Annotated in this window: 48 protein-coding genes and 1 tRNA gene (1 of these 49 running past the window's edge); 32 read left to right on the top strand and 17 right to left on the bottom strand. The window is 72.1% G+C overall.

Annotation, left to right across the window (positions count from 1 at the left end; genetic code table 11):
* Positions 1-590, top strand: partial view of a pyruvate formate-lyase-activating protein gene (gene pflA, locus ACZ6CV_RS17505; RefSeq protein WP_469251651.1) — the 3' portion only. Its footprint begins 232 nt before the window's first position; 590 of the gene's 822 nt are visible here — the last part of the coding sequence; its start codon lies off the left edge, out of view; the stop codon is at positions 588-590.
* Between the two features lie 49 nt (positions 591-639).
* The gene (locus tag ACZ6CV_RS17500) at positions 640-861 is read left to right on the top strand and encodes a hypothetical protein (protein WP_469251650.1); all 222 of its coding nucleotides are present in this window, start codon (positions 640-642) and stop codon (positions 859-861) included.
* Between the two features lie 67 nt (positions 862-928).
* Here ACZ6CV_RS17500 and mscL read toward each other — a convergent pair whose 3' ends face one another.
* The 6 genes from mscL to ACZ6CV_RS17470 all read right to left on the bottom strand — a co-directional run bounded on the left by mscL (position 929) and on the right by ACZ6CV_RS17470 (position 6723).
* On the bottom strand, positions 929-1402 hold the full coding sequence (gene mscL / locus ACZ6CV_RS17495; protein ID WP_469251649.1) for a large conductance mechanosensitive channel protein MscL: 474 nt from the start codon (positions 1400-1402) through the stop codon (positions 929-931).
* A 168-nt stretch (positions 1403-1570) separates the two neighbouring features.
* A complete protein-coding gene (locus ACZ6CV_RS17490; protein ID WP_469251648.1) occupies positions 1571-2059 on the bottom strand; it encodes a hypothetical protein in 489 nt (162 codons plus the stop codon).
* Between the two features lie 293 nt (positions 2060-2352).
* Positions 2353-3207 (bottom strand): S-methyl-5'-thioadenosine phosphorylase, encoded by an 855-nt coding sequence (locus ACZ6CV_RS17485; RefSeq protein WP_469251647.1) that lies wholly within the window; start codon positions 3205-3207, stop codon positions 2353-2355.
* A 100-nt stretch (positions 3208-3307) separates the two neighbouring features.
* A complete protein-coding gene (locus ACZ6CV_RS17480) occupies positions 3308-3640 on the bottom strand; it encodes an FmdB family zinc ribbon protein (RefSeq protein WP_469251646.1) in 333 nt (110 codons plus the stop codon).
* A 67-nt stretch (positions 3641-3707) separates the two neighbouring features.
* Entirely contained in the window at positions 3708-4979 is a 1272-nt protein-coding gene (locus ACZ6CV_RS17475; protein ID WP_469251645.1) for an MFS transporter, read from the bottom strand.
* Positions 4980-5217: 238 nt separating this feature from the next.
* Entirely contained in the window at positions 5218-6723 is a 1506-nt protein-coding gene (locus tag ACZ6CV_RS17470) for a potassium/proton antiporter (protein WP_469252010.1), read from the bottom strand.
* A 234-nt stretch (positions 6724-6957) separates the two neighbouring features.
* Between ACZ6CV_RS17470 and ACZ6CV_RS17465 the strand changes: the two genes are divergently transcribed.
* Positions 6958-9828: a penicillin acylase family protein gene (locus ACZ6CV_RS17465; protein WP_469251644.1), complete on the top strand. Its 2871-nt coding sequence runs from the start codon at positions 6958-6960 to the stop codon at positions 9826-9828.
* 93 nt (positions 9829-9921) lie between these two features.
* On the opposite strand, the gene ACZ6CV_RS17460 is transcribed toward ACZ6CV_RS17465, so the two are convergent.
* The gene (locus tag ACZ6CV_RS17460) at positions 9922-10545 is read right to left on the bottom strand and encodes a 5-formyltetrahydrofolate cyclo-ligase (protein WP_469251643.1); all 624 of its coding nucleotides are present in this window, start codon (positions 10543-10545) and stop codon (positions 9922-9924) included.
* Positions 10546-10638: 93 nt separating this feature from the next.
* On the opposite strand from ACZ6CV_RS17460, the gene galU reads away from it, so the two are divergent.
* From galU to ACZ6CV_RS17415, 9 genes are all read left to right on the top strand, one after another.
* Positions 10639-11550 carry a UTP--glucose-1-phosphate uridylyltransferase GalU gene (gene galU, locus ACZ6CV_RS17455; RefSeq protein ID WP_469251642.1) on the top strand — a complete coding sequence of 304 codons (912 nt, stop codon included), beginning with the start codon at positions 10639-10641 and terminating at the stop codon, positions 11548-11550.
* A 4-nt stretch (positions 11551-11554) separates the two neighbouring features.
* Positions 11555-12901, top strand: a complete 1347-nt coding sequence (gene glp / locus ACZ6CV_RS17450) for a molybdotransferase-like divisome protein Glp (protein WP_469251641.1) — start codon at positions 11555-11557, stop codon at positions 12899-12901.
* An 84-nt stretch (positions 12902-12985) separates the two neighbouring features.
* Entirely contained in the window at positions 12986-13510 is a 525-nt protein-coding gene (gene moaC / locus ACZ6CV_RS17445) for a cyclic pyranopterin monophosphate synthase MoaC (protein ID WP_355807502.1), read from the top strand.
* Positions 13507-14049 (top strand): MogA/MoaB family molybdenum cofactor biosynthesis protein, encoded by a 543-nt coding sequence (locus ACZ6CV_RS17440; protein WP_469251640.1) that lies wholly within the window; start codon positions 13507-13509, stop codon positions 14047-14049. Before moaC ends, ACZ6CV_RS17440 begins: the two co-directional genes overlap by 4 nt.
* Positions 14050-14108: 59 nt before the next feature.
* Positions 14109-14669, top strand: coding sequence for a GNAT family N-acetyltransferase (locus ACZ6CV_RS17435; protein WP_469252009.1), 561 nt, complete (start codon positions 14109-14111; stop codon positions 14667-14669).
* 218 nt (positions 14670-14887) lie between these two features.
* Positions 14888-16159 carry a hypothetical protein gene (locus ACZ6CV_RS17430; RefSeq protein WP_469251639.1) on the top strand — a complete coding sequence of 424 codons (1272 nt, stop codon included), beginning with the start codon at positions 14888-14890 and terminating at the stop codon, positions 16157-16159.
* Between the two features lie 99 nt (positions 16160-16258).
* A tRNA-Ala gene (locus ACZ6CV_RS17425) sits at positions 16259-16332 on the top strand.
* A gap of 156 nt (positions 16333-16488) precedes the next feature.
* Complete coding sequence (locus tag ACZ6CV_RS17420) at positions 16489-16920, top strand: hypothetical protein (RefSeq protein WP_469251638.1); 432 nt, start codon at positions 16489-16491, stop codon at positions 16918-16920.
* 14 nt (positions 16921-16934) lie between these two features.
* Entirely contained in the window at positions 16935-18167 is a 1233-nt protein-coding gene (locus tag ACZ6CV_RS17415) for an ATP-binding protein (protein ID WP_469251637.1), read from the top strand.
* Between the two features lie 47 nt (positions 18168-18214).
* On the opposite strand, the gene ACZ6CV_RS17410 is transcribed toward ACZ6CV_RS17415, so the two are convergent.
* Complete coding sequence (locus ACZ6CV_RS17410; RefSeq protein ID WP_469251636.1) at positions 18215-18727, bottom strand: GNAT family N-acetyltransferase; 513 nt, start codon at positions 18725-18727, stop codon at positions 18215-18217.
* 69 nt (positions 18728-18796) lie between these two features.
* Between ACZ6CV_RS17410 and ACZ6CV_RS17405 the strand changes: the two genes are divergently transcribed.
* Both ACZ6CV_RS17405 and ACZ6CV_RS17400 read left to right on the top strand, forming a co-directional pair.
* Positions 18797-19588, top strand: coding sequence for an exodeoxyribonuclease III (locus ACZ6CV_RS17405; protein ID WP_469251635.1), 792 nt, complete (start codon positions 18797-18799; stop codon positions 19586-19588).
* A 146-nt stretch (positions 19589-19734) separates the two neighbouring features.
* Positions 19735-20823 (top strand): DUF6528 family protein, encoded by a 1089-nt coding sequence (locus ACZ6CV_RS17400; protein ID WP_469251634.1) that lies wholly within the window; start codon positions 19735-19737, stop codon positions 20821-20823.
* 36 nt (positions 20824-20859) lie between these two features.
* On the opposite strand, the gene ACZ6CV_RS17395 is transcribed toward ACZ6CV_RS17400, so the two are convergent.
* On the bottom strand, positions 20860-21486 hold the full coding sequence (locus ACZ6CV_RS17395) for a MerR family transcriptional regulator (RefSeq protein WP_362372931.1): 627 nt from the start codon (positions 21484-21486) through the stop codon (positions 20860-20862).
* 174 nt (positions 21487-21660) lie between these two features.
* Between ACZ6CV_RS17395 and ACZ6CV_RS17390 the strand changes: the two genes are divergently transcribed.
* Genes ACZ6CV_RS17390 through ACZ6CV_RS17380 form a run of 3 tightly spaced genes read left to right on the top strand, consistent with a single transcriptional unit; the run spans position 21661 to position 25054 of the window.
* Positions 21661-23235 carry a flavin-containing monooxygenase gene (locus ACZ6CV_RS17390; protein WP_469251633.1) on the top strand — a complete coding sequence of 525 codons (1575 nt, stop codon included), beginning with the start codon at positions 21661-21663 and terminating at the stop codon, positions 23233-23235.
* Positions 23232-24161: an alpha/beta fold hydrolase gene (locus tag ACZ6CV_RS17385; protein WP_469251632.1), complete on the top strand. Its 930-nt coding sequence runs from the start codon at positions 23232-23234 to the stop codon at positions 24159-24161. The genes ACZ6CV_RS17390 and ACZ6CV_RS17385 overlap by 4 nt, the downstream gene beginning before the upstream one ends.
* The gene (locus tag ACZ6CV_RS17380; RefSeq protein WP_469251631.1) at positions 24158-25054 is read left to right on the top strand and encodes an SDR family oxidoreductase; all 897 of its coding nucleotides are present in this window, start codon (positions 24158-24160) and stop codon (positions 25052-25054) included. Before ACZ6CV_RS17385 ends, ACZ6CV_RS17380 begins: the two co-directional genes overlap by 4 nt.
* Before the next feature lie 294 nt (positions 25055-25348).
* On the opposite strand, the gene ACZ6CV_RS17375 is transcribed toward ACZ6CV_RS17380, so the two are convergent.
* Complete coding sequence (locus ACZ6CV_RS17375) at positions 25349-28792, bottom strand: S41 family peptidase (protein ID WP_469251630.1); 3444 nt, start codon at positions 28790-28792, stop codon at positions 25349-25351.
* Positions 28793-28933: 141 nt separating this feature from the next.
* Between ACZ6CV_RS17375 and ACZ6CV_RS17370 the strand changes: the two genes are divergently transcribed.
* Positions 28934-29524, top strand: coding sequence for a TetR/AcrR family transcriptional regulator (locus ACZ6CV_RS17370; protein WP_469251629.1), 591 nt, complete (start codon positions 28934-28936; stop codon positions 29522-29524).
* A 113-nt stretch (positions 29525-29637) separates the two neighbouring features.
* Positions 29638-31878, top strand: coding sequence for an MMPL family transporter (locus ACZ6CV_RS17365; RefSeq protein ID WP_469251628.1), 2241 nt, complete (start codon positions 29638-29640; stop codon positions 31876-31878).
* 39 nt (positions 31879-31917) lie between these two features.
* On the opposite strand, the gene ACZ6CV_RS17360 is transcribed toward ACZ6CV_RS17365, so the two are convergent.
* On the bottom strand, positions 31918-32262 hold the full coding sequence (locus ACZ6CV_RS17360) for an SsgA family sporulation/cell division regulator (protein WP_355807476.1): 345 nt from the start codon (positions 32260-32262) through the stop codon (positions 31918-31920).
* A 218-nt stretch (positions 32263-32480) separates the two neighbouring features.
* Between ACZ6CV_RS17360 and ACZ6CV_RS17355 the strand changes: the two genes are divergently transcribed.
* The 4 genes from ACZ6CV_RS17355 to ACZ6CV_RS17340 are packed head-to-tail and all read left to right on the top strand — an operon-like array spanning position 32481 to position 36286.
* Positions 32481-33557, top strand: a complete 1077-nt coding sequence (locus ACZ6CV_RS17355) for an energy-coupling factor ABC transporter permease (protein WP_469251627.1) — start codon at positions 32481-32483, stop codon at positions 33555-33557.
* A 1-nt stretch (position 33558) separates the two neighbouring features.
* Positions 33559-34320, top strand: a complete 762-nt coding sequence (cbiQ, locus tag ACZ6CV_RS17350; RefSeq protein ID WP_469251626.1) for a cobalt ECF transporter T component CbiQ — start codon at positions 33559-33561, stop codon at positions 34318-34320.
* Positions 34308-35072 carry an energy-coupling factor ABC transporter ATP-binding protein gene (locus ACZ6CV_RS17345; protein ID WP_469251625.1) on the top strand — a complete coding sequence of 255 codons (765 nt, stop codon included), beginning with the start codon at positions 34308-34310 and terminating at the stop codon, positions 35070-35072. The genes cbiQ and ACZ6CV_RS17345 overlap by 13 nt, the downstream gene beginning before the upstream one ends.
* A 35-nt stretch (positions 35073-35107) precedes the next feature.
* The gene (locus ACZ6CV_RS17340; RefSeq protein ID WP_469251624.1) at positions 35108-36286 is read left to right on the top strand and encodes a serine hydrolase domain-containing protein; all 1179 of its coding nucleotides are present in this window, start codon (positions 35108-35110) and stop codon (positions 36284-36286) included.
* A 37-nt stretch (positions 36287-36323) separates the two neighbouring features.
* Here ACZ6CV_RS17340 and ACZ6CV_RS17335 read toward each other — a convergent pair whose 3' ends face one another.
* From ACZ6CV_RS17335 to ACZ6CV_RS17315, 5 genes are all read right to left on the bottom strand, one after another.
* Positions 36324-37175, bottom strand: coding sequence for a DMT family transporter (locus ACZ6CV_RS17335; RefSeq protein ID WP_469251623.1), 852 nt, complete (start codon positions 37173-37175; stop codon positions 36324-36326).
* Complete coding sequence (locus ACZ6CV_RS17330; protein WP_469251622.1) at positions 37172-37684, bottom strand: YbaK/EbsC family protein; 513 nt, start codon at positions 37682-37684, stop codon at positions 37172-37174. Before ACZ6CV_RS17330 ends, ACZ6CV_RS17335 begins: the two co-directional genes overlap by 4 nt.
* A 1659-nt stretch (positions 37685-39343) precedes the next feature.
* Positions 39344-41065, bottom strand: coding sequence for a penicillin-binding transpeptidase domain-containing protein (locus ACZ6CV_RS17325; RefSeq protein ID WP_469251621.1), 1722 nt, complete (start codon positions 41063-41065; stop codon positions 39344-39346).
* Positions 41066-41181: 116 nt separating this feature from the next.
* Complete coding sequence (locus ACZ6CV_RS17320; protein WP_469251620.1) at positions 41182-42813, bottom strand: penicillin-binding transpeptidase domain-containing protein; 1632 nt, start codon at positions 42811-42813, stop codon at positions 41182-41184.
* 138 nt (positions 42814-42951) lie between these two features.
* Positions 42952-44691 carry a dolichyl-phosphate-mannose--protein mannosyltransferase gene (locus tag ACZ6CV_RS17315; protein WP_469251619.1) on the bottom strand — a complete coding sequence of 580 codons (1740 nt, stop codon included), beginning with the start codon at positions 44689-44691 and terminating at the stop codon, positions 42952-42954.
* A 63-nt stretch (positions 44692-44754) separates the two neighbouring features.
* On the opposite strand from ACZ6CV_RS17315, the gene rsmI reads away from it, so the two are divergent.
* From rsmI to ACZ6CV_RS17285, 6 genes are all read left to right on the top strand, one after another.
* Positions 44755-45651 (top strand): 16S rRNA (cytidine(1402)-2'-O)-methyltransferase, encoded by an 897-nt coding sequence (gene rsmI, locus ACZ6CV_RS17310; RefSeq protein ID WP_469251618.1) that lies wholly within the window; start codon positions 44755-44757, stop codon positions 45649-45651.
* Between the two features lie 196 nt (positions 45652-45847).
* On the top strand, positions 45848-46294 hold the full coding sequence (locus tag ACZ6CV_RS17305; protein ID WP_469251617.1) for a hypothetical protein: 447 nt from the start codon (positions 45848-45850) through the stop codon (positions 46292-46294).
* Between the two features lie 78 nt (positions 46295-46372).
* Entirely contained in the window at positions 46373-47248 is an 876-nt protein-coding gene (locus ACZ6CV_RS17300) for a TatD family hydrolase (protein WP_469251615.1), read from the top strand.
* A gap of 339 nt (positions 47249-47587) precedes the next feature.
* Positions 47588-49006 (top strand): ubiquitin-like domain-containing protein, encoded by a 1419-nt coding sequence (locus ACZ6CV_RS17295; RefSeq protein ID WP_469252008.1) that lies wholly within the window; start codon positions 47588-47590, stop codon positions 49004-49006.
* Positions 49007-49389: 383 nt separating this feature from the next.
* A complete protein-coding gene (rsmA, locus tag ACZ6CV_RS17290) occupies positions 49390-50256 on the top strand; it encodes a 16S rRNA (adenine(1518)-N(6)/adenine(1519)-N(6))-dimethyltransferase RsmA (RefSeq protein WP_469251614.1) in 867 nt (288 codons plus the stop codon).
* Positions 50253-51140: a 4-(cytidine 5'-diphospho)-2-C-methyl-D-erythritol kinase gene (locus ACZ6CV_RS17285; RefSeq protein WP_469251613.1), complete on the top strand. Its 888-nt coding sequence runs from the start codon at positions 50253-50255 to the stop codon at positions 51138-51140. Before rsmA ends, ACZ6CV_RS17285 begins: the two co-directional genes overlap by 4 nt.
* Positions 51141-51149: 9 nt before the next feature.
* Here the strand turns inward: ACZ6CV_RS17285 and ACZ6CV_RS17280 are convergent, their stop codons facing one another.
* Positions 51150-51743 carry a Uma2 family endonuclease gene (locus tag ACZ6CV_RS17280; RefSeq protein WP_469251612.1) on the bottom strand — a complete coding sequence of 198 codons (594 nt, stop codon included), beginning with the start codon at positions 51741-51743 and terminating at the stop codon, positions 51150-51152.
* Positions 51744-51910: 167 nt separating this feature from the next.
* Between ACZ6CV_RS17280 and ACZ6CV_RS17275 the strand changes: the two genes are divergently transcribed.
* The 3 genes from ACZ6CV_RS17275 (at position 51911) to ACZ6CV_RS17265 (ending at position 57518) form a co-directional block, all read left to right on the top strand.
* Positions 51911-53725, top strand: coding sequence for an ABC-F family ATP-binding cassette domain-containing protein (locus ACZ6CV_RS17275; protein WP_469251611.1), 1815 nt, complete (start codon positions 51911-51913; stop codon positions 53723-53725).
* Between the two features lie 156 nt (positions 53726-53881).
* Positions 53882-55576 carry an outer membrane protein assembly factor BamB family protein gene (locus ACZ6CV_RS17270; protein WP_469251610.1) on the top strand — a complete coding sequence of 565 codons (1695 nt, stop codon included), beginning with the start codon at positions 53882-53884 and terminating at the stop codon, positions 55574-55576.
* 67 nt (positions 55577-55643) lie between these two features.
* On the top strand, positions 55644-57518 hold the full coding sequence (locus ACZ6CV_RS17265) for an outer membrane protein assembly factor BamB family protein (RefSeq protein ID WP_469251609.1): 1875 nt from the start codon (positions 55644-55646) through the stop codon (positions 57516-57518).
* Positions 57519-57671: the final 153 nt, after the last annotated feature.

Below are 57671 nucleotides of genomic sequence, written 5' to 3'. Positions count from 1 at the left end.
AGCGGACCACGGCCGACGACGTGATCGCCGAGGCCGCCAAGTACACCCGGTTCATCGCCGCCGCCGGGGGAGGAGCCACCGTCAGCGGCGGCGAACCCCTCCTGCAGCCCGTGTTCACCGGCGAACTCCTGCACCGCCTCAAGCACGAACTGGGCCTGCACACCGCGCTCGACACGTCCGGCTTCCTCGGCGCACGCGCCACCGACGCGCTGCTCCGCGACGTCGACCTGGTCCTGCTCGACATCAAGTCCTGGGACCCCGTCACGTACCAGCACGTCACCGGGCGCCCTCTGCGGCCCACCCTCGACTTCGCCCACCGGCTGGCCGGCCTCGGCAAGGAGGCCTGGGTGCGCTTCGTCCTCGTCCCCGGACTGACCGACGACCCGGCGAACATCGAGGGCGTCGCCCGCTTCGCCGCCTCGCTCGGCAACGTCTCGCGCGTCGACGTGCTGCCCTTCCACAAGCTGGGCGAGGCGAAGTGGGACGCGCTCGGCAAGGACTTCACGCTCCGCGACACCCCCTCGCCCACCCCGGCGCAGGTGACCGAGGCCAAGGAGATCTTCGCAGCTCAGGGCCTCAAGGCCGTCTGACGGCGGCAGCTCGCGGAAGCCGTCCCCGCTCCCGGCGTACCCTGGACGCATGAGCCCCGCCCCCGCCCCCGAACCGCGAGATCCGGAAACGCCGAAGACCCCCAAGGACCCGAAGAAGCAGCCGGGGAACGCGCTGATCTTCGACGACCCGCTGTCGCAGCAGTCTTCGGACGACACGGACCGAGGGTGGGGCGAGCGGGCCGAGACCGGCCGTGACAGCGCCGCCGACCTCGCGCGCTTCCTCGACGAGAAGCCGCCCCACCACCTCTGAGCCCGCGCCCGGCGCCGAGCCGCCTCCAGAGCCCCTCGCCGCGCCGCCCCCCGGTCGGCTCGCCGCGCTACTCCTCGCGGTGACCCGTGTCGCGCTGCGCCACGAGGGCGTCGCGGATCTCCTTGAGCACCTCCAGCTCGGTGATCTCCATGACCTCCTTGGTGCCCTCCTTCTCGGCACGCCTGGCCGCCACCCGCGCCAGATACTTGGCCATGGGCAGCACCATCAGGAAGTACACGACGGCCGCGGTGATCAGGAAGCTCAGGACCGCGCTGAGCACGGAACCCCACATGATCGGGATGCCGGTGGCCTCGCCCGCGGCGTTCATCCCACAGGGCGACTTCAGGCACGAGTGGTAGTGATCGAGGTCTTTTGTCCCGAAGGCGCCGACGAGCGGGTTGATGACACCCTTGACCACCGAGTTCACGATGTTCGTGAACGCGGCGCCGATGACCACCGCCACCGCCAGGTCGACGACGTTGCCACGCATCAGGAAGGCCTTGAAGCCGTCCCAGACGCCCGGTTCCTTCTTCTCGCTCACCACGAGGCCTTTCGTTGCATGTGCGGGTTGCGGAACAAACAACTTCGCAACCTACGTCAGACCCGGGCCGACCTGTCCAATTGGACTTCCCCAACGGATTACTTGACAGGTGGTCAGTGCGATCGTGAACGTTCGAGTTCATCGCGGGGGCGTTCATCGCCAGGTCATTCATCGCAGGGTCACCGCCAGCCGGGTCGTGGCCGCGGTTCCGGCGAGCCGTGCCGCGGTCGGGCCCGGCACGGAGAGGACCACCAGCGCGCCGCTCTCGGCGGGGCCCTCGGCAGGCTCGGGCACCGCGGCCACCCGCGCGTCCGCCGCCACCACGCGCGGCTCCGCACCACCGCCGGGCGAACCGTCGGCCGCGATCACGTCGACCCGGTCGCCGGGGCGCAACAGGCGCACGGCGTCCGCGTCAGCGATCCGTACCGGAGCGGTCACCGTCGCCCGCCCCGCGAGACCCCCGGAGGCGACCCCGGCCGCCCCTCGCTCCCGCACCGGTTCCGCCGCGGCCGCCGCCTGCTGTGCGGGGTCCGGCGCCGACGACCGAGGCGTGCCGACCGCGAGGGCCGCGGCGGTCATCGCCAGCCCCACCGCCAGGGCCTGCCGTCTGTGCCGCAGCAGCCGGCGCAGCCGCGGCTGCCCGCCGCGCACTCGCACGGGAGGGAAAGGAGGGACCGGGCAGCCGTCTGCCGGCCGGGTCTGAGGAGGAACGAGCGTCACGACGACCACCGCCTGCGGTGCGAGGAACTGGGCTTGCGCTCCCACGATGCGGGCCCGCACCGATTCCCGCTGACGCCCGTGGACTACCCACCGGTTGTGGACAACCGCCTCACCCGAAGGGGAAGTTCCACACCCCTCGCGGCCTCCCCGCTCCCTCAGCCAGGGCCCTCAGCCAGGGCCCTCAGCCAGGCCCCGCAGCCGGGGGCCTCAGCCCCCCCCCGCAGAAACCCTCAAGGCAGCGGAATCCCCGGATCCATCCCGCCCAGCGCCCCGGCGCACAGGCAGCCCCGCCGCTCCTCCTCCGCCGGAAGCCCCGCCACCGCGTCGAACAGGACGCCCCGCAGCCGGTCCACGTTGGCGGCGAACACCCGGAGCACCTCGTCGTGCGAGACGCCCTCACCGGTGTCCGCGCCCGCGTCCAGGTCCGTGACCAGCGTCAACGACGTGTAGCAGAGCTCCAGTTCGCGGGCGAGCGCCGCCTCGGGGTGGCCGGTCATGCCCACCACCGACCAGCCCTGCGCCGCGTACCAGCGCGACTCCGCCCGGGTCGAGAACCGTGGCCCCTCGACCACGACGAGCGTCCCGCCGTCCACCGGCTGCCAGTCACGGCCGCGTGCCGCACGCAGCGCGGCCGCACGCCCGGCGGGGCAGTAGGGGTCGGCGAGCGAGACGTGCACGACGTCGGGGACGCTCCCGTCGGGCAGCGGCACCCCGTCGAAGTACGTCTGGGCGCGCGCCTGGGTGCGGTCCACGAGCTGGTCGGGCACGAGCAGCGTGCCGGGCCCGAACTCGGGCCGCAGCCCGCCGACCGCGCAGGGTCCGAGCACCTGCCGTACGCCGAGCGAGCGCAACGCCCAGAGGTTGGCGCGGTAGTTGATGCGGTGCGGCGGCAGATGGTGGCCGCGGCCGTGGCGGGGCAGGAAGGCAACGGACCGGCCCGCGAGCTCCCCGAGGAAGAGGGAGTCGCTCGGGGCTCCGTAGGGCGTGTCGACCTGGATCTCGGTCACGTCGTCGAGGAAGGCGTAGAAGCCGGAGCCGCCGATCACGCCGATCTCGGCCCGCGCGGGGTTCGCCGTGTTCACCATGGCCGCACAGTAACCGGGGCGGGGCCGGCCGGGGCGGGGAACGCCGACGACCCCGCCGTCACAGGACGGCGGGGTCGCACGAAGGAGCGTGCGGTGAGTCCTAGGCGGCCGAGCTCGACGACGTGGACGTCGACGAGGAGGAGCCGGAGGACTTGGAATCCGAGGACGAGGAGGTCGAAGTGGCCTTCGAGTCCGCCGAGGAGGAGGACGAGGCGGACTTCGACGACGAGGTCGACGGCGTGCTGCTCGACGACGAGCCGCGGCTGTCGTTGCGGTAGAAGCCGGAGCCCTTGAAGACGATGCCGACTGCCGAGAACACCTTCTTGAGGCGTCCGTTGCAGTTGGGGCACTCCGTCAGGGCGTCATCGGTGAACTTCTGCACCGCCTCGAGGCCTTCGCCGCACTCGGTGCACTGGTACTGGTACGTCGGCACTTGCTTCCTCCTGGCACTCTCACTCGATGAGTGCTAACGACGCTCCATAGTGACCTATTCCGCGGGATCAGTCCACCGTCACCGGCACGCGGTGACCGACGCCACGCGCGACGGTGCGGCCCGAGGCCTTGGGGACGAGCCGCGAACGGAGGGACACGAGGACCGCGAGGGCCAGTGCCGTACCGCCCAGCGGGACCAGGAATCCGGCCCCGTCCCAGAGGCGGTCCTCCAGCTGTCCGGCGACCGTGACGGCCGCCGCCTGACCCAGCGCGACCGCACCGGTCAGCCAGGTGAAGGCCTCCGTGCGGCCGGTCGGCGCGACCAGCTTGTCGACCAGGGTGTAGCCGGTGATCAGCGCGGGCGCGATGCAGACGCCGACCAGCAGGCCGAGGCCGGCGAGCAGCGGCACGGAGTGCGCGGCCCACAGGCCGGCGGCCATCAGGGTCAGCGCCGTGTAGCCGACGAGCAGGCGCCGCTGCGGGGAGACCTTCCAGGCGATGGCGCCGCAGACGACTCCGGAGAGCATGTTGCCCGCCGCGAACGTGCCGTACAGGACGCCGTTCAGGCCGGGCTCGCCGATGGACTCCGTGAAGGCGGCCAGCGAGACCTGCATGCCGCCGAAGACGGCGCCGATGCCGAGGAACGTGGCGATCAGGACGCGGATGCCGGGGACGCGCAGTGCGGAAACGTGCTCCACGCGCGCGTGCCCGTCGTGGTGCGCGGACGGCTTGGGCTGGGTGCTCTTCTGCGCGGCGAAGAGCAGACCGCCGACCAGCGTGAGCCCGGCCTCGGTGAGGAGACCGGCGGAGGGGGCGACGGTGGTGCACAGCGCGGTCGCCACCAGCGGGCCGAGGACGAAGGTCAGCTCGTCGGTGACCGACTCGAAGGCGGCCGCGGTGGTGGCCAGCGGGGAGTCCTGGAGCCTGACGCCCCAGCGGGCCCGCACCATGGGGCCGATCTGCGGCGTGGAGGCGCCCGCGGGCACGGCGGCCACGAAGAGCGCCCACAGGGGCGCGTCGGAGAGCGCGAGGACCGTCAGGGTGACCACGGACGCGGAGTGCACGAGGACGCCGGGCAGCAGCACGGCGCGCTGGCCGAAGCGGTCGGCGAGCTTGCCGCTGAAGGGCGCGAAGAGCGCCATGGAGACGCCGGTGACGGCCGAGACGGCGCCGGCGGCACCGTACGAGCCGGTGGTGTGCTGCACGAGCAGGACGATGGAGATGGTCAGCATCGCGAACGGCTGGCGCGCCGCGAAGCCGGGCAGCAGGAACGTCCAGGCGCGCGGGGTGCGCAGCAGCTGTCCGTAGCCGGGGCGGGATTCGGTGACCGTGGATGCCACGGCCCGTGCCTTTCTGCCGCCTGGTAGCGCGTCCTCCCGTTGTGCGGGAGACGGTGCCGAGAGCTGTCCTCTTGCGCGGAACTGCGGTAGATGCCGGGGCCCACTGCGAGGGCGTCACCGGCCGCCATACGGTCGCGCCAGCTCTGCTTCAGGCAGAGTTGGTTCGATCAGGTGCCTTCATCGTACAGGGGAGGGTCCCATTTGGCCGTGTGATCGCAGCCGATGAGACCCCCGCCACCTACGATTGGTGCTTTTCTCCGTCGGTTCCCAGCCAACTGGCCAGCTTGCCGCCGTGGCCGACCGCGCGCAGCCGCTTCTCGGCGGCGTCCCGCACCGGGTCCGTCGCCACCACGAGCAGCTCGTCGCCGCGCCGCAGCACCGTGGTCGGAAGCGGGACGAACGATTCGCCGTCCCGCACGACCAGCGTGACCGCCGAGCCCGGGGGCAGCCGCAGCTCGCCGACCTCCACGCCGTGCATGCGCGAGCCCTTGGGGATGGCCACCGACAGCAGGTGCCCCTGCAGCCGCTCCAGGGGAGCGGACTCCACGCCCAGGTCGGCGGCTTCGGAGGAGTCGCCCAGCCGCAGCTTCCTGGCCAGCCAGGGCAGCGTGGGGCCCTGGATGAGGGTGTAGACGACGACCAGGACGAACACGATGTTGAAGATCCGCTGGCTGTCCTCGACGTCGCTGACCATCGGGATCGTCGCCAGGATGATGGGCACGGCGCCGCGCAGGCCGGCCCAGGACAGCAGCGCCTTCTCCTGCCAGGGCATGCGGAACGGCAGCAGGCTGAGCACGACCTCCAGGGGGCGCGCCACCACGGTCAGGACCAGGCCGATGAGGACCGCGGGCCAGGTGTCGTCGAGCAGGTCGTGCGGGGTGACCAGCAGGCCGAGCAGGACGAACATCCCGATCTGGGCGATCCAGCCGAGCCCCTCGGCGAAGCCGCGGGTGGCGGGCCAGTGCGGCAGCCGGGCGTTGCCCAGCACCATCGCGGCCAGGTAGACGGCGAGGAAGCCACTGCCGTGCGCCATGGCGCCCGCGGCGTAGGCGGTGACGGCGATCGCCATGACGGCGATGGGGTAGAGGCCGGAGGCGGGCAGCGCCACGTGCCGCAGGCCGTACGCGCCGAGCCAGCCGACCGCGAGGCCGAACGCGGCGCCGATCGCCAGCTCCAGGGCGATCTCGCCGAGCAGTACGTACCAGTCGTCGACCGGGCCCACCGTGGAGAACGCCACCACCAGGATCACCACGGGGGCGTCGTTGAACCCCGACTCCGCCTCCAGGACGCCCGTGATGCGCGAGGGGAGCGGCACCTTGCGCAGCACCGAGAAGACCGCCGCCGCGTCCGTGGACGAGACCACCGCGCCGATGATCAGCGCCTGGCGCCATTCGAGCCCGACGAGGTAGTGGGCGCCCGCGGCCGTGACGCCGACGCTCACCGCGACGCCCACCGTCGACAGGACGGCAGCGGCGGGCAGGGCGGGTTTGATCTCTTTCCACTTCGTCCCGAGGCCGCCCTCGGCGAGGATCACGACCAGCGCGGCATAGCCGATGACCTGGGTCAGTTCGGCATTGTCGAAGTGGACGTCGCCGACGCCGTCCTGGCCCATGGCGACGCCGATGCCCAGGTAGAGGAGCAGGCTGGGGAGCCCGCTGCGCGACGAGACGCGGACCGCCGCCACCGCGACGAGCAGGACGAGCGAGCAGACGAGCAGGAGCTGGTTGAGGTGATGGACAGTCAGGGGCCGTTCCTTCCTCCGTGGATCCTGCGGATCCTGGTACTTCGTTACCTTACCTAATTGTTAACGCTTTCTTGACGCGGTCGAATGACTATTCGATCTCAGGAGGGCCGGGTTCCTGACTCCGCGTCCGGAGCCGCAACGCCCTGCGCCTATGGTTGCTCCAGCGCTCCCAGAGCCGCCCAAGTCGACAGCACAGCCCGCCCTGCCGCTCGCGTAAGGACAGCAAGGACAGCGATGCCCTCCAACACCACCGCCTCTTCCGGTCATAAGTCCGGCAAGAAGAAGGGGCGCCGAGCCCGACTCGTCGTGATCGTCCTGGTCCTGGCCATCGTCGGAGGCATCGGCTTCGGCGCGTACTGGAGCGTCAGCACCGTGCGCGCCTCCTTCCCGCAGACCAAGGGGTCGATCAAGCTCGACGGCCTGGACGGCAACGTCGACGTGAAGCGGGACGGAAACGGAATCCCGCAGATCTACGCCGACTCCGACGCCGACCTGTTCATGGCGCAGGGCTACGTCCAGGCGCAGGACCGCTTCTGGGAGATGGACGTCCGTCGCCACATGACCTCCGGGCGGCTCTCCGAGATGTTCGGCAAGAGCCAGGTCAAGACCGATGAGTTCCTGCGCACGCTCGGCTGGCACCGGGTGGCGCAGAAGGAGTACGACTCCAAGCTCTCGCCGGAGACGAAGAAGTACCTCCAGGCGTACGCCAAGGGAGTCAACGCCTACCTCGACGGCAAGGACGGCAAGGACATCTCCGTCGAGTACGCGGCGCTCGGCTTCGAGAACGACTACGCGCCGCAGGCGTGGACGCCCGTCGACTCCGTGGCGTGGCTCAAGGCCATGGCCTGGGACCTGCGCGGCAACATGCAGGACGAGATCGACCGCTCCCTGATGACGAGCCGCCTCGGCCCGTCGCAGATCAAGGACCTGTACCCCGAGTACCCGTACAAGCGGAACAAGCCGATCGTCCAGGAGGGCGCCTACAGCGCCGCCACCAAGGAGTACGACCCCGAGGGCACCGAATCCGGCGTGGGTACCGGTACGGGCACGGGGACGGGCTCCGGAACGGGCACGGGCACGGGCAGCGGTACGGGTACCGGTACTGGCACCGGCACGGGAACCGACACCCAGTCCGGGAACGGGACGGGAACGGGCACCAGCAGCGGCACGGCGGGCTCCGGCGTCGCCGGCGGCACCCAGGCACCCTCCGGGATGAACTCGCAGCTCTCCGGCCTCTCCGACGCCCTGGACGAGGTCCCGGCCATCCTCGGCCCGAACGGCAACGGCATCGGCTCGAACTCCTGGGTCGTCTCCGGCAAGCACACGATCACCGGCAAGCCGCTCCTCGCCAACGACCCGCACCTGGCCCCGCAGCTGCCCTCCGTCTGGTACCAGATGGGCCTGCACTGCCGCGCGGTCTCCGACAAGTGCGGCTACGACGTCTCCGGTTACACCTTCTCCGGCATGCCGGGCGTGGTCATCGGCCACAACCAGGACATCGCCTGGGGCATGACGAACCTCGGCGCCGACGTCACGGACCTCTACCTGGAGAAGTTCACCGGGGACGGGTACCAGTACGGCGAGAAGGTGAAGCCGTTCACCACGCGCGAGGAGACCATCAAGGTCGCCGGCGGCGCGTCGAAGAAGATCACGGTCCGCGAGACCAACAACGGCCCGCTCATCTCCGACCGCGACGACGAACTGGTCAAGGTCGGCAAGAAGGCCGGCGTCGACAGCGCCGCGCCCGACCGGGGCGACGGCTACGGAGTGGCGCTGCGCTGGACCGCGCTCTCCCCCGGCAAGTCCATGGACGCCGTCTTCCGGCTCAACCGGGCGAAGAACTTCACGGAGTTCCGCAAGGCGGCCGCCTCCTTCGAGGTGCCCTCGCAGAACCTGATCTACGCCGACACCAAGGGCAACATCGGCTACCAGGCGCCCGGCAGGATCCCCACCCGCGGCAAGGGCGACGGCTCGCTCCCGGCGCCGGGCTGGGACCCGCGGTACCGCTGGACCGGTTACATCCCGCAGGACGCGCTGCCCTACGAGTACAACCCCAAGCGCGGCTACATCGTCACCGCCAACCAGGCCGTGGTCGACGAGGACAAGTACCCGTACAAGCTCACCTCGGACTGGGGCTACGGGGCGCGCAGCCAGCGGATCGACGACCTCATCCAGTCGAAGATCAAGAACGGCGGCAAGATCTCCACCGAGGACATGCGCCTCATGCAGATGGACAACAGCAGCGAGATCGCCAAGCTGCTCGTGCCCAAGCTGCTGAAGATCGACGTCAAGGACAAGTACGTCCGCGAGGCGCAGAAGCTCCTGGAGGGCTGGGACTACACGCAGGACGCCGACTCGGCGGCCGCCGCGTACTTCAACTCCGTCTGGCGCAACATCCTCAAGCTGGCCTTCGGCAACAAGCTCCCCAAGGAGCTGCGCGTCAAGGGGCAGTGCCTGAACGTGGAGCCGGCCGGTAACACCGGCCCGGCCGACGAGGGCGAGAAGGTGCGCGAGTGCGGTGAGCGCGACGCGGACTCGGCCCAGCCCGACGGCGGCGACCGCTACTACGAGGTGGTCCGCAGGATCATCGACGACCGGACCAACGACTGGTGGAAGGCGCCCGCCACCCGCACGGACGCGGAGACCAAGAACCGCGATCAGCTGTTCAAGCGGGCCCTGGAGGACGCGCGCTGGGACCTGACGGCCAAGCTGGGCAAGGACGTCGACACCTGGAGCTGGGGCCGTCTGCACCGGCTCACGCTGAAGAACCAGACGCTCGGCACCGACGGCCCCGGCTGGCTGCAGTTCGTCCTGAACCGCGGCCCGTGGAACCTCGGCGGCGGCGAGGCCGCGGTCAACGCGACCGGCTGGAACGCCGCGGGCGGCTACGGAGTGATCTGGGTGCCCTCCATGCGGATGGTGGTCAACCTCAAGGACCTCGACAAGTCCAAGTGGATCAACCTCACCGGCGCGTCGGGACACGCGTACAACGCCCACTACACCGACCAGACGGACAAGTGGGCCAAGGGCGAACTGCTGCCATGGGCCTTCGGCAAGGAGGCGGTCGACGGCAGCACGAGCGACACGCTGGTGCTGCGGCCCTGACGGCCACCCACGACACCACCTGAAAGGGCCCTCCACGCGCGCGTGGAGGGCCCTTTCGCCTCCCTCGGGCCCGGCCGCTCCGGGTCGGCCCCCTCAGCGAAATCGCCGCACTCCCGAGGGCGTCACCACGGCGTGCACCGGCCGGTCGTGCGCCTCCGCGGGGAGGTGGGCGACCACTTCGGAGTCGTACAGGAGCACCACCAGCGCCGGATCGGCGTCCGCGCGCTCCAGCCGGGCGAGGACCCGGTCGTAACTGCCGCCGCCACGCCCGAGCCGCATGCCGCGCGTGTCGACGGCGAGCCCCGGCAGCAGCACGGCGTCCGCCGTCAGGACGGCGTCGGGCCCGAGCCGCCCCCCGGAGGGCTCCAACAGCGCCATCTTCCCGGGGTGTTGTACGCGGGCCAGCGAGCCAGGCCCCTCGTACCCGCCCCAGTCCAGGTCGTTGTCGGGGAGCAGCGCCGGAAGCAGGACACGGGTCCCGCGCGCGTGGAGGGCGTCGAGCAGGGCGCGGGTGCCGGGCTCGCCGCCCACGGAGACGTACGCCGCGACGGTGTGCGCGTCGGCGAGCTCGGGGAGTTCCAGTGCGCGCTCGGCGAGAACCGCGGCCGCCTTCTGCGCGTCATCCCCAGTCAACCCGCTTCTCACCGCGAGGAAGTCGCGCCGCAACGTGCGCTTGGTTGGCTGGCCCTCGGGCTCGGTACCGCTGGTTCCGTTCATGAAGATCTCCCTTTTCCTCACTGATCAGCACATATGCCGCCGAATTATCTGGACCCACAGATTCCGCACATACGCACCGGATATGGTGGCCGCATGACTGAGTCTCAACCCCCCCACCCCCGGATCACCAAGGCGGTCATCCCCGCGGCGGGCCTGGGCACACGCTTCCTGCCCGCCACCAAGGCGACCCCCAAGGAGATGCTGCCGGTCGTCGACAAGCCGGCGATCCAGTACGTGGTCGAGGAGGCCGTGTCCGCGGGCCTCGATGACGTCCTCATGATCACGGGTCGCAACAAGCGCCCCCTGGAGGACCACTTCGACCGCAACTACGAGCTGGAGTCGGCCCTCCTGAAGAAGGGCGACGAGGCCCGCCTCGCCAAGGTCCAGGAGTCCAGCGACCTCGCGACGATGCACTACGTGCGCCAGGGCGACCCCAGGGGACTCGGTCATGCCGTCCTGTGCGCCGCACCGCACGTCGGGCACGAGCCGTTCGCCGTCCTCCTCGGCGACGACCTCATCGACCCCCGCGACCCCCTCCTCGCCCGCATGGTCGAGGTCCAGGAGCGGCACGGCGGCAGCGTCATCGCGCTGATGGAGGTGGAACCCGAGCAGATCCACCTGTACGGCTGCGCGGCGGTCGACGCCACCGAGGACGGCGACGTCGTCAAGGTCACCGACCTGGTCGAGAAGCCCGACGCCGCCGACGCCCCGTCGAACTACGCGATCATCGGCAGGTACGTCCTCGACCCCCACATCTTCGACATACTGCGCAAGACCGAGCCGGGCCGCGGCGGCGAGATCCAGCTCACCGACGCCCTCCAGCAGCTCGCGGCCGACGAGAAGGTCGGCGGCCCGGTGCACGGCGTGGTCTTCAAGGGCCGCCGCTATGACACCGGCGACCGCGGCGACTATCTGCGTGCCATTGTCAGACTCGCGTGCGAACGTGAAGATCTGGGCCCGGACTTCAAGGCCTGGCTTCGCCGTTACGTCACCGAGGAGATGTAGCACTTTGAGCAGCAGCACGACGACACCGACCACCGACCGGCAGCCGTTCTGGTCGGTGGAAGAGCATCTGGACGACATCCTCGAGACCGTCCGCCCGCTCGAACCCATCGAGCTCCAACTCCTCGACGCCCAGGGCTGCGTCCTGGTCGAGGACGTCACGGTGCCCGTCTCGCTGCCGCCCTTCGACAACAGCTCCATGGACGGGTACGCGGTCCGGGTCGCCGATGTGGCGGGCGCCAGCGAGGAGTTCCCCGCCGTCCTCACCGTCATCGGCGACGTGGCCGCGGGCGCGGGCCGGCAGCCCACCGTCGGCGCGGGCCAGGCCGCCCGCATCATGACCGGCGCCCCGCTGCCCCCCGGCGCCGAGGCCGTCGTCCCCGTGGAGTGGACCGACGGGGGCCTCGGCGAAGGCCCCGTCTCCGGCATGCGCGCGCACAGCGCCGCGCCCGAGGGAGCGTCCGGCGAGGTCGCCGTGCACCGCCCCGCCGAGGCCCGCGCGCACGTCCGCGCGCGCGGCAGCGACGTGCAGAGCGGCGACCGCGCCCTGACCGCGGGCACCGTCCTGGGACCCCCGCAGATCGCCCTGCTCGCCGCCATCGGCCGCGCCACCGTGAAGGTCCGCCCCCGCCCGCGCGTGGTCGTCATGTCCACCGGCAGCGAACTGATCCAGCCCGGCGAGCAGTTGGCCGAGGGCCAGATCTACGACTCCAACAGCTTCGCCCTGACCGCCGCCGCCCGCGACGCCGGGGCCATCGCCTACCGCGTGGGAGCCGTCGCCGACGACGCCGAGACGCTGCGCTCCACCATCGAGGACCAGCTGATCCGCGCCGACCTCATCGTCACCACCGGAGGCGTCAGCGTCGGCGCGTACGACGTCGTCAAGGAGGCCCTGAGCTCCATCGGCGACCCGGACGCCGAGGGCGGCATCGGGGCGGGCAGCGGCGTGGAGTTCCGCAAGCTCGCCATGCAGCCGGGCAAGCCGCAGGGCTTCGGCGCCATCGGCCCCGACCACACCCCGCTGCTCGCGCTGCCGGGCAACCCCGTCTCCTCGTACGTCTCCTTCGAGCTCTTCGTGCGCCCCGCGATCCGCACCCTGATGGGCCTGCCCGAGGTCCAGCGGCCCGCCACCCGCGCGGAGCTGCTGGTGGACAAGGCGCTGAGCTCGCCCGCCGGCCGCCGTCAGTTCCTGCGGGGGCGGTACGACGCGCAGGCGCGGCGGGTGACGCCGGTCGGGGGCACCGGCTCGCATCTGATCGCCGCCCTCGCGCACGCCGACGCGCTGATCGTCGTCCCCGAGGACACCACGTCGGTGGAGCCCGGCGCGGATGTCGAGGTGGTCCTGCTCGGCTGAACAGGCCGGCCGCGGGGTACCGTGTCGCGCACAACAGGCCCGCGCGCCGCACCGCGCGGGGCCCGGACCGGGAGCGCCCAGCACATGACCGCGATTTCCCGGGGGGACACCCCCGGAGCCCCTGAGCAGCAGCGACTGACCCACATCGACGAGGCGGGCGCGGCCCGCATGGTCGACGTGTCCGCCAAGGACGTGACCGCCCGGACGGCCCGCGCCAGCGGCCGCGTACGGGTCTCGCCGCGCGTGATCGAACTGCTGCGCGGCGAGGGCGTGCCCAAGGGCGACGCCCTGGCCACCGCGCGGATCGCCGGGATCATGGGCGCCAAACGCACCCCCGACCTCATCCCGCTCTGCCACCCGCTGGCCGTCTCCGGAGTGAAGCTCGACCTCTCCGTGGCGGACGACGCCGTCGAGATCCTCGCCACGGTGAAGACCACCGACCGCACGGGCGTCGAGATGGAGGCCCTCACCGCGGTGAGCGTCGCGGCCCTCACCGTCGTCGACATGGTCAAGGCCGTCGACAAGGGCGCCGTCATCACCGACGTACGCGTCGAGGAGAAGACCGGCGGCAAGTCGGGACACTGGACGCGCGAAGGGGAGCAGGCATGAGCCAGGACCGCGCCACCACGGCCGCCGGCGCCGGGCCCGCGCCCTACCGCGCCCTCGTCGTGACCGCCTCCAATCGCGCCGCCGCGGGCGTCTACGCCGACAAGGGCGGCCCGATCCTCGCCGAGGGCCTGACCGCCCTCGGCTTCGCCGTCGAGGGGCCGCAGGTCGTCCCGGACGGCGACCCCGTCGAGGCGGCGCTGCGCGCGGGCGTCGCCGCCGGCTACGACGTCATCCTGACCACCGGCGGCACCGGCATCTCGCCCACCGACCGCACCCCCGACGTCACCCGCCGCGTCATCGACCACGAGGTGCCGGGCATCGGCGAGGCGATCCGCGCGTACGGCAGGGACAAGGTGCCCACGGCCGTCCTCTCGCGCGGGCTCGCCGGGGTCGCGGGCGGCACGCTCATCGTGAACCTGCCGGGTTCCACCGGTGGCGTACGGGACGGTCTCGCCGTCCTGGAGCCGCTGCTGCGGCACGCCGTCGACCAGCTGCGCGGCGGCGACCACCCCAGCCCTCCGCCGGGGGGTGCGAGCTGAACAGCCCTTCCTGGCCCGTGGAGCTGACGGACGGTGACGTCGTCCTGCGTCCCATAAAGATGCGCGACCAGCGGGCCTGGCGCGAGGTCAACCGGCGCAACCGCGACTGGCTGCGCCCCTGGGAGGCCACGATCCCGCCGCCCACGCCGAGCGGCCCCATCGTGCACCGCCCCACGTACCGTCAGATGGTCCGCCATCTGCGGGCGGAGGCGGGCGCGGGCCGGATGCTGCCGTTCGTCATCGAGTACCAGGGGCGGCTCGTCGGGCAGTTGACGGTCGCCGGGATCACCTGGGGCTCGATGTGCTCGGGCCACGTGGGGTACTGGGTCGACGAGTCCGTCGCGGGCCGCGGGGTCATGCCGACCGCCGTCGCCCTCGCCGTCGACCACTGCTTCCGCTCGGTCGGGCTGCACCGTATCGAGGTCTGCATTCGCCCCGAGAACGCGCCGAGCCGACGGGTCGTGGAGAAACTCGGATTCCGCGAGGAAGGGCTCCGGCCCCGCTATCTCCACATCGACGGCGCCTGGCGCGATCATCTCGTCTTCGCGCTGACGACCGAAGAGGTACCGGAAGGGTTGTTGCGCCGCTGGCACCAGGCGCGACCTCGGAACACGGCCTAGAACCCCTCCCGGCCGCCATAAATGAAATGTGTGTTCGAAATTGGTCGGCGATCGACCGCCTGAGGCGCGTATGAGTCTTGTCTCAGGCATTAATTTCACACCGACGGCGGCCTGTTGATCGCATCAGTCGCAAAAAAAGTTCGAGATATCAGCCGGATCGTGCGACACACCGGCTCAATTGGCAGATGGCCTCACGGAAACCCCTCTACCGTGTGAGCGTGAGCAGCAGCGGCCTCATCTACGCAGTCATCGTCGGGGCCTGGGCCGCCTACTTGGTGCCGATGTGGCTCCGTAGGCAGGACGAGCTGAACGAAGCCCGTCCGACGGAACGCTTCAGCACCGCCATCCGGCTGCTGTCCGGACGGGCGGGCATGGAGCGCCGATACGCCAAGGACCTGCAAGCGCGCTCTCCCGAGGACGGGGAGTCGCGCGACGACCCGGACGGCGTCACCGGCTCGGTGGACGTCCGGTCCTTCGTCGCGCCCGCGACCGGGACGGAGCTCCGGGCGGACCGGGCGCCCGAACGTGAGCACGAACCCGAACGCGAGCGCGAACCCGCCCCGGCCGCCCGGGCCAGGGTGTCGGCCGCGTCCTTGGCCAAGTCCCAGGCCAAGTCCTCGGCTAAGGCTTCGGTCCAGGCCTCGACCACGGGGCCGGCCACCGGTTCGTCCAAGGCTGCGGGCCGGGCGGCGACGCCCGCCCAGCGTGCCGCGTCGGCCGAGGCCGCCGCGCGCGCCCGGCGCTCCAAGGTCCTCGCGCGGCGCCGCCGGACGACGGTCCTCCTCTTCCTCGCCTTCACGGTCGGCGCGATCGTCGCCGGGGTCGGCGGGCTCGCCTTCCTGTGGGCGCCCGCCGCGCCCGCGGTGCTGTTGAGCGCGTACATCGTCTATCTGCGCGGGCAGGAGCGGCGCCGCTTCACGTACACGATGGACCGGCGCAGGGCCGAGGTCGCCGCGCAGCGGCTGCGCGAGCGGCAGCCCCGGCGCAGGCCCGCGGGTGCGGAGCAGACGGCGGACGAGACGGCGGACGAGGGCCCCGCGCCCGAGACGGAGACCGGTCTGTCCGCGCTCGCCGCCGACCGCCGCGCCCTCGTCGAGCAGACCGACCACGCCGAGTGGGTCGACCAGCAGCGCGAGCGGCAGCGCGGCCCCGGACGCGGCGACAGCTGGGACCCGGTCCCGGTGCCGCTGCCGACGTACGTGACCGCGCCGGTCGCCCCGCGCGCCACCGGCAGCGTCGACCTGAGCTCGCCCGACACCTGGAGCGCGGCGCGCTCCAGTACCGCGGAGGGCTCCGCCGAGCGCGCGGCCGAGCGTGAGCTGCCGGCCGAGCCGGCGGGCGACATCGACGGCGCGGAGGGCGCGGACGCCGGCGGCGGCCGCAGCGACCGGCGCCGGGCCGCGTCCGCGCGACGGGCCCGCGAGCGCGGCCGCACGCCGCTCTTCGACCAGTACGAGGACGGCGAACGGCCGCGCGCGGCCAACGAGTGAGGCGCCGTGCGGTCCCCCCGGCTGATCCCCCCATGCTGACCAGCCAGGACCGGATTTCCGAGCACCCCGATCGGGATGCTAGAGTTTCACTCGTTGCAAGGGCCTGTGGCGCAGTCTGGTAGCGCACCTCGTTCGCATCGAGGGGGTCTGGGGTTCAAATCCCCACAGGTCCACTGCACATGAGATCCCGTCCAGTTCATCGAACTGGGCGGGATCTTTGCGTTGCGCCCCTCCCGCGCCGTCGCGGCCCCCCTTCGGTCGCCCCCGGGTGTGGATTGCCGCGCTACGGATACATTTGACCCATGTTGTCCCCTTTGAGGGGTGCCGCCATGTGTGGCACCGCACTTGCCGCCCTGCTGGTGGCCGGGTGCGCCGAGCCCCGGGGGCTGCGGGTGGAGGGACCGGCGCTGCTGCCCTCGCGGGTGGCCGGGCCCGTCTATCTCGCCGACGCGATGGCGCAGCCGCTGCAGCAGCCCGCGTCCGTGGCGCTCACCGAGTACGTGGCGCTCACCGAGTTGAGCTGGCGGGACTGGGGCGGGCCGACCGCGCACGCCACCGGGAAGCTGAGCGGCGCCTGGTGTCTGCCCGGGTGCGCGAAGAAGCCGTACGACGCGACGCTGACGCTCAGCAGTCTCGAACGGCAGGAGCACGTGGCGTACTACCGGCGGGCCGCCGTCGAACCGAAGGAACCCGAGGAGCTGCCGGCCGCCGCGGTGAACGTGCAGTTCCAGGGGATCCGCCTGTCCGTCCCGGACGTGTGAGCGGGGGGATCGGCATGGGTCTGCGCACCAAGATCGGTATCGCCATCGCGGGCACCGCGGCGCTGGTGTCCGTCGTGATGGGACTCCTCGTCCACCACCGCACCGTCGAGGCGCAGTACGCGGGTGCGCGCACCCAGATCGGCGACCGGCTGCAGACCGCCGTGCAGGACCACGCCGCTGGGATCGACGGGGACCGCACCCTGGTCGACCCGCCCGATCTGCCGGGGCCGCTCGCGGGCGCCGTGGCGAACGGGAACTGGGGCGTCTACCTGGACCGGTCGGGGCGGGTGCCGCAGCTCTGGGCGGCCAGCAAGTACGGCAAGGAGGTCGTCGCGCTGAAGCGCCCCTACGACAGGGAAGCGGAGACGGTGCGGGACGTGGACCGGGTGCTGTGGATCTCCGGCGGGTTCGGGACGGCGCTGGCCTGTGTGGCGGGGCTGGTCGTCGCGACCCGGCTGGGGCGGCGGCTGCGGGCGAAGGCGGGGGCCGCGACGCGCATAGCGGAGGGCGATCTGACGGCGCGGCTGCCGTTGCGCGGCAAGGACGAGATCACCCGGCTCGCGGCCGCGGTGAACACCATGGCCGACGCGCTCGCTGCGCGGCTTCAGGCCGAGCGCGAGGTGACGGCGAACATCGCGCACGAGCTGCGCACGCCGGTGGCCGGCATGGTCACGGCGGCCGGGCTGCTGCCGCCGGGGCGCCCCTCGGAGCTGGTGCGGGAGTCCGCGCAGCGGCTGCGGGAGCTGGTCGACGACGTCATCGAGGTGGCCCGGCTCGACGGGGCGGGGGAGCAGGTCGCGGCCGAGCGCCGTGAACTGGGGGCGCTGGTGCGGCGGTCGGCGGCGTCCGGTGCGGCCGGGGCGTCCGGTGCGGCCGGTGCCTCCGGGGTGACGGTCGATGTCGTGCGGGACGTGGAGGTGGTCACGGACCCGCGCCGCGTGGAGCGGGTGATCGCCAACCTCGTCAGCAACGCGCTGCGGCACGGGGCGGCGCCGGTGGTCGTCGAGGTCGACGGCGGTGTGGTGCGGGTGCGGGACTCCGGGGGCGGCTTTCCGGAGTCCCTGCTCTCCGGTGGGCCGCAGCGGTTCCGGAGCGGGTGCGGGGAGAAGGGGGTCGGCCTCGGGCTCGGCCTGACGATCGCGCAGGGCCAGGCGCAGGTCCTGGGGGCGGGCCTGCGCTTCAGCAATCCGCCGGGCGGCGGCGCCCTGGCGGAGTTCGACCTGCGCTCGGCGGTACGGGGCGGGTAGGCGCGGGGCGCGGGCGAGTAAAGGGCCGACGGGGCGCCGGTCGGAGGTCAGAGCTGCTTCGCGTAGCAGCGGCTCAGGTCGTCGAAGCGGTAGTGGCCGAACTTCGCCGGGGCGGGGGTGTAGCCGCTGGAGGTGTAGAGGGCTATCGCCTCGGGCTGCTTGGTGCCCGTCTCCAGGACCATGCGGACGCGGCCCGCCGCTCTCGCGTCCGCCTCCAGCTCCGCGAGGATCCGCCGGGCGAGGCCGAGACCGCGCGCCTCGGGGGTGACGTACATCCGCTTCAGCTCGGCGTCGCCGTCCCGGTAGCCCTCGCCGTCCTCGTCCATGCTGCGCCAGCCGCCCGTCGCCAGGGCGGTGCCGTGCTCGTCGTACGCGATGAGGTAGCGGCCGCGCGGCGGTTCGAACATGGTCGGGTCCAGGGGTGTGACATCGCCCTCGTCGCCGTACCGCTCGGCGTATTCGAGCTGGACACGGTCGTTGAGCCGGACCGCGTCGGGGTGCGCGAAGGTGATGGTGCGCAGCTCGACGGGGGTGGTGGCCTCACGGGCTTGGATAGTCATGCGCTCCATCGTACTTCTATGCGATACGGGTGGGGGCTCGGTCATCCAGTGTGCCGGTATCGTGCCCGGATGCTCACTGTGACCTCCGTGAATGTGAACGGCCTGCGCGCCGCCGCCAAGAAGGGCTTCGTGGAGTGGCTCGCCGACACCTCCGCCGACGTGCTCTGTCTGCAGGAGGTGCGCGCCGATGCGCACCAGCTGCCGGACGAGGTGCGCGCGCCCGAGGGCTGGCACGTGCTGCACGCGCCCGCCGCCGCCAAGGGCCGGGCCGGCGTCTCGCTGTACACGCGGCGTGAGCCGGACCGGGTGCAGGTCGGCTTCGGGTCGCAGGAGTTCGACGGCAGCGGCCGGTACATCGAGGCCGATCTGCCGGGCGTCACCGTGGCCAGCCTGTATCTGCCTTCCGGTGAGGTCGGCACCGAGCGGCAGGACGAGAAGGTCCGGTTCATGGCCGAGTTCCTCGTGTACCTCAAGGAGCTCAAGGCGCGGGCCGCCGCCGAGGGGCGGCACGTCGTCGTCTGCGGCGACTGGAACATCGCCCACCAGGAGGCCGACCTCAAGAACTGGAAGGGCAACAAGAAGAACTCCGGCTTCCTGCCCGAGGAGCGCGCCTGGCTGGACGAGGTCTTCGCGGAGTACGAGGACGTCGTGCGACAGCAGCACCCGGGCGTCGAGGGCCCCTACTCGTGGTGGTCCTACCGCGGGCGCGCCTTCGACAACGACACGGGCTGGCGCATCGACTACCAGGTCGCGACGGCGGGGCTCGCCGAGCGCGCGGTGAAGGCGTACGTGGAGCGGGCCGCGAGCCATGGCGAGCGGTGGAGCGACCATGCGCCCGTGACGGTGGTCTACGACCTCTGACGGCCCCTGTCGTGCGCGGCGTCCGTGGCGGATGCGGCGCACGGTCATAAAGTCCGGCAGAGGGCTGTCCCGGGCCCCGAAGGCATGGCAGATTGCGGTCGCGTCATGTCCAACTCCCTAGGGTTCGGGGGGACTTCATGTCTGCCATGCCGTCGAGGCGCGCGATGCTGCTCGGTGCCGCGGGTGCGGGGATCGCGACGGCGCTGCCCGTCGCCGGGGCGTACGGGGCGTACGGGGCGTACGGAGCGGATCGCGGGGGCGCGGGTGGCGGCGGCCTGGGTGGTGGCGCGGGCGGCGGTGGCGGTGGCGGTGGTGTCCCCTGGGGTACGCCGCCCGTTCTGCTGACCGAGCAGGCGAGCCGGCGGCTCCTCCTGCTCGATCCGCGGCGCCGCGTCTGGGACCCGGCGGCCGACCCGTCCGCGGTGCGGTGGCAGTTCTCGCCGCTCGGCGACCCGCGCTACCGGGACCTGCTCCCGGAGGAGAGCTGGCGCTACCCGTGCGAGGCGAGGGTGCGGCTGCGCCGCAAGCGCCCGTACGTGCTGACCACGGCGTCCTTCGGGTTCGTGGCCGTCGTCGAGTACCCGACGGGCCGGCGGTACTGGGGCACGGCGATCGGGCCGGGGGACGATCTGTTCAATCCGCACACCGCCGAGCTGCTGCCCGACGGCGATGTGGCCGTCGCGTGCAGCACGGGCGCGCGGGTCCGGCTGTACGCGGCGTCGCGGGGCCCGCGGTCCGCGCGGTACACGGAGGCGGAGCTCAAGGGCGCGCACGGGCTGCACTGGGACGACGGGCGCGGGGTGCTGTGGGCCCTCGGCGACGACGAGTTGGTGTCGTACGAGGTGGGCGGCGCGGCCGGGCGGCCCGAGCTGGTCCGGCGCTCCGTGGTGGGGCTGCCGGTCGGTACGCCGGGGAAGACGCCGGGCGGGCACGACCTCTTCCCGGTGGCGGGGCGGCCGGGGCGGCTGTGGGTGACGACGAGCGCCGCGGTGTTCCAGTACGACATGCGCGACGGGACCTTCCGGCAGGACTTCGCCGGGCACGAGACCATCTCGCGGAAGTCGGTGAAGACGGTCGGCGACGACCCGCGCACCGGGCAGGTCCTGACCACCGTGCCGGAGAGCGGTCTGGAGGAGACCTGGTGGACCACGACGGTGAGCGTCCACCGCCCCGAGAGCTCGTACAAGTACGTCAACGGCGGTATCTACAAGGCCCGTTGGTGGCTGCCGCGCTGATCCGTCCGCAAGCCCCTCCGTAAGCCCTTGCGCGGCTCACGCCTTCTTGACGCGGCGGTCCAGCGCCATCGACAGCTCCGCCTCCACCACGGCCTTGGCGACCGGGCGGAGCTCCTCGATGTCCAGCTCGGCCGTCGCGGGGACGTGTTCGCGCAGCACGGTGGTGAACAACTCCGCGAGCGCGTCGGCGTGTTCGCGGACCCGCTGGCCGGCCTCCAGGACCGCGGCGAGCGGAACTCCCTTGCGCACCAACGTGGATGAGGCGTCCAGGAGGCGGCGGCTGATGTGCACCAGCTCGTCGCCGTCGGTGCCGAGGTAGCCCAGGTCGAGGGCGGCGACGAGGTTCTCCGGGGTGACCTCGCCCGCGAAGTGGTCGGCGAGCTCCTCCGGGGTGAGGCGGACGGGCTGTTCCTCGGTCGGCTCGCCGAGGCCGAGGAGTTCGCCGACGTCGCGGCCCTTGTCGAAGGCGTCGGCGAGTTCGGCGATGCCGTTCAGGGTGTGGCCGCGCTCCAGGAGGGCGGCGATGGTGCGCAGTCGGGCCAGGTGGTGCTCGTCGTACCAGGCGATGCGGCCCTCGCGGCGCGGCGGCGGGATCAGTCCGCGCTCGCGGTAGAAGCGCACGGTGCGCACGGTGATGCCGGCCTCCTTGGCCAGCTCCGCCATGCGGTACTCGCGTACGTCGCCTGCGCCTTCCGGTTGCTCTGCCACGGGGGAAGCCTATGTCGTACCGCCGGTAAGTTTCGCCGGCCGACCCCTACCCATCAGTACGCGGGTGTTCTACGCTCCCCATTGCGCCAGTGGTTACTGGCAGAGTCGTGTACTTCGGGAGGCGGCGGCATGGCCGAGCGCGAGCGGAGCCCTGAGCAGGGGCGCGAGCACGAGCACGTACGAGTGGCGGTGATCGGATCCGGCTTCGGCGGCCTCGGGGCCGCCGTGCGGCTGCGCCGCGAGGGCGTCACCGACTTCGTCGTCCTGGAGCGGGCCGGCGCGGTGGGCGGCACCTGGCGGGACAACAGCTACCCCGGCTGCGCCTGCGACGTCCCCTCCCATCTGTACTCCTTCTCCTTCGCGCCCAACCCGGACTGGCCGCGCACCTTCTCCGGCCAGGAGCGCATCCGCGAGTACCTGGAGCACGTCGCCGACACCTTCCGGCTGCGCCCGCACCTGCGCCTCGACACCGAGGTGAAGCTGATGCGCTGGGACGCCGAACGGCTGCACTGGGAGATCGAGACCAGCCGGGGCATCCTCACCGCCGACGTCGTCGTCTCCGCCACCGGGCCGCTCTCCGACCCCAAGACCCCGGACATCCCCGGCATCGACACCTTCCCCGGCAAGGTCTTCCACTCCGCCCGCTGGGACCACGACTACGACCTGCGCGGCAAGCGCGTCGCGATGATCGGCACCGGCGCGTCGGCGATCCAGATCGTCCCCGAGATACAGAAGAAGGTCGACCGGCTCACCCTCTTCCAGCGCACGCCCCCGTGGGTGATGCCGCGCGCCGACCGCGCCATCACCGGCGCCGAGCGCTGGCTGCACCGGCAGCTGCCGTTCACCACCCAGGCCCGGCGCGGCCTCCTGTGGGGCATCCGGGAGCTGCAGGTCCAGGCGTTCACCAAGCGGCCCAACGAGCTCGGCTTGGTCGAGAGGATCGCCAAGCGGAACATGTACCGGGCGATCAAGGACCCGGCGCTGCGGGAGAAGCTGACGCCCACGTACCGCATCGGCTGCAAGCGCATCCTGCTCTCCAACACCTACTATCCGGCGCTCGCCAAGCCCAACGTCGACGTCGTCGCGAGCGGTCTGACCGAGGTGCGGGGCAGCACCGTGGTCGCCGCCGACGGCACCGAGACCGAGGTCGACGCGATCATCTTCGGCACCGGGTTCCACGTGACGGACATGCCGATCGCCGACCGGGTCGTCGGCGACGAGGGGCTCTCCCTCATGGAGACCTGGAAGGACGGCATGAACGCGCTGCGCGGCGCGACCGCGGCCGGCTTCCCCAACTGGATGACGATCATCGGCCCGAACACCGGGCTCGGCAACTCCTCGATGATCCTGATGATCGAGTCCCAGCTGAACTACATGGCCGACTATCTGCGGCAGTTGGACGTGCTCGGGGGGCGCGCCGCGCTCGCCGCCCGCCCCGCCGCCGTCACCGCCTGGAACGCCCGCGTCCAGGAGCGGATGAAGCGGACCGTGTGGAACACCGGCGGCTGCAACAGCTGGTACCTCGACGAGAACGGGGTCAACACGACGGTGTGGCCCGGCACGACCACCGAGTTCCGGGCGGCCACCCGCCGCGTCGACCTCTCCGAGTACGAGGTGCTGCGGCCCCCGAAGCCGTTGGAGGCCGTAGCCGGCTCCGGCGCGCAGAAGAAGTCCGGTACGGAGAAGGTCGAGGCCGGGGCATGAGCCGCCTGACCCACGCGATGAGCGGCCCCTACGCGCCGCCCGTCGCCGTACGCGAACTGACCGCCGTCTCCGCCGACGGCTCCCGCGTCCACGTCGAGGTGCACGGCCCCGAGGGCGCGCCCGCGGTGCTGCTCATCCACGGCTGGACCTGCTCGACCGCCTTCTGGGCGGCGCAGATCCGCGCGCTCGCGCTCGACCACCGCGTCATCGCGTACGACCAGCGCGGGCACGGGCGCAGCGCCGCCCCGTCGGGGGCCGACGGGTACAGCACCGACGCGCTCGCCGACGACCTGGAGGCGGTGCTCGCGGCGACGCTCGCGCCGGGCGAGAAGGTGGTGCTCGTCGGCCACTCGATGGGCGGCATGACGATCATGGCGGCCAGTGGGCGGGAGGCGGTGCGGGAGCGCACCGCGGCCGTACTGCTGTGCAGCACGGGCAGTTCGGCGCTGGTCGCCGAGGCGACGGTGGTGCCACTGCTGCGCGCCGGGCGGGTGCGGACCCGGATCACCCGGTCGGTGCTCGGCTCGCGCGCGCCGCTCGGGCCCGTCACGCCGGTGGCCCGGCGGATCCTCAAGTACGCGACGATGGGCCCCGGCGCGGCGCCGGAGAAGGTCGACGCGTGCGCGCGGATCGTGCACGCCTGCCCCCGGATCGTGCGGCACGGCTGGTCGGGCGTGCTCGAAGCGCTCCAACTGGACGTCGCGGTGGGGGAGTTGCAGGCGCCCACCGCCGTCATCGCCGGCACGGCCGACCGGCTCACCCCCGTCGTCCACGCGCGCCGGATCGCCGCCGCGCTGCCGCACTGCGTGGGCCTCACCGAGCTGGCCGGCGTCGGCCACATGACGCCCGTCGAGGCGCCGGACGCCGTCACCGCACGGATCACCGAACTCGTCGCAACGTACGTACAGGTCAAGGAGGGCGCATGAGCAGGGTCAGCCTGGAGGGACAGGTCGCGGTCGTCACCGGAGCGGCGCGCGGCGTCGGTGAACTCCTCGCGCGCAAGCTGTCGGCGCGCGGCGCGAAGGTCGCCCTCGTCGGCCTGGAGCCGGACGAGCTGAAGCAGGTGTCGGAGCGGCTGCACACCGAGTCCGGCCACTGGTACGCGGACGTCACCGACCACGCGGCGATGGCGCGGGTGGCCGGCGAGGTCAAGGAGCGGTTCGGCAAGGTCGACATCGTCGTCGCCAACGCGGGCGTGGCCGGCGGCGGGCCGTTCCTGGAGTCCGACCCCGACGCGTGGCGCCGCGTCATCGAGGTCAACCTCATCGGCAGCGCGGTGACGGGACGGGCGTTCCTGCCCGTCCTGATGGAGAGCCGCGGCTACCTCCTGCAGATCGCCTCGCTCGCCGCGATCACGCCGGCGCCGATGATGACGGCGTACTGCGCGTCGAAGTCGGGCGTGGAGGCGTACGCGCACGCGCTGCGGGCCGAGGTCGGCTACAAGGGCGTCAAGGTCGGCGTCGGCTATCTGTCCTGGACCGACACGGACATGGTGCGGGGTGCGGACCAGGACGAGGTGATGCGGGAGCTGCGCCAGCGGCTGCCGTGGCCGTCCAACAAGACTTACCCGCTCGGCCCGGCGGTGGACAGGATCGTCGCAGGCATCGAACGCCGCTCCAGCCATGTGTACGCGCAGTGGTGGCTGCGGGGCATGCAGGGCGTCCGCGGCTACCTGCCGGGAATCATCGGCACGGTGGGCCGCAGGGAGATGCAGCGCTTCGAACCGAGGCTGGCGGGGGTCTCGACGGGGCTCGTGGGGGCGGGGGGTTCGGCGGACGAGAGGGCGCGCGAGGCGAATGCAGGGCGGGTGGGCGGGTAAAACGCCGCGAAGCGGCGACGCGTGGCTGTGACGGCGCAGGGGGCGTAGACGCGGAGGGGCCCGCCCCGGTGCGGGCGGCCCGGACGGGATGGATGGGCGGGTGGGCGGGTAAAACGCCGCGAAGCGGCGACGCGTGGCCGTGACGGCGCAGGTGGAGCAGACGCGGAGGGCCCCGCCCCGGTGCGGGCCGACGGGACGGGATGGATGGGCGGGTGGGCGGGTAAAACGCCGCGAAGCGGCGACGCGTGAACGCAACGGCGCAGGAGGCGCAGACGCGGCGAAGGGGCCGCCCCCTCACCGAGGCGGCAACGGAGGCCGCCGCCGATCCGGCACGTCGGAGCGATCCGGCGGCGTCGCCGCGGGCCGCTGCTCCAGCAGATCGAGCGCCAACCGCACCGCGTCGTCGAGCTGCGCGTGCCGCCCCTCCGCCCAGTCCAGCGGCGTCCGCAGGATGTCCAGGTCCGGGGAGACGCCGTGGTTCTCCACGCCCCACCCGTACGCGTCGAACCACCCCGCGTTCATCGGCACCGTGATCACCGTGCCGTCGCCGAGCCGGTGCCGCCCGGTCATGCCGACCACCCCGCCCCAGGTGCGCTGGCCGACGACCGGGCCGAGTCCGAGCAGCTTGAACGCGGCGGTGATCATGTCGCCGTCCGAGGACGTCGCCTCGTCGGCGAGGGCGACCACGGGGCCGCGCGGCGCGTTCGAGGCGTACGACACCGGTACGGCGTTGCGCGTGAGGTCCCAGCCGAGGATCTTGCGGGTCAGCTTCTCGATGACGAGCTCGCTGATGTGGCCGCCCGCGTTGCCCCGCACGTCCACGATGAGCGCCGGCCGGTCCACCTCCATGCGCAGGTCCCGGTTGAACTGGGCCCACCCCGAGCCGCCCATGTCGGGGATGTGCAGGTAGCCGCACTTGCCGCCGCTCAACTCCCGTACGACGTCCCGGCGTTTGGCCACCCAGTCCTGATAGCGCAGCGGCCGCTCGTTGATGAGGGGCACGATCGCGACCCGGCGGGGCCTGCCGTCGCCCTCCGCGGGCCGGAAGGTGAGCTCGACCGTGGTGCCGCCCGCCGCCGAGAGCAGCGGGTAGGGGCCGGTCACCGGGTCGACCGGGCGGCCGTCGATGTGGGTGAGGACCGCGCCCTCCCGGATGCCCGCGCCGGCCAACGGCGAGCGCGCCTTGGAGTCGGAGGAGTCGCCGGGCAGGATCCGTTTGACCATCCACCCCTCGTCCCGGTGCACGAGGTTGGCGCCGAGCAGCCCCATGGCCCGCTGGTAGTGCGGCGGCCCCTCGTTGCGGCGGGCGGCCGTGACGTACGCGTGGGAGGTGCCCAGCTCGCCGAGGACCTCCCGCAGCAGATCCGCGAACTCGTCCGGGGACGCGACCCGTTCGACCAGGGGCCGGTACTGCGCGAGCACCGCGTCCCAGTCGATGCCGCACATCCCCGGGTCCCAGAAGTAGGCGCGGATGATGCGGCCCGCCTCCTCGTACGCCTGGCGCCACTCGGCGGCCGGGTCGACCTCGTGCAGGATGCGGCGCAGGTCGATCCAGACGGTCGTGTCGCCGTCGCCGACCTCGGTGGAGGGCACGGCGCTCAGGTCGCCCTCGTCGACGACGACGAGCCGTGAGCCGTCGCCGCTGAGCGCGAACCAGTCGAGGTGGTCGACGAGTTGGGACTTCTTCGTCTTGGTGATGCTGAAGTGTTCGAGGGTGGGCCGGCCCGAGGTGTCGGCCGGGTTGGCGAAGGTCTCGCCGAGCGCTCCGGAGATCGGCCAGCGCAGCCAGACCAGGCCGCCGCCGCTGACGGGGTGCAGCGCCGAGTACTTCGACGCGGCGACCGGGAACGGCGTGACCCGCGACTCCAGCCCCTCCACCTCCACCGTCGTGGTGCCGTACCCCGCGCCGCCGTCGGCCGGGTCGAGACCGCCCGCGGCCGGGCGCCCGTCGGGCAGCAGCGCGAAGGGCGACGGGGTCGCCGACGACAGCGGTACGAGGTAGGGGCGGCAGCCGAGCGGGAAGGACAGGTCGCCGGTGTGTACGTCGTAGACGGGGTCGAAGCCGCGCCAGGAGAGGAAGGCGAGATAGCGGCCGTCACGCGTGAAGACGGGGTTCTCGTCCTCGAAGCGGCCGTTGGTGACGTCGACGACCACGCGGGAGCCGGGCCCCTCGATGCGGGCCAGCTTGATCTGGCGCAGGGAGCGGCCGACGCCCGGGTGCGACCAGGTCAGCCAGGTGCCGTCCGGGGAGAAGGCGAGGTCGCGCACGGGCCCGTTGAGGGACCGGATCAGCTCGGTGACCTCGCCCTCGGCGCCCCCCGCCCCGTCCGCCCCGCCCGCCCTGTCCACATCCTCAGTCCCGTCCGCCCCGTCGGACACCGTGATGAGGAGCAGCCGGCCGTCGTCCGACGCGACGGCGAGCCGCCGGCCGTCGGGGTCGGCGACGAGTTCCTGCACCCGGCCGAGCCGGCCGCTCGCGAGCCTGCGCGGCCTGCGGTCGCCGCTGACCCGGGGCAGCCAGGAGACCTCGACGGCGTCCTCGCCCTCGGCGTCGGTCACGTACGCGACCTGCCCGCTGGTGCCGAGCATCTCCGGGAGGCGGACCCGTACGCCCGGGGTGTCGATGATCGTGCGGGCCGGGCCGTCCCGGTGGGTGAGCCAGTAGAGGGAGCCGCGCACGACGACGGCGCTCGCCCGGCCCGTGGTGTCCACGGAGATCGAGTCGACGTGCTGGGCGGCCGGCACCTGGTAGACCCGCCGCCCGGCCCGCGGCCCGCCGAGCCGCACGTCGAGCCGGCGCGGCACGGAGTCCGCGGCGAGGCCGTCGACCAGCCAGATGTCGCCCGCGCACTGGTAGACGACGCGGGTGCCGTCGGACGCCGCGTGGCGGGCGTAGAAGGTGTCGTGGTCGGTGTGGCGGCGCAGGTCGGTGCCGTCGGGCAGACACGAGTAGAGGTTGCCGACGCCCTCGTGGTCGGAGAGGAAGGCGATCCGCCCGGACACGAACATCGGGGAGTCCAGATGGCCGTCCAGGTCGCCGAGGATCTGCCGCCCGTGCATCCACAGCCGGCCCGTCGCGCCGCCCCGGTACCGCTTCCAGGCGGCGGGCTCGTGCGGCGGTTTGCCGGTCAGGAGCAGCGTCTTGCGTTCGCATCGGTCCTCGGCGTCGGCGTCTGCGTCGGCGGCGCCATCGGTGAGGGAGTCGGTGACCGCGATGTCCCAGACCGGACCCCAGGGCAGCTTGCCGCCGGGGGAGCCGTCGACGGGCACGCTGTAGGCCCAGCAGAAGTACGAGAAGGGCTGACCGTGCGAGGAGACGGCGAGGATGTCGCCGTCGGGGGTCCAGCCGCAGACCCGGGTGTCGGTGCTGCCCCAGTAGGTGAGACGGCGGGCGGGGCCGCCGTCGACCGGCGCGAGATGGATCTCCGGGTCGAGGCTGCGCCAGGTCGTGTACGCGATGTGGCGGCCGTCCGGCGAGAAGCGGGGGTGGCTCACCTTCGTACGGTCGACGGTGAGCCGCCAGGCCCGGCCGGCCGGGGATCCCTCCGGGGTGAGCGGCGCCACCCACAGGTCGTCCTCGGCGGCGAAGCAGAGGCGGTCGCCGCTGAGGTGCGGGAAACGCAGGTAGGAGCGGTCGTCCTGGGCATGGTCCGGGGCATCGTCGCGCGCGTCGGTCACCTCACCATGCTTTTCCGCTCCGCAGGCGGCGGCAACTCGTGCCGAGGGTGAAAACGGCATGCGCCGGGAGGAACGGGAGCGTGACGCAGCACACGTACGAAACGGTTTCGTTTCGCTCGGGGGCGGGCGTACAGTCGTGGTGTACGAAACCGTTTCGTTCCGAGGCGGTACCGGCGCAGTGGCGAGCAGGAGGTGGGGACCGTGACCGGCACGACCGCGGCGCGGCGCACCAGGATCACCCCCGAGCGCGAGGCCGAGCTGTACGGCGCCGTGCTCGACCTGCTCCGTGAGGTCGGCTACGAGGCCCTCACCATGGACGCCGTCGCCGCCCGCACCCGCTCCAGCAAGGCCACCCTCTACCGCCAGTGGGGGAGCAAGCCGGAGCTGATCGCCAAGGCGCTGCGGCACAACAAGCCGGCGTCCCTCGCGGACATCGACACCGGCACGCTGCGCGGCGACCTGAACGAGATGGTGGCCCGCTCGGACGACTGCCAGATGGAGAAAGACGCCGCACTGATGCGGGGTCTGTTCCATGCCGTCCACGACCACCCCGAACTCCACCAGGCGCTGCGGAACCTGCTCATCGAGCCGGAGCTCACCGGCCTCAACGACCTGTTGCGCAGAGCGGTGGAGCGCGGTGAGGTCGCCGCGGACAATCCGGCGCTCGAATTCGTCGTCCACATGATGGTCGGCGGCTTCGCGGCCCGGGACCTCATCGAGGACCGCCCGGTCGACCGCGCCTTCCTCGCCGCGTACATCGACGCCGTGATCCTCCCCGCCCTCGGCGTCTGACCGACCCGCCCCTGTTCCCGACCCGCCCTTGTTCCTGACGCGACCGCTCACGTCGTCGGGCTGATCTCCCCTGCCCAATCCGGACACCACGACCTGACCGGGAGTACGCCCCCGTGGCCACTTTCCTCTACAAACTCGGCAAACTCGCCTTCCGGCGACGCCACTTCGTCGCCCTGATATGGGTGGCGCTCCTGACGCTCGCCGGGGTCGGCGCCGCGTCCGCGCCCACCGCCGCCTCCAGCTCCTTCTCGATACCCGGCACGGAGGCCCAGAAGGCCTTCGACCTCCTGGAGAAGCGCGCCCCCGAGGCCAGCGCCGACGGGGCGAGCGCCCGCGTCGTCTTCAAGGCGCCGGACGGCCAGAAGGTCACCGACAAGGCCAACAAGGCCGAGATCGACAAGACCGTCGCCGCCCTGAAGTCCGGCTCGGACCAGGTGGCCCGCGCGGACAACCCGTTCGAGGCCAAGACGGTCAGCAAGGACGGCTCGACGGCGTACGCCTCCGTCTCGTACAAGGTCACCTCGATGGAGCTGACCGACGACGACCGCGACGCGCTGGAGAAGACCACCGACGACGCGCGCGAGTCCGGGCTCACGGTCGAGGTCGGCGGCGACGCGCTGCAGGCCATGCCGGAGACCGGGGCCACCGAGATCATCGGCATCGCCATCGCGGCGGTCGTCCTCGTCATCACCTTCGGCTCGCTGATCGCGGCCGGTCTGCCGCTGCTCACGGCGCTGATCGGGGTCGGCATCGGCGTCTCGTCGATCACCGCCCTCGCCAACGCGCTCGACCTCGGCACCACCACCTCGACGCTCGCCATGATGATCGGCCTCGCGGTCGGCATCGACTACGCGCTCTTCATCGTCTCGCGCTACCGCGGCGAACTCGCCGACGGCCGCGACCGCGAGGAGGCGGCGGGCCGCGCGGTCGGCACCGCGGGCTCCGCGGTCGTCTTCGCCGGGCTCACCGTGGTCATCGCGCTGGTCGGCCTCGCCGTGGTGAACATCCCGATGCTCACCAAGATGGGCTTCGCCGCGGCCGGCACGGTCGTCATCGCCGTCCTCATCGCGCTCACCCTCATCCCGGCGCTGCTCGGGTACGCGGGCAAGCGGGTCATGCCGATGGGCGAGAAGAGCCGGCTCTTCGGTGGCGGCAAGAAGAAGGCCGCCTCCGCCGACCGGGATGCCGAGCCGAAGCAGAACATGGGCACCCGCTGGGCCCGCTTCGTGGTCCGCCGCCCGGTCGCCGTGCTGCTCGTCGGCATCGTGGGCCTCGGCGCCGCGGCGCTGCCGGTCTCGCAGCTGGAGCTCGGCCTGCCGGACGACGGCGCGCAGCCGACGTCCACGACCCAGCGCAAGGCGTACGACCTGGTCTCCGAGGGCTTCGGCCCCGGCTTCAACGGTCCGCTGATGGTGGTCAACGACCTCAAGGGTGTGGCCGACCCGAAGGCCGCGGCTAGCGAGGTCAAGAAGAGGATCTCCAAGCTGGACGACGTCCTGGCCGTCGCCGAGCCGAAGTTCAACAAGACCGACGACACCGCGATCATCAGCGTCGTGCCGTCCTCCAAGCCCAGCGGCATCGAGACCGAGGACCTGGTCCACTCGATCCGCGACACCGGCGCGAAGATCAAGTCCGACACCGGCGCCGAGATCATGGTCACCGGCACCACGGCCATGAACATCGACGTCTCGCAGAAGCTCAACGACGCCCTGCTGCCCTATCTGGCACTGGTCGTGGGCCTGGCGTTCCTGCTCCTGATCGTCGTCTTCCGCTCGATCCTGGTCCCGCTCAAGGCGGCCCTCGGCTTCCTGCTCTCGGTCCTCGCGGCCCTCGGCGCGGTCGTCGCGGTCTTCCAGTGGGGCTGGCTCGGGTCGCTCTTCGGCGTCGAGCAGACCGGCCCGATCATGTCGATGATGCCGATCTTCATGGTGGGTGTCGTCTTCGGCCTCGCGATGGACTACGAGGTGTTCCTCGTGACCCGCATGCGGGAGGCGTACGTCCACGGCGAGCGGCCCGGACAGGCGATCGTGACCGGCTTCCGGCACGGGGCCCGGGTGGTCTCGGCGGCGGCGGTCATCATGATCGCGGTGTTCGCGGGCTTCATCGGCTCGTCCGAGCAGATGGTCAAGATGATCGGCTTCGGCCTCGCCATCGCGGTCTTCTTCGACGCGTTCATCGTCCGCATGGCGCTGGTCCCCGCGGTCCTCGCGCTGCTCGGCAAGAAGGCGTGGTGGCTGCCGAAGTGGCTGGACCGCGCGTTGCCGAACGTGGACGTCGAGGGCGAGGGCCTGCGCACTGATGCGGAGAAGGACGCGAGGTCCGCAGAGACCGAGCGCGAGCCGGCACGCGTCTGACCGGAGCGGTTCGCCCTAGTGGGTGACCTAGCGGGTGACCTAGTGGGTGACCGGGGTGGCGGCCACGTGGGTGCGGCGCAGGAAGCGGATCAGCGCCGACGCGTCGAACTGGACGACCGTCACCCCGTCCGGGGCGTGGAACTCCACGACCGTCTGGACCCGGCCGCACGGCCAGACGTGGACGCCGTCGGCGGTGACCGGGGCCCGCAGCCCCTGCTCCAGGAGGGCCCGGTCGCAGACCCGCTGCGGCGCACCGGGGAGGCCGATCCGCACCGCGTGCGGGTCGGCCTCCGGGTCGTAGTGCAGCATGACGGGGACGGCGCGGTGGCCCTCGGAGGAGTCCGTGACGAGGTGGGCGCGTGCGTACTGCTCGACTGCGGACATCACTGAACTCCTCGTACCCACCGGTCCGACCGGTCCTGCCGGACGCGTCATCCGGGACCTTCCTCACCAATGTCCCATATGTCCGGCATATCGCTCCCGGCGAGGCGTAGCCGATTCGGGACCGCAGTGCTCTTGCAAACCGTTTGCAACAAGGCCCTATCATTGAACGGTTCACGAGCGATCTGCCCTGTCCAGGGCCCCTGCCCAGGAGCGAGCGCATGCATGTCCCCGACGGGTTCATCAATGTCCCGGTATCCGCGGCCGCCGGGGTCGTCGCGGCCGGCGCCGTGGCCGTCAGCCTCAAGGGGGCGCGGCGCGAGCTGGACGAGCGGACCGCCCCGCTCGCCGGCCTGGTCGCGGCCTTCATCTTCGCGGTGCAAATGCTGAACTTCCCGGTCGCGGCCGGGACCAGCGGACACCTCCTCGGCGGCGCGCTCGCGGCGATCCTCGTCGGGCCCTTCACCGGGGTGCTCTGCGTCTCCGTCGTCCTGCTCATGCAGGGCGTGCTCTTCGCCGACGGCGGTCTGACCGCGCTCGGCGTGAACATCTCCGACATGGCGATCGTCACCACCGTCGTCGCCTACCTCGTCTTCCGCGGCCTGGTGAAGGTGCTGCCCAGGAAGCGCCGCTCGATCACCGTGGCCTCCTTCGTCGCCGCGCTGCTCTCGGTGCCCGCCGCCGCGGTCGCCTTCACCGTGATCTACGCCCTCGGCGGCACGACCGACGTCTCCATCGGCAAGGTCGCCACCGCCATGGTCGGCGTGCACGTCCTCATCGGCATCGGCGAGGCCGCCATCACCGCGCTCACCGTCGGCGCCGTCATCGCCGTACGGCCCGACCTGGTGTACGGGGCGCGGGGCCTGACCCGGCCGCTGAAGCTGCGGGTCGGCGGCGAGCTGGTGGACGCGCCGGCCGCCTCCGCCGCCCCCGAGCCCGCGCCGGCCGCCGCCCGCTCGGCCCGCCCGGTGTGGATCGCGGGCATCGTCGCCTCCCTCGTCCTCGCGGGCTTCGTCAGCTTCTACGCCGCGACCTCCCCCGACGGCCTGGAGAAGGTCGCCCACGACAAGGGCATCGACAAGAAGGCCGAGGAGCACGCCGCCGCCGACTCCCCGCTCGCCGACTACGGCGTCAAGGACATCGCCGACGCCCGCCTCTCCGGCGGCCTGGCCGGCGTGATCGGCGTGGGCGTCACCGTCGTCGCGGGCTCGACCATCTTCTGGGCGCTGCGCCGGCGCCGTACGAGCGACACCTCGCCGGCCGCCGTGCCCGAGAGCGTCACCTCCGAGAAGGCCTGACATGGGTGCGGGTCACGCCCACCGGCTCTACCGGCACGGCCGCTCACCGGTGCACGCGCTGCCCCCGCACACCAAGCTCGCCGCGGTCTTCTGCTTCGTGATCGTCGTGGTCTCCACGCCGCGCGAGGCGATGTGGGCGTTCGGCCTGTACGCGGTGCTGCTCGGCGTCGTCGCGTACGCCGCCCGCGTCCCGGCCGGCTTCCTGCTCAAGCGGCTCCTGATCGAGATCCCGTTCGTGGCGTTCGCCGTCCTGATGCCCTTCGTCGCCCAGGGCGAACGGGTCGACGTGCTCGGCCTCTCGTTGAGCGTCAACGGCCTCTGGGGCGCCTGGAACGTCCTCGCCAAGGGCACCCTCGGCGTCGCCGCCTCGGTGCTGCTCGCCGCCACCACCGAGCTGCGCGCGCTGCTCCTCGGCCTGCAGCGGCTGCGGCTCCCCTCGCTGCTCGTCCAGATCGCCTCGTTCATGATCCGCTACGGCGACGTCATCACCGACGAGATGCGCCGCATGAAGATCGCCCGCGAGTCGCGCGGCTTCGCGGCGCGGGGCGTGCGGCAGTGGGGCGTCCTCGCCAAGTCCGCGGGCGCGCTCTTCATCCGCTCGTACGAGAGGGGCGAGCGGGTGCACCTGGCCATGGTCAGCCGCGGCTACGCGGGATCGATGCCGGTCATCGACGAGGTGACCGCCTCCCGGGGGCAGTGGACGTACGCGCTGGCCCTGCCGCTGACCGCCCTCCTCGTCTGCCTGTTGGGATGGACCCTGTGACCTCTGCACCCTCGCTCGAAGTGGCCGGCCTCGCCTTCGCCTACCCCGACGGCCACCAGGCGCTCTTCGGCGTCGACTTCGCCGTCGGGCGCGGCGAGCGCGTCGCCCTGCTCGGGCCGAACGGCGCGGGCAAGACGACCCTCGTGCTGCACCTCAACGGCATCCTGACCGGCGGCGCCGGCACGGTCACCGTGGCCGGGCTGCCGGTCGGCAAGCAGCACATGGCGGAGATCCGGCGCCGGGTCGGCATCGTGTTCCAGGACCCGGACGACCAGCTGTTCATGCCGACCGTGCGCGAGGACGTCGCCTTCGGTCCCGCGGCCGCCGGGATGCGGGGCCCGGAGCTGGAGGCGCGCGTCATGAAGGCCCTGGCGCAGGTCGGCATGGCGGAGTTCGCGGACCGGCCGCCGCACCACCTCTCCTTCGGGCAGCGGCGCAGGGTGGCGGTCGCCACGGTGCTCGCCATGGAGCCGGAGATCCTCGTCCTGGACGAGCCCTCCTCCAACCTCGACCCCGCGTCGCGGCGCGAACTGGCGGACATCCTGCGGTCGTTGGACGTGACCGTCCTCATGGTCACGCACGACCTGCCGTACGCCATGGAGCTCTGCCCCCGCGCCCTGATCCTCAGCGACGGGGTCATCGCGGCCGACGGGGCCACGGGCGACCTGCTCGCCGACGACGACCTGATGCGTGCGCATCGACTGGAACTGCCCTTCGGCTTTGATCCCAAGGTCGGTAAGGTCAGCCGGTAGGGAATCGGTGGCTGTTGTCGGGGGTTGACCTTTTCATGGGCGATTTCATACGCGGCACGGTGGCCGACGGGTACGAGGCGGTCCGGGACGCCTTCGCACGGAACTTCTCCGAGCGCGGCGAACGCGGCGCCGCCGTCTCCGTGTACCGCGACGGCCACAAGGTCGTCGACCTGTGGGGCGGCGCCAAGGACGTCGACGGGGATACCGCCGCCGGGGATGCGCCGTGGGAGTCCGGCACCGCGCAGATCGTCCGCTCGGCCACCAAGGGTGTCGCGGCCGCCGCGCTGCTCCTGCTGCACCAGCGCGGGGAGCTGGACCTGGACGCGCCGGTCGGCGCGTACTGGCGGGAGTTCAAGGCGCGCGGCAAGGAACGGGCCCTGGTCCGGCACGTCCTCGCACACCGCGCGGGCGTCCCCGCCCTGGACCGGCCGCTGACGCCCGGCGAGGCGTACGACCCCGACCTCGCCGCCGCGGTCGTCGCCGCGCAGGCCCCGTTCTGGACGCCGGGCGAGGACCACGGCTACCACGCGCACACGTACAGCTGGCTCACCGGTGAGCTGGTGCGGCGGGTGACGGGCCGGTGCGTGGGGGAGTGGATCGCCGCCGAGGTCGCGCGGCCGCTCGGTCTCGACCTGTGGGTCGGGCTGCCGGAAGCGGAGGCGGGGCGGGTCGGCCGCCTCGGCCGGATCGAGCCGCCCGAGGCGCCGGGCGGCCTGCGGGTCCGCCCCAAGCGGAACGTATCTGAGGCGTACGCGGATCCCGCCTCGCTGACCCGGCGCGCCTTCGCGGCGATCGACCCGCTGCCGGACGAGAACGACGCCGCCTACCGGGCGGCCGCGCTGCCCGCCTCCAACGGCGTCGCCACGGCGGACGGCCTCGCCCGCTTCTACGCTGCCCTCATCGGTGAAGTCGACGGCGCACGCGGGCTGTTCACACCGGAGACGGTGGCGCTGGCGCGCGGCGAGGCGTCGGCCGGCCCCGACCGCGTCCTGGTCGTCGGCACCCGCTTCGGCCTCGGTTACATGCTGCACGGCGCCGCCTCCCCGCTCCTGTCCCCCGGCTCCTTCGGCCACCCCGGCCGGGGCGGCGCGCTGGGCTTCGCGGACCCGGAGTCGGGGCTGGCCTTCGGCTACGTCACGAACGGCATGAACAAGGGGGTGACGGCAGACCCGCGGGCGCAGGCGCTGGTACGGGCGCTGCGCGCGACGGTGTGACGCCGGGGACGTCCCCGCTGCCCCCGTACGGCCTCCGCTACCCGGCGTGCAGCATCAGCCCGATCCCCGCCACCATCAGCCCCGCCGCCACCAGTCGCGGCGCCCCGAACCGTTCCTTGAAGAAGATCGCGCCGATCGCCGCCCCGACGATGATCGAGGACTCCCGGAGCGCCGAGACCGGGGCCAGGTCCGCTCTTGTCTGGGCCCACAGGACCAGGCCGTACGCCAGGACCGAGAGCGCCGCGCCGAGCAGACCCACCGCCGCGAACGGGCGCAGGCGCGGGATCAGTTCGCCGCGCCAGCGGTACGCGGCGTACAGCGGGACCGCGATGCCCTCCAGGACCATCAGCCACGCGATGTACCCCATGGAGGAGCCGGAGGCCCGTACGCCCAGGCCGTCCACCACCGTGTAGCCCGCGATCGAGACGCCCGTCGCGAGGGCCGCGCCGATGGCCGTCCAGTCGGGGCGGCGGCCCGTGCCCCGTATGCCCCACAGGGCGAGCCCGGTCAGGCCCGCGGAGGAGACCGCGACGCCCGCCGCCTGCCAGCCGTCGGGGACCTCGCCCGCGAAGAGCGCCGCGAGGACCGTGACGACGAGGGGCGCCGTGCCGCGGGCGATGGGGTAGGCCTGGCCGAAGTCGCCGAGCCGGAACGAGGTCATGAGCAGGGCGTAGTAGCCGACGTGCAGGGCCGCGGAGAGGACCAGGTAGGGCCAGGCCGCGGCGTCCGGGAGCGGGACGAAGGGGGCGAGGAGCAGCCCGATCAGCGTGCCGCCGCCGGATATGAGGGCGAAGCCGACCAGCTTGTCCGTGATGTGGTGGGCGATCGCGTTCCAGCTGGCGTGGGTGACGGCGGCGAGCAGCACCGCGGCCGCGACCAGCGGGGTCACTCGGCGGTCTCGCGCACGTCCACGAGGGTGCCGCCGGCGTGGGCGACCAGTGTCGCGGGGGCCATCGGGAAGACGGCGTACGGGGTGCCGGCCGCCGCCCACACCACGTCGTGGCCGAGGAGGGAGCGGTCGGCGAGGACGCGGGTGCGGGTGGCGTGGCCGAAGGGCGGTACGCCGCCGATCGCGTAGCCGGTGGCCTCGCGGACGACGTCCGCCCTGGCGCGGGTGACCTTCTCGGCGCCGAGCTCGCGGCGCACGAGGTCGAGGTCGACGCGCGAGGCGCCGTCCATCAGGACCAGGACCGGGACGCCGTCCGCCGCGAAGATCAGGGACTTGCAGATCTGGCTGAGCTCGCAGCCGATGGCCGCGGCGGCCTCCTGGGCGGTGCGGGTCTGCTCCGGGAAGCGGCGGACCTTGGGGATCAGGTCAGCGAGGCCCAGCTGGAGCAGGGCCTCGGCGAAGCGGGGGTGGGCGGCGGTGGTGGGTGGTGGGGTTGTGCTGTCACTCATGCCGGGCACGCTAGCGGTCTGTGTACGGGGCACGCGACCAGGTATCCGCAGAGCGGACGGGACCGACGTCTCCGTCGGCCCGGCGCCTCCGATTCCCGGCTACGGTCGGGGCTAGGTCCGGAGGTCACCCTTCGCCGGCCCGGTGCCTTCGATTCGTACCGGGGCCGCCCGGGGTTTTGCGGAGTGTGGCGGTTCCGGGCCGTGAGTAAAGGGCGCCCTTCGGGCGTCGGCTCCGCCGATTCCGCTCCGCTCCACCCTTGACTCCCGCCCCTCCACCGCGACTTGACCTTCGACCCGGACGGCCAGGGGTGAGGCGGCGGACCTCTCTGCTCGGGCCATCACCTTTCACTGCCGGGTGCGGCCCGGCCCATCGTGGGCGGAGGCCCCGGTGCGAGCTCGGCCAACCCGGCGGCATCGCCGCTCGGGCCATCAGCTCGCGCTGCCGGGTGCGGCCCGGCCCATCGTGCGCCGACGCCCCGGTGCGGGCTCGGCCAGCCGCCCGGGCCATCAGCTCTCACTGCCGGGTGCGGACCGGCCCATCTTGGCGCGGGCCGGGATCGCTGCTGGGCCTTCACGCGGCGTCGCTGCCTGGGGCATCGGCTCTCGCGGCCGGGTGCGAACGAGCCCATCGTGGGCGGGTATCGGGAACGCGGCTCGGCCAGCCACGCGGCCACCCGGCTCGGGGCATCGGCTCTCGCGGTCGGGCACCTACTTTGGGGAAGTTGCGAATTGAGGTGCCGTGCGCCCCCTCGTCAGACCGGATGCGCCCCCCGGAGACGTAAGCCTGTCCCTCTGAGGGCAGGGCCGCTTCCATCCCGTCCCTCCCCCTCGGTTACCTACTTTGGGAACGTTGCGAATCGGATCTTCGCGCGCCCCCCTGTCACGCCCCGCGTGCCGTCCGGCGGGTGGCCGGTGGGTGGGTTCTGCCTCTCCGCCGTGCCCTGTGGCCCCACTGAACTCATTCGTCCCACATACCTCGTGTGCCGTCAGATCCCGCCGGTCCCATCAACTCCCGCCGGTCCCATCAACCTCATCTCTCGCGGGGCACCCATCCGCCCCATCCCCCTTGGTGGATTGGTTGATTCCGGGGGCGCTTTTGGTGTGGCAAAGGGGGCGTGCGGCATATTCATTCGCAACTTTCCCAAAGTAGGTGCCAGACCCCCCAGAGCCCAGCCCCGTGTCCCCGGGCAGCGCCTCGAAGGTGACACCTGCCGACGATGGGCCGGTCCGCACCCGGCAGCGCGAGGTGATGACCCGAGCGGCGATGCCGCCGGGCTGGCCGAGCTCGCACCGTGGCGCCCGGCCACGATGGACCGTGCCGCACCCGGCAGCGAAGGGTGATGGCCCGAGCGGCGATGCCGGGCGGCTGGCCGAGCCCGCACCGGGGCGTCGACGCACGATGGGCCGGGCCGCACCCGGCAGCGAAACGTGATGACCCAACCCAGCCTCGTCCGTCGCCTCACCCCTGGCCGTCCGGGTCGATGGTCACGTCGCGGTGGAGGGGCGGGAGTCAAGGGTGGAGCGGAGCGGAATCGGCGGAGCCGACGCCCGAAGGGCGCCCTTTACTGCCGGCCCGGAGGCGCCACACTCCGCAAAACCCCGGGCGGCCCCGGTGACCTTCAACGTCTCCGGGCCACCGAAGACGCCGCCCGCGACCCCTCAGCCTCCGGCCAACAGCATCGCCCGTACCACCGGCCCCGCCGAGTCACCCCCATGACCGCCCTCCTGGACAACCGCCGCCGACGCCACGTCCCCCCGGTACGCCGTGAACCAACCGTTCGGCTTCTTCTGGCCGTCGACCTCCGCGGAGCCGGTCTTCGCGCCCATGTCGGAACCGAGCCCCGCCATCGGCTCGACCGCCGTGCCGGCGACCGCCGTGTAGTGCATGAGCTCCCGCAGCGACGCCGCCGTCGAGCCCGACAGGCTGCGGGAGGCGGTGGCCAGCTCGCGGTCGTCGATGTCCGGCGAGACCAGGTAGGGCTGGCGGAACCTTCCGGACTTCACCGTCGCCGCCACCGACGCCATGTTCAACGGGTTCATCCGCACCCCGCCCTGCCCGATCAGCGACGCCGCCATCTGCGCGTCGCTCTGCACCGGCACCGCGCCGTCGAAGGACGACACGCCGATCGACCAGTTGTCCCTGCCGAGCCCGAAGACCTCCTGCGCCTGCTTGGTCAGGGAGTCGTTCTCCAGCTTCTCGGCCTGGCTGATGAAGGCCGTGTTGCAGGACCGGGCGAAGCTCGCGCGGAACGTACCGCCCTTGATCTGGAACTTGTCGTCGTTCTGGAACTTCCAGCCCCCGTACGTCACGTACTTCGGGCACGGGTGCTTCTTGTCGACCCCGGCGAGCTTCTTCTCCAGGAGCAGCGACGAGGTGATGACCTTCATCGTGGAGCCGGGCGCGATCGAGCCCTGGAAGGCCGTGTTGAAGCCCGGATTGGAGTTGGCGGCCGCCAGGATCTCGCCGGTGCTCGGCTTGACCACCACAACGGACGCCCGTTGCCGCTTCGCCGTCTCGCGCTCCGCGGCCGACTGCAGCGACCCGCTGAACGTCGTCTTCAGCGTGCCCGGCGTCCCCGGAGAGAGAGTGAGCAGCGTCTTGTCGGGCAGCGCCTTCGCGTCGTCCTTCTTCTTCGTCGAGGCCGACTTCGACTTTCCGTCGCCGTCCGCCCGTACCACTCGCAGCTCGACGCCCGCCTTGCCGCCCGCCTTCTTGCCGTACTTCTCGCGCAGCCCGTCCAGCACCGTGCCCAGCGACGGGTACTTCGCCGCCGTCAGCGCGCCGCCGTCCCGGTCCACCGCCTTGATCGGCGGGTCGCCCGCCTCGCCGGTGACCAGCCGGTCGCCCTGCTTCAGCTCCGGGTGGAGGACCGAGGGCTCCCAGCCCACCAGCGTCCTGCCGTCGCTCTTGCGGCGCACGACGGTCAGCTCGGACGCGTACGACAGCGGCTTGGTCTTTCCCTCGTACGAGACCGTGGCCGCCGCCTTGAACGGCACCGTGGCCCCCGCCCGCCGGCCCGGCGTCAACCGGGGCTTCGTGAGGTGGCCGTCCTTGCGGTAGGAGGTCAGGGACGTCAGCGCCGCCGCGCGGTCGTCGGTGAGCGCCGCGGCCCGCGCCACGTCGCCCTCGGCCCACGCGGTGAGGAACGCCCGCGCGGTGGTGCGGACTTCGGCCGCCGTCGGCGGGCCCGTCGCCACCTGCTTCTCGTCGACGCTCGCACCGTCCCGGTCGGAGCCGGCGCCCCCGGAGAGCGCGAACGCGGCGGCCCCCACGCCGACCACGACCACGGCCGCCGCCCCGCCGAGCACGCCCGGGTGCACCTTCATGTTTCTGACGCCGCCGACGCCCTTGCGCTCGGCGGCGCGCCTTCGCTTGCCCACAAACCCTCCGCAGTTCCCCAGAACCCCCGGCTCCGCACCGGAAGGCCACCTTAGAGGCGTACGGGGAAGCACCCGACCACTTCGTCGTCCGCCCGGGCGACGGCCCGGCGGACCGTCTACCCTGCGCCCAGCACCGCCGCCACGATCGGGCCCGCCGCGTCACCGCCGTGCCCGCCCCGCTGCGCCATCGCGGCCGCGGCGACGTCACCCCGGTAACCGGTGAACCAACTGTCCGACTTCTCCTGCCCGTCGACCTCCGCGGAACCGGTCTTCGCGCCGATGTCGCCGCCCAGCCCCGCCATGGCCCGCGCCCCGGTGCCGCTGACCGCGGTGCGGTGCATCATCTGGCGCAGCTGCGCGACGGTGGAGGCGCGCAGGCCCCGCGCGGTGGCCAGTTCACGGTCGTCCAGGGATCGCGGCACGATCACCGGCTGGTGGAAGGCGCCCGTCATCGCCGTCGCCGTCACCGACGCCATGTTGAGCGGGTTCATCAGGACCTCGCCCTGGCCGATGGCGTTGGTCGCGCGGTCGGGGCCCGGGGAGGCCGGGACCGTGCCGTCGGTGGTGACGACGCCGGCCTTCCAGTTGTCCTGGCCGAGGCCGAAGTTGTTCTGCGCCTCCTCGGTCAGCGACTCGTCGGTGATGCCGTCCTCGTCGATGAGCTTCACGAACGCGGTGTTGCAGGAGCGCGCGAAGCTCTCCGAGAGCGTCGCGGACTCGTTCGGGGCCATGCCCTTGAGGTTGTGGATGGTCTGGCTCTGCCAGGTCGCGGTGGGCGGGCACGGCGCGGGCCCGCTCGCCTTGGTGACGCCCTTGTCGATGAGCATCGCCGCGGTGAGGATCTTCATCGTCGAGCCGGGCGCCACCTTGCCCTCGAACGCCGCGTTGAAGGCGTCGTCACGGTTGTTGGCGACCGCGAGGATCTCACCGGTGCTCGGCTTCACCGCGACCACCGACGAGTTGTCGCTGCGCAGCACCGCCCGCTCCGCCGCCTTCTGCGCCCCGGCGCTCAGCGTCGTGGGCAGCTTGCCCGGGGTGCCCTTGGTGAGGGTGAGCAGGGTGCGCGACCCGGCGTCCTGGTCCTCGTGCTGCACGTACAGCTCGATGCCCGGCTTGCCGCCCGCGCGCTCGCCGTACTTGGCGCGCAGGCTGTCCAGGATCGGGCGCAGCGAGGGGTAGTCCTTCTTGCGCAGGACGGCACCGGCCCGGTCCACCGCCTCGATGGGCGGCGCGGTGGCCTCGCCCGTCACGAGGGTGTCGCCCCGCCGCAGGGAGGGGTGGACCACCGCGGCCTGCCAGTCGACGAGCGGGCGCCCGGTGGTCTTGCCGCGGACCACGGTCAGCCGTGAGTCGTACGCGAGGGGCTTGCTCTTCCCCTTGTACGACACCGTCGCCGACACCGAGAACGGCACGCTGTCGCCGGACGCCCGCTTCGGGGTGATCTTCACCTTCGTCAGGTGCGCGTCCTCGCGGAAGCCGGTCAGGGCGGTGGCCGCGGCCGTGCTGTTGTCGGTGTACCCGGCGGCGTCCCCGGCGTTGCCGTCGGCCCACGCCGCGAGGAACTTGGCCGCCGTCTCCCGCACTTCACCGCTCGACACCGGGCCGGTCTTGACCTCGGCGGAGCCGGCTCCCCCCGAACCGCCGCCACCCGACAGGCCGTTCACCAGGTTGTACGCGCCGTACCCCGCGGTCCCCACCATCGCGGTGAAGACCCCGCCGACCAGCGCGACCTTTATTCCCTTGCGCACGATGCGCCCCCTCCCCAGGAGCCTCGCGGGAATGCATTCCGGCGAGGTCGTTCGCCTGAACCCTAAGGGGGAGGAGGTACGTACGGGACGGTCGTTATCCGACGGTGTCCAAGGTGTGCCCTACACCGATGTATCCGACTACACCCATGTATCCAGCCACATGCGCGAACGCCAGGAATCGATGGGAATCGCGGTCCCGGTGTAAATGGGCCAGAAATAGATGAAGTTCCACAGGATCAGCAGGACCAGGACGCCCGAGGCCGCCGCGCCCGCCACACGCCGCCCCTCGCCCGAACCCGGCGGCCCGAGCAGCGCGCCCACCAGCATCGCCACCGCCAGACACAGGAACGGCACGAAGACGACCGCGTAGAAGTAGAAGATGGTCCGCTCCTGGTAGAAGAACCAGGGCAGATAGCCCGCGAGCACCGCGCACAGGATCGCGCCCGCCCGCCAGTCGCGGCGGAACGCCCACCGCCACACCACGTAGACCAGCGCGAGCGCCGCCACCCACCACAGCAGCGGGGTGCCGAGCGCGAGGACCTCGCGGGCGCACTTCTCCGTGGTGTCCGAGGGGCAGCCGTCCTTGCCGGGCAGCGGCGACTCGTAGAAGTACGAGACGGGCCGGCCGTCGACGATCCAGCTCCACGGATTCGACTGGTACGTGTGCGGCGAGGACAGGCCCACATGGAAGTCGTAGACGGCGTGCTCGTAGTGCCACAGGCTGCGCACCCAGTCCGGCAGCCAGGTCCAGCTGCCGCCCTTCCCGTCCGTCACCGCCCAGTTGCGGTAGTAGCCGCCGGAGCCGTCCGTCGGCGAGAGGATCCAGCCGAGCCAGGACACGACGTACGTGACGAGCGCCACCGGCACCGTCGAGACGAACGCCGGCAGCACGTCGTGGCGCAGGACCGCACGGTAGGGCCGCACCGCGCCGGCCACCCGGCGCGCGCCCACGTCCCACAGGACCGTCAGCAGACAGAGGAAGACCATCACGTACAGGCCGTTCCACTTGGTGCCGAAGGCGAGGCCCAGGCAGAGCCCGGCCGCCCACCGCCAGGGGCGCCACCCCAGCCGCAGCGTCTGCGCGACCCGCACATCGGGCCGCACCCGGCCGTCGGCGTCCACCGGCAACGCGGCGGCGAGCCGGGCCCGCGCCTTGTCCCGGTCGATCAGGAAGCAGCCGAACGCGGCGAGCACGAAGAACATCAGGACCTGGTCGAGCAGGGCGGTGCGGCTCATCACGAAGTGCAGGCCGTCCACCGCGAGCAGCGCGCCCGCCAGACAGCCGAGGAACGTGGAGCGGAACAGCCGCCGCCCGATCCGGCAGAGCATCAGCACCGACAGCGTGCCGAGCAGCGCCGTCATGAACCGCCAGCCGAACGGATCAAAACCGAACAGCCACTCGCCGACGCCGATCACGTACTTGCCGACCGGCGGATGCACCACGTACGCCGCGTCGTGCGGGATCGCGATGTCGCCGCCCTGCCGCAGGACGTCGTCGTTGACCTTCTCCGGCCAGTTGACCTCGAAGCCGCGGTGGATGAGCGCCCAGGCGTCCTTCGCGTAATACGTCTCGTCGAATATCACGGCCTTCGGATTGCCGAGGTTCAGAAACCGGGTGATCCCGGCGACGAGCGTGATCAGCAGCGGCCCCGCCCAGCCGGACCAGCGCACCAGCCGGTCGGCGAACGGCTCGGACAGACCGAGCGCCAGCCACAGCCGGGGGCTCGGCTCCGCGTACCCGGGGACGAGACGGGCCGTGACGTCGTCTCGGGCGCGCTCCGCATGACCGAATCGGCGCAGCCGCCGCTGCCACGAGGGCTGCTGCTCCTCGGCTGCCTGGCCCTCGCGGGTGTCCGGGGAAGACGCGGTACTGGTCACCGCGCCATCGTAGGGAACCAGACTGTGCGAGTCCCGCCCCCCGGCCCCTGCGAGGATGGATCCGTGACAGGAAGCGCTGATTCCCCCGGAACCCTGGTGCTGGCAGGCACCCCCATCGGCGATGTCGCCGACGCCCCGCCGCGGCTCGCCGCCGAGCTGGCGGCGGCCGACGTCGTGGCGGCCGAGGACACCCGGCGGCTGCGCCGGCTCACCCAGGCGCTGGGGGTGCAGGTCGGCGGCCGGGTCGTGTCCTACTTCGAGGGCAACGAGGCGGCGCGCACGCCCGAGTTGGTCGAGGCGCTGGCCGGCGGCGCGCGGGTGCTGCTGGTGACCGACGCCGGCATGCCGTCGGTCTCCGACCCCGGCTACCGGCTCGTCGCCGCGGCCGTGGAGCGGGACGTACGGGTGACCGCGGTGCCCGGCCCGTCCGCCGTGCTCACGGCGCTCGCGCTCTCCGGCCTCCCGGTGGACCGGTTCTGCTTCGAGGGGTTCCTGCCGCGCAAGGCGGGCGAGCGCCTCTCCCGGCTGCGCGAGGTCGCCGAGGACCGCCGCACCCTCGTCTACTTCGAGGCCCCGCACCGCATCGACGACACGCTCGCCGCGATGGCCGAGGCGTTCGGCGAGGAGCGCAGGGCCGCGGTCTGCCGCGAGCTGACCAAGACGTACGAGGAGGTCAAGCGCGGCTCCCTGAAGGAGCTCGTGGAGTGGGCGGCCGACGGCGTACGCGGAGAGATCACCGTCGTCGTCGAGGGCGCGCCGGAGAAGAGCGGGGCGGAACTGGGCCCCGAGGAGCTGGTGCGCAGGGTGCGGGTGCGCGAGGAGGCGGGCGAGCGACGCAAGGAGGCCATCGCCGCGGTGGCCGCCGACGCGGGGCTTCCCAAACGCGAGGTCTTCGATGCCGTCGTGGCGGCAAAGAATGCGGATCGGGGCGGCCCATCGGAAGGCAAAGGACTATCGTGAAAGGCAAAGCGCGGGCCGCGCACCAGGCGTCTTTCCTATGGAAAGGCCAAAACGGCTCCAATGCTCGACAGGTCTGATGCGCTCGCTCCGGGAAAGGCGTCCACTGGTTGAAGGGGCGCACCCGTCCCCACGCTTCCGGCCCGGGTCGTCCCCGGATCCGGCAGTGCTTGTCCCTCGGGCAAGAGGAGCAGCTGGCATGAGTGACATCGCAGACACCGGCCACCCCACCACGGCGACCGACGTCGTTCACGAGTCGTACGCGTTCGCCTGCATGCGGTGCGGGCACGGCTGGGAGCAGGCGTACGAGATAGAGCACCACGTGGACGCGTCGGGCCACGCGTTCGTGACGTATCTGGCGGACGGCCTGCGCGTGCCCTCCCCGCTGACCCGGCCCACGTGCACGAACTGCGGTGGCCACGTGGTGCGGATCATGCGGGCGGGACAGGTGTCCTCGGTCCTCGACATGATGCGGCGCCAGCACGACGGCAAGCACGACGGGAAGCACGTGGGCAAGCAGGCCGGGCCCGAGGCCGACGCGGACGTGGTCGCCGCCGGGGGCGCCACCGCGGCGCGGCCCGCGTCCGACCACCACTGGCACCTCTCCGACCTGCTCCACCCGTTCCAGCACCGCAAGGCACACTGAGGCCGGGGCAGGTCACCGGGCGGGGGGCGTCGCAGGACCGGAGGCCCCGCAGGACCGGAGGCTTCGTAGGATCGAGGCATGCCTTCGAAGAACGCCGACGTCCCCCCGCCGCTGCCCGAACCGCTCCGGGTCCCGGTCGCCGACTCGCACACCCACCTCGACATGCAGTCGGGCTCGGTGGAGGAGGGCCTCGCCAAGGCCGCGTCCGTGGGCGTCACCACGGTCGTGCAGGTGGGCTGCGACGTCCGCGGCTCCCGGTGGGCGGCCGAGACCGCCGCCGCGCACGACAGCGTGCACGCGACCGTCGCCCTGCACCCCAACGAGGCGCCCCGCATCGTCCTCGGCGACCCCGACGGCTGGTCCCGGCAGGGCGCGCGCGAGGCCGGCGGCGACGCCGCGCTCGACGCGGCGCTCGCCGAGATCGACCGGCTCGCGGCGCTTCCGCAGGTGCGCGGCGTCGGCGAGACGGGCCTCGACCACTTCCGCACCGGACCGGAGGGCATGGCCGCGCAGGAGCGGTCCTTCCGCGCCCACATCGAGATCGCCAAGCGGCACGGCAAGGCGCTGGTCATCCACGATCGCGAGGCGCACGAGGATGTGCTGCGGATCCTGAAGGAGGAGGGCGCCCCCGAGCGCACCGTCTTCCACTGCTACTCCGGCGACGCCGCGATGGCCCGAGTCTGCGCGGAACACGGCTACTTCATGTCCTTCGCGGGCAACGTCACCTTCAAGAACGCCCAGGGCCTGCGGGACGCGCTGGCCGTCGCGCCGCTCGAACTCGTGCTCGTCGAGACGGACGCGCCGTTCCTCACGCCCGCGCCGTACCGCGGACGGCCCAACGCGCCGTATCTCATTCCGGTCACATTGCGCGCGATGGCCGACATACGGGGCATCGACGAGGACGCCATGGCCACGGCCGTCTCGGCGAACACGGCACGCGCGTTTGCTTACTGACCGATAACGGTACGGGGCGGCGCCGGCCGCTCCCACGGCATGGCTCAGGTTCATGCGGCGACACTGCGTAGTCGCGTTGCTTTGGAGAGTGACGGCGGCTCCGCTAGGTTCTGTCCGCCCGGTACGGAACCCTGGAGCGTCGTCGTGAGCAATGCGCGGTACGAGACGTACGAGCCGCCCTTTGAGCCGCCCTTCGAGCCATCGCCGCGTGAGTCGGCGGTCTACACGGAGCCGACGTACGCGCTGCCCACGTATGCGGTGCCGGCATACGAGGCGCCGGCGTACGGGGCGCCGACGTACGGGGCGCCGACATACGGGGCGCCGACGTACGAGGTGCCGATGTACGAGGCGCCTTGGCGCGAGGTGACGCAGCCGGGCGAGGTGTACGGGGGCGGCGGCCCGTACCAGGGCTCGGCGCCTTACGAGGCCACCCTTCTCGACGTGGGCGCCGGTGTCGACGCCGACGCGACGGTCGCCGTCACCGTCGCCGTGCCGGACGCGGATGCGGACGGGGTCACGGATGAGGCCGCTGTCGGGGGGCGGCTGCCCCGGCAGTCCGGGCGGCCCACGCCGGAGGGGCGGGCCGCGCGTCGGCGCAGGGCGGGCGGGCGTACCGTTCCCGCGGCGCCGGAGCGGGGCGAGGCACCGCGGCCGTCCGAGGCGATGCGGCCGCCCGAGGCGATGCGCAAGCTGGTGCCGCAGGCCCTCGTCGTCGCGTTCCTCGCGGGCGGCACGTCCGCGTTCGTCGCCAACGACAAGGCCGTGCAGCTCATCGTCGACGGCAAGCCCCGCACGCTGCACACCTTCGCGGACGACGTCGGTGAACTCCTCGCCGACGAGGGCGTGGACGTCGGTACGCACGACATCGTGGCGCCCGGGTCGACGACGGCGCTCGCCAGCGGCGACGAGATCGCCGTCCGGTACGGCAGACCCGTCCACCTCACCCTCGACGGGCAGCGGCGCAGGGTGTGGACCACGGCGCGGACCGTGGACGGGGCGCTGCGGCAGCTCGGGGTGCGGGCGGAGGGGGCGCAGCTGTCGGCCTCGCGCTCCCGGCGCATCGACCGGGACGGGCTCGCCCTCGACGTCCTGACCGAACGCACCGTCACGATCATGGCGGACGGGCGGGAGCGGACGATCCGCACGAACGCGGCGACCGTGCGGGACGCGGTCGCCGAGGCCGGGGTGACGCTGCGGGGCCAGGACACGACGTCGGTGGCGCCGGAGAGCTTTCCGCGCGACGGGCAGACCGTGACGGTCATGCGCATCACCGGTACGAAGGAGGTCCGTGAGGAGCCGATTCCCTTCGAGGTGGAGAAGACCGAGGACGCGACGGTGCTGCGCGGCACGGAGGTCGTGGCGCAGGCGGGGCGGCCGGGGGTGCGGCGGGTCACGTACACGGTGCGGTCCGTGAACGGCGTGAAGCAGAAGCCGCGGCGGGTGCGGACGGAAGTGGTGCGGGAGCCGCAGAAGCGGATCGTGAAGGTGGGCACGAAGCGGATGCCGTCGTCGGTGGCGGGGGCGGACGGCCTCAACTGGGGCGGCCTCGCCCACTGCGAGTCGGGCGGCCGCCCCGCGGCGGTGGACCCGTCCGGCACGTACGGCGGCCTGTACCAGTTCGACACCCGCACGTGGCAGGCACTGGGCGGCTCGGGCCGCCCCCAGGACGCGTCGGCCTCGGAACAGACGTTCCGGGCGAAGAAGCTCTACGTACAACGCGGAGCAAGCCCATGGCCCCACTGCGGCCGCCGCCTGTAGGAACCGCACCCGGCACGGGTGTCCCGGGACTGGCCCGCCGCTTCGCGGCGGATACCTCCCTCCCACCCACCCGTTCACCCCGCGACGCACGGTCGAAGTAGGAGCGGGCGGATCACCCCGCGCCGCGATGCGGGACCCGAGCCGCCCGGGTGTGCGGGGGCCCGCGTACCCCGACACGCGGCGCCCCCACCCACCCGCCCCTACTCCCACCGCACGTCGCCGGGTGAACGGGTGGGTGGGTGGGTGGGTGAACATCCGCCGCGAAGCGGCGGCCCTGCCCAACCCGCACCCAAAAGCCCGCAAGACCCCCCCCCGGGGGGAGGCCCCCCGCCCAGGGGACGGACCGCGCGAGGCCCAGGGGCCAGGCCCCGTAACCTTGTGCCGTGAGCACTGAGCACGGCGCCCTCCTCGGCCCCGCCGACATCCGCGAACTGGCCGCTGCCCTGGGCGTACGCCCGACCAAGCAGCGCGGCCAGAACTTCGTCATCGACGCCAACACGGTGCGCCGCATCGTCCGCACCGCGGAGGTCCGCCCGGACGACGTCGTCGTCGAGGTCGGCCCGGGCCTCGGGTCCCTGACCCTGGCCCTGCTGGAGACCGCCGCCCACGTCACCGCCGTGGAGATCGACGACGTGCTGGCCGGGGCGCTGCCCGCGACCGTCGAGGCACGGCTGCCCGGGAAGGCCGGTTCCTTCGGGCTCGTGCACAGCGACGCCATGCTCGTGGGGGAGCTGCCGGGCCCCGCCCCGACCGCGCTGGTCGCGAACCTCCCGTACAACGTCGCCGTACCCGTCCTGCTGCACATGCTCGACACCTTCCCGACCATCGAGCGCACGCTCGTGATGGTGCAGGCCGAGGTCGCCGACCGGCTCGCCGCCGGGCCCGGCTCGCGGGTCTACGGCGTGCCCTCCGTGAAGGCCAACTGGTACGCGGACGTCAAGCGCGCCGGGTCCATCGGGCGGAACGTCTTCTGGCCCGCACCGAACGTCGACTCCGGCCTCGTGTCGCTGGTGCGGCGCGCCGAGCCGGTGAAGACCAGCGCGTCCAAGCGCGAGGTCTTCGCCGTCGTCGACGCCGCCTTCGCGCAGCGCAGGAAGACGCTGCGGGCCGCCCTCTCGGGGTGGGCCGGCTCCGCGGCCGCCGCCGAGGCCGCCCTCGTCGCCGCCGACGTCTCGCCGCAGGCCCGCGGCGAGGCCCTCACCGTCGAGGAGTTCGCCCGCATCGCGGAGCACAAGGAGGCCGCCGCGTGAGCGTGACCGTACGGGTGCCCGCGAAGGTCAACGTCCAGCTGGCGGTGGGCGCCGCCCGCCCCGACGGCTTCCACGACCTCGCCAACGTCTTCCTCGCCGTCGGCCTCTTCGACGAGGTCACCGTCGCCCCCGCCGACGCGCTCCGGATCACCTGCGAGGGCCCCGGCGCCGACCAGGTCCCCCTGGACCGCACGAACCTCGCCGCCCGCGCCGCGGAACTGCTCGCCGCGCGGCACGGCGTCGAGCCCGCCGTGCACCTGCACATCAAGAAGGACATCCCCGTCGCGGGCGGCATGGCCGGCGGCAGCGCGGACGGCGCGGGCGCCCTCGTGGCCTGCGACGCGCTGTGGGGGACCGAGGCGTCCCGGGACGAACTGCTCGACATCTGCGCCGAGTTGGGCAGCGACGTGCCGTTCAGCCTGGTCGGCGGCGCCGCGCTCGGCACCGGCCGTGGCGAGAAGCTGACCCCGCTGGAGGTCGGCGGCACCTTCCACTGGGTCTTCGCCGTCGCCGACGGCGGGCTCTCCACGCCCGCCGTGTACCGCGAGTTCGACCGGCTCACCCCCTCCGCGCCCGCGCCCGAGGCGTCCCCCGCGCTGCTCGACGCGCTGCGCACCGGCGACGCGGAGGCGCTCGCCGCGAGCGTCACCAACGACCTGCAGCCCGCCGCGCTCTCCCTCTTCCCGCAGCTGCGCGACACCCTCGCGGCCGGTACGGCGGCGGGCGCCCTGGCCGCGCTGGTCTCCGGCTCGGGACCGACCACCGCGTACCTCACCGCCGACGCCGCCGCCGCCCACAAGGTGGCCGACGCCCTGACGACGTCCGGCACGTGCCGCACCGCCCGCGTCGCCGAGTCCCCGGTACCGGGAGCGGCCCTGCTCTGAGCGCCCGGGTCAGAGCAGGTCGATGGCGGTGAGGTCGATGTCGATGTCGTAGGGCTTGCCGACCTTGATCTGGTCGCGGTGGATGCCCACGTGCACGTACGCGTTGGTCACCTGGTCGAGTTCGTAGACATGGATGACGGGCCTGCGGCCGGACCCGCTCTGTTCGACGCGCCAGAAGTTCGGGATCCCGGCAGCGGCGTACTTCTGGGGCTTGGTCGTGCGGTCCCGGGATTCCGATTCGGGGGACACGACCTCGACGGCCAGAAGCACGTCTTTCACCGGGAAGCGGCTCAGCCGGTCATCGGTGATCGCGGACGCTCGGACGACGCTGAGATCGGGTTCAGGGGCGTTGCGCTCGTCGATCACCACGTTCATCTCGCGCACGACCTTCAGCTCCGACGGCAGAGTCTGCTCCAGACCGCGTTCCAGGAGCTTGATCGACAGGAGATGAAGGTAGCTCTGCGGACTCACGAAGATCAGGCTCCCGTCGATCAATTCCGTGTGCGGCGGGAGCTCGGGCAGCGTGAACAGGTCGTCCACGGTGTAGCCCGTCGGCGGCGGCACCGGCCAGCGCCCGTGCTGACCAACGGACTCGGCGGTCATGGTTCCTCCCATGGACGGGATTCTTCGGCCTGTACTCCCACGGTATCCGCCGCTTCCCGACCCGTCATCACAAAGAGTGAGCGACCCCGTACCCCGGAGCGGGCCGGAGCCCGTCCCCGCGGGCGACTACGCTGGAGGATCGATCGATCCCCCCTGTCAGGAGAGAAATGGCCGTCAATCTCGTCAATGTCGAGGCTGTCAGCAAGGTGTACGGCACCCGTGCCCTGCTCGACGGCGTCTCACTCGGCGTGTCCGAGGGCGACCGGATCGGCGTGGTGGGGCGCAACGGCGACGGGAAGACCACCCTGATCCGGCTGCTCGCCAAGCTGGAGGAGGCGGACACCGGGCGCGTCACGCACAACGGCGGGCTGCGGCTCGGCGTGCTGACGCAGCACGACTCCCTGGACCCGGCCGCCACCGTCCGGCACGAGGTCATCGGCGACCTCGCCGACCACGAGTGGGCGGGCAGCGCCAAGATCAGGGACGTGCTGACCGGGCTGTTCGGCGGGCTCGACCTGCCGGGGTTCCCGCAGGGGCTCGACACCGTCATCGGCCCGCTCTCCGGCGGCGAGCGGCGCCGCATCGCGCTGGCCAAGCTGCTCATCGCCGAGCAGGACCTGATCGTGCTCGACGAGCCGACCAACCACCTCGACGTCGAGGGCATCGCGTGGCTGGCCCAGCATCTGCGCACGCGCCGCTCGGCGCTCGTCTGCGTGACGCACGACCGCTGGTTCCTGGACCAGGTGTGCACCCGCATGTGGGACGTGCAGCGCGGTTCCGTCTTCGAGTACGAGGGCGGGTACTCCGACTACGTGTTCGCGCGCGCGGAGCGTGAGCGCATCGCCGCCACCGAGGAGACCAAGCGGCAGAACCTGATGCGCAAGGAGCTGGCGTGGCTGCGGCGCGGCGCCCCGGCCCGCACCAGCAAGCCGAAGTTCCGCATCGAGGCGGCCAACGAGCTGATCGCCGACGTGCCGCCGCCGCGGGACACCAGCGAGCTGATGAAGTTCGCGACGACGCGGCTCGGCAAGACCGTCTTCGACCTGGAGGACGTGTCCGTCCAGGCCGGCCCGAAGCTGCTGCTCGAGCACCTGACCTGGCAGCTCGGTCCGGGCGACCGGATCGGCCTGGTCGGGGTGAACGGCGCGGGCAAGACCTCGCTGCTGCGCGCCATGGCGGACGCCGCCCGCAGCGACGGCGACGTTCAGCCCGCGGGCGGCAAGGTCGTCGTCGGCAGGACGGTGAAGCTGGCCTATCTGTCGCAGGAGGTCGCCGAGCTGAAGCCGACGCTGCGGGTGCTCGAAGCCGTGCAGCAGGTGCGCGAGCGGGTCGACCTCGGCAAGGGCCGGGAGATGACCGCGGGCCAGCTCTGCGAGACCTTCGGGTTCAACAAGGAGAAGCAGTGGACGCCGGTCGGCGACCTCTCCGGCGGCGAGCGGCGCAGGCTGCAGCTGCTGCGGCTGCTGATGGACGAGCCCAACGTCCTCTTCCTGGACGAGCCCACCAACGACCTGGACATCGAGACCCTGACGCAGCTGGAGGACGTGCTCGACGGCTGGCCCGGCTCCATGGTCGTCATCTCCCACGACCGGTTCTTCGTCGAGCGGACGACGGACAAGGTGTTCGCGCTGCTCGGCGACGCCACCATGCGGATGCTGCCGCGCGGCATCGACGAGTACCTGGAGCGCAGGCAGCGGATGGCGCAGACGGCCGCGCCCGCCCCGGCGCAGGCGGCGCCCGCGGCGTCCGCCGCGGTGAAGACCGTGTCGGCCGCCGAGGCCCGCGCCGCCAAGAAGGAACTGCAGAAGATCGAGCGGCAGCTGGACAAGGTCTCCGACAAGGAGGCCAAGCTGCACACGCAAATCGCCGATAACGCCACGGACTTCGAGAAGGTGGCCAAACTGGACGCCGAGCTCCGTGAACTGATCGGTGAGCGCGAGGAGTTGGAAATGCGCTGGCTGGAGCTTGCGGAGGACGCGTAGAGCTCCCGTGGAGCTCCCATAACGGAGGCGTCACGGGCCGGTTCTCCCTTGGGAACAGGGACAGGACCGGCCCCGTGTGATAGGGCGCCAGGGTGATAGAAAGGCTGCCCTCAGCACCATTTGGCGTGCCGAAAATCAGTGAAGGGGGAAGCGCTGATGTCTCAGCCGCCCAACCAGCCGCCGCCCGGCGGCTTCGGAGCTCCGCAGGATCCACCGCAGCCGCAGCCCGGCTACGGCTACCCGCAGAATCCGCCGCCCACCACCCCGCCGCCCGCGGGCCCGTACAACCAGCCGACGCAGCCGGCCCAGCCGGGGCCCTACGCCGCCCAGCCGCAGTACGGATACCCGCAGCAGCCGCCCACCCAGCCGCAGTTCCCGGCCGGGCCCGGCATGCCGCCCGGACCCGGCACGCCGCCCGGCGACGGCAAGAAGCGCAACAAGCTCGTGCTGGTCGTCGCCGCGGCCGTGGCCGCGCTGCTCGTCGCGGGCGGTGTCACCTACGCCGTCGTCGGCGGTGACGACGACAGCGGCGGCGGCAAGAAGTCCCAGGCCAAGAACAAGGACCCCGAGCCGCACGCGTCCGCCCCGGTCAACCCGGGCAACGGCAGCGGCGACGGCCACGAGGGCAAGGAGGACCTCAACGCGGGTCGCCAGGCCGGCGAGGCGAAGGTCCTCTGGTACAAGGAGGCGCCGAAGGTCCCCGGTTCCGGCGGCGACGCCCCCGGCATGTGGATCGACGGCGACATCGTGGTGAAGGCCGCGTACAAGCAGCTCCTCGCGTACAACGTGAAGACCGGCAAGATCGCCTGGGACGCCATCACGTTCCCGGAGAAGATCTGCGCCGCGACCCAGTCGGCCACCGACGACAAGAAGATCGTCGTGGCGTACAAGGAGGGCTCGCAGTCCGGCGCCGAGTGCAACCAGCTCCAGGTCGTCGACCTGAAGACCGGTGACAAGGGCTGGGGCAAGCCGGTCAAGAACCAGGGCCTGTTCGACTCCTCGCTCTCCAGCCAGCTGGCGCTCGTCGGCGACGTGCTGATGGTCGGCCGCGAACAGTCCGGCACGGCGCTGCGGATGAGCGACGGCAAGCAGCTCTACATCGCGAAGAAGAAGGACGAGGGCACCTGCTTCCCCAACGGGTTCGCGGGCGGCGAGAAGCTCCTCATGGCGCTGTCGTGCGGGGCGAGCACCCCCACCCAGCACGAGGAGCTGCAGCAGCTCGACCCGAAGACCGGCAAGGCCCTGTGGACCAAGAAGTTCCCCAAGGGCTGGCGCATCGAGAAGCTCTACTCGGTGAGCCCGACGGTCGTGTACCTCAAGAACGAGGACAAGGACCGGTCGAACATCACGGTCCTGAAGGCGAACAGCGACGCGACACGCTCGCAGGTCGTCTCCAAGGACAAGTTCGCCCCGGAGTGCGGTTACTCGTTCCTCGACGGTGAGCTGAACGGCTGCCTGGGCGCGGTGGCCGACAACTCGTACCTCTACCTGCCGACCGAGGCCAAGAGCGGCGCGAACGACATCGTCGCGATCAGCCTGGCCACCGGCAAGGAGGCCTGGCGCGTCAAGTCGCCGCTGGACGAGGCGATGGTCCCGATGAAGACCGAGGACGGCGCGCTGATCGCGTACGTCAAGCCGTCGTACGACGCCGGCGGCCGCGTCGTCTCCATCAAGATCTCCGGCTCGCACAAGCCCGAGACCCTTCTGCAGCACCCGCAGGGCACGTCGAAGATCGAGAGCGGCTTCTACTCGAAGGACATCGACTACGTGGACGGGCGCTTCTACATCTCCACCACCAACATCATGAGCACCTCCGGCCAGGCGAAGCTGATGCTCGCCTACGGCAAGTGATCCGCTCCGCCCCCGCTCGCGTCAGCCCCCTCTCGACCGCTCCCGTCCCCAAGGAACAGACGACGTCATGACTCAGCCTCCCCAGCCCCCGAACCAGCCCCCGCAGGGCGGCTTCGGCGCCCCGCAGGACCCTCCGCCCGGAGGCTTCGGCAAGGCCCCCGGCCCCGGCTACGGCTACCCGCAGACCCCTCAGCCGCCGCAGGCCCCGCCGCCCGCGGCTCCGCCCGCCGCCCCGCCGGCGCCCCCGGCACCTCCGGCGCAGCCGACGGGCCAGCCGACGGGCCAGCCGACGGGCCAGCCCAACTACGGCTACCCGCAGGCGCCCCCGGCCCCCCAGCCGCCGGCGCCCCCGCAGAGCTACGCCTACCCGACCCAGCCCGCCCAGCCGCAGGTCCAGCAGGGCTACCCGCAGTATCAGCAGGGCTACCAGCAGGGTTACCAGCAGCCGCCCACCATGCCGACCCCGCCGCAGCCCGGCGACGGCGGCTCCGGCGGCGGCAAGAAGATCAGCGGCCAGACGGCGATCATCATCGCGGCGGTCGTCGCGATCGCGCTGATCGTCGGCGGCGGCGTCTTCTACGCCTCGACGAAGGACGACGACCCCAAGAAGCCCACCGCGCAGGGCGAGAAGGGCAAGGGCGGCAAGGACGGCAAGGGCGGCGGCGGGCTGCCCGGCCAGGGCTCGGCCAAGGAGAAGGCCCCGGCCAGCACCTCGGCCAAGGTGGTCATGCAGCTGCCCCAGCCGAAGATCCCCAAGGACCAGATCTGGAACGCCACCGGCTCGGTGCTGACCGACGACGTCTACGCCAAGGCGGGCATCAACGAGCTGAACGGCTACGACCCGGACACCGGCGAGAAGAAGTGGACCATCCCGCTCTCCGGCATGGCCTGCGCGATGTCGCCCGAGGTCACCGACGACGGCATCGCCGCGATCGTCACCGAAGAGGCCAAGCGGAACAAGAAGGGCGACTACGAGCAGTGCAGCAACGTCTCCGCGGTCGACCTGAAGTCCGGTAAGAAGCTCTGGACCGAGTCCGCCGAGACCAACGGCATGAAGGCGACGTTCAAGGAAGTCACCATCTCGGGCACCACCATCGCCGCGGGCGCCGGCACCTCCAGCGGCGGCGCCGCCTGGGACGTCAAGGGCAAGAGCCTGTGGAAGCCCAAGGTCGGCAAGTGCGAGGACGTCGGCTACGCGGGCGGCGACCAGCTCGTCGCGGTCCGCAAGTGCGGCACGTACGGCGACGAGACGCTGAAGGTCCAGCTGCTCGACCCGAAGACGGGCAGCGAGAAGTGGACGTACCCGATCGCGCCCGGCGTCGACAACGCGAAGATCATCTCGACCAACCCGGTCGTCTTCGGCCAGGACACCACCGAGATCACCGCGTCCGGCGTGACCGACGTCTTCTCCCTCGACGAGCACGGCAAGCTGCGCACGAAGATCGCGCTGGAGGACGGCAAGTACGACCACGACTGCGGCGTCAACATGGTCAACGACTGCCGGGCGATCGCCGTCGGCAACGACCGCCTCTACGTCCCGACGCAGCAGCACGACGGCAGCGGTGAGAGCTACAACCGGACCAACGAGATCGTCTCCTTCTCGCTGGCCACCGGCAAGCCGACCAGCGACCGCGTCGTCGCGGGCGAGAACGGCGAGATCTTCCCGGTCCGCATGGACGGCGGCAACGTCATCGCGTACAAGACGCACAGCTACCAGAAGGGCGCCCAGATCGTCTCGCTCGACGGCAAGACGATGAAGGAGACCAAGCTCCTGGAGACCCCGGGCACCCAGACGGTCACCGACGCGATCAGCGGCATGGTGCCGAAGTCCAACGAACTCCTCTACGGCAACGGCCACTTGTTCCTCGGCAAGAAGCTGCTGAGCAAGCCCTTCTCGAAGGACGAGAAGGAGTACATGGCGCTCGGCTTCGTCGCGAAGTAGCAGAAGCAGCAGGCGACAGCGGGTTCACACACGGCGGCGGGGGGGGGCCCCCCCCCCAACGAGGGGGGAGGCGCGACCCCGCGTGCCCCCCCGTCATTCCTTTCCCCCCCCACACGAAGGAAGCTCCGGTTTCCCCTTAGGGTCCTTTCTTGT

Source organism: Streptomyces sp. NPDC041713, assembly GCF_055591085.1.
Note: the sequence above shows the minus strand (reverse complement) of the source record. Positions and strands in the feature narration are given on the sequence as shown.

Excerpts from the sequence above, each read along its gene's own strand:
- ACZ6CV_RS17400 (WP_469251634.1), top strand. The coding sequence starts at position 19,735 with ATGCCGTCGAGGCGCGCGATGCTGCTCGGTGCCGCGGGTGCGGGGATC.
- ACZ6CV_RS17280 (WP_469251612.1), bottom strand. The coding sequence starts at position 51,743 with ATGACCGCCGAGTCCGTTGGTCAGCACGGGCGCTGGCCGGTGCCGCCG.
- ACZ6CV_RS17465 (WP_469251644.1), top strand. The coding sequence starts at position 6,958 with ATGCCCTCCAACACCACCGCCTCTTCCGGTCATAAGTCCGGCAAGAAG.
- ACZ6CV_RS17380 (WP_469251631.1), top strand. The coding sequence starts at position 24,158 with ATGAGCAGGGTCAGCCTGGAGGGACAGGTCGCGGTCGTCACCGGAGCG.
- cbiQ (WP_469251626.1), top strand. The coding sequence starts at position 33,559 with ATGGGTGCGGGTCACGCCCACCGGCTCTACCGGCACGGCCGCTCACCG.
- ACZ6CV_RS17405 (WP_469251635.1), top strand. The coding sequence starts at position 18,797 with ATGCTCACTGTGACCTCCGTGAATGTGAACGGCCTGCGCGCCGCCGCC.
- ACZ6CV_RS17305 (WP_469251617.1), top strand. The coding sequence starts at position 45,848 with ATGAGTGACATCGCAGACACCGGCCACCCCACCACGGCGACCGACGTC.
- ACZ6CV_RS17340 (WP_469251624.1), top strand. The coding sequence starts at position 35,108 with ATGGGCGATTTCATACGCGGCACGGTGGCCGACGGGTACGAGGCGGTC.
- ACZ6CV_RS17275 (WP_469251611.1), top strand. The coding sequence starts at position 51,911 with ATGGCCGTCAATCTCGTCAATGTCGAGGCTGTCAGCAAGGTGTACGGC.
- ACZ6CV_RS17435 (WP_469252009.1), top strand. The coding sequence starts at position 14,109 with ATGCGCGACCAGCGGGCCTGGCGCGAGGTCAACCGGCGCAACCGCGAC.
- ACZ6CV_RS17355 (WP_469251627.1), top strand. The coding sequence starts at position 32,481 with ATGCATGTCCCCGACGGGTTCATCAATGTCCCGGTATCCGCGGCCGCC.
- ACZ6CV_RS17440 (WP_469251640.1), top strand. The coding sequence starts at position 13,507 with ATGAGCCAGGACCGCGCCACCACGGCCGCCGGCGCCGGGCCCGCGCCC.
- ACZ6CV_RS17270 (WP_469251610.1), top strand. The coding sequence starts at position 53,882 with ATGTCTCAGCCGCCCAACCAGCCGCCGCCCGGCGGCTTCGGAGCTCCG.
- ACZ6CV_RS17420 (WP_469251638.1), top strand. The coding sequence starts at position 16,489 with ATGTGTGGCACCGCACTTGCCGCCCTGCTGGTGGCCGGGTGCGCCGAG.
- ACZ6CV_RS17410 (WP_469251636.1), bottom strand. The coding sequence starts at position 18,727 with ATGACTATCCAAGCCCGTGAGGCCACCACCCCCGTCGAGCTGCGCACC.
- ACZ6CV_RS17360 (WP_355807476.1), bottom strand. The coding sequence starts at position 32,262 with ATGTCCGCAGTCGAGCAGTACGCACGCGCCCACCTCGTCACGGACTCC.
- ACZ6CV_RS17300 (WP_469251615.1), top strand. The coding sequence starts at position 46,373 with ATGCCTTCGAAGAACGCCGACGTCCCCCCGCCGCTGCCCGAACCGCTC.
- ACZ6CV_RS17460 (WP_469251643.1), bottom strand. The coding sequence starts at position 10,545 with ATGAACGGAACCAGCGGTACCGAGCCCGAGGGCCAGCCAACCAAGCGC.
- ACZ6CV_RS17390 (WP_469251633.1), top strand. The coding sequence starts at position 21,661 with ATGGCCGAGCGCGAGCGGAGCCCTGAGCAGGGGCGCGAGCACGAGCAC.
- ACZ6CV_RS17395 (WP_362372931.1), bottom strand. The coding sequence starts at position 21,486 with ATGGCGGAGCTGGCCAAGGAGGCCGGCATCACCGTGCGCACCGTGCGC.
- ACZ6CV_RS17295 (WP_469252008.1), top strand. The coding sequence starts at position 47,588 with ATGTACGAGGCGCCTTGGCGCGAGGTGACGCAGCCGGGCGAGGTGTAC.
- ACZ6CV_RS17485 (WP_469251647.1), bottom strand. The coding sequence starts at position 3,207 with ATGGTGAACACGGCGAACCCCGCGCGGGCCGAGATCGGCGTGATCGGC.
- galU (WP_469251642.1), top strand. The coding sequence starts at position 10,639 with ATGACTGAGTCTCAACCCCCCCACCCCCGGATCACCAAGGCGGTCATC.
- ACZ6CV_RS17330 (WP_469251622.1), bottom strand. The coding sequence starts at position 37,684 with ATGAGTGACAGCACAACCCCACCACCCACCACCGCCGCCCACCCCCGC.
- ACZ6CV_RS17345 (WP_469251625.1), top strand. The coding sequence starts at position 34,308 with ATGGACCCTGTGACCTCTGCACCCTCGCTCGAAGTGGCCGGCCTCGCC.
- ACZ6CV_RS17385 (WP_469251632.1), top strand. The coding sequence starts at position 23,232 with ATGAGCCGCCTGACCCACGCGATGAGCGGCCCCTACGCGCCGCCCGTC.
- ACZ6CV_RS17375 (WP_469251630.1), bottom strand. The coding sequence starts at position 28,792 with ATGCCGTTTTCACCCTCGGCACGAGTTGCCGCCGCCTGCGGAGCGGAA.
- ACZ6CV_RS17500 (WP_469251650.1), top strand. The coding sequence starts at position 640 with ATGAGCCCCGCCCCCGCCCCCGAACCGCGAGATCCGGAAACGCCGAAG.
- moaC (WP_355807502.1), top strand. The coding sequence starts at position 12,986 with ATGACCGCGATTTCCCGGGGGGACACCCCCGGAGCCCCTGAGCAGCAG.
- ACZ6CV_RS17415 (WP_469251637.1), top strand. The coding sequence starts at position 16,935 with ATGGGTCTGCGCACCAAGATCGGTATCGCCATCGCGGGCACCGCGGCG.
- ACZ6CV_RS17265 (WP_469251609.1), top strand. The coding sequence starts at position 55,644 with ATGACTCAGCCTCCCCAGCCCCCGAACCAGCCCCCGCAGGGCGGCTTC.